Annotated in this window: 55 protein-coding genes (1 of these 55 running past the window's edge); 19 read left to right on the top strand and 36 right to left on the bottom strand. The window is 70.4% G+C overall.

The annotated features are described in order from the left end of the window. Positions 1-146: the end of a hypothetical protein gene (locus AC3ZJJ_RS17240; RefSeq protein WP_489893047.1), read on the top strand. The gene continues 946 nt to the left of window position 1, outside the view; 146 of the gene's 1092 nt are visible here — the last part of the coding sequence; its start codon lies beyond the left edge, outside the window; the stop codon is at positions 144-146. 134 nt (positions 147-280) lie between these two features. Here the strand turns inward: AC3ZJJ_RS17240 and AC3ZJJ_RS17235 are convergent, their stop codons facing one another. From AC3ZJJ_RS17235 to AC3ZJJ_RS17185, 11 genes are all read right to left on the bottom strand, one after another. After that, a complete protein-coding gene (locus AC3ZJJ_RS17235; protein WP_489893046.1) occupies positions 281-1660 on the bottom strand; it encodes an NtaA/DmoA family FMN-dependent monooxygenase in 1380 nt (459 codons plus the stop codon). After that, on the bottom strand, positions 1636-2733 hold the full coding sequence (locus AC3ZJJ_RS17230; protein ID WP_489893045.1) for an aldo/keto reductase: 1098 nt from the start codon (positions 2731-2733) through the stop codon (positions 1636-1638). The genes AC3ZJJ_RS17235 and AC3ZJJ_RS17230 overlap by 25 nt, the downstream gene beginning before the upstream one ends. Before the next feature lie 5 nt (positions 2734-2738). Further along, entirely contained in the window at positions 2739-3407 is a 669-nt protein-coding gene (locus tag AC3ZJJ_RS17225; protein ID WP_489893044.1) for a methionine ABC transporter permease, read from the bottom strand. Further along, positions 3394-4422 carry a methionine ABC transporter ATP-binding protein gene (locus AC3ZJJ_RS17220; protein WP_489895889.1) on the bottom strand — a complete coding sequence of 343 codons (1029 nt, stop codon included), beginning with the start codon at positions 4420-4422 and terminating at the stop codon, positions 3394-3396. The genes AC3ZJJ_RS17225 and AC3ZJJ_RS17220 overlap by 14 nt, the downstream gene beginning before the upstream one ends. Positions 4423-4471: 49 nt before the next feature. After that, positions 4472-5392: a MetQ/NlpA family ABC transporter substrate-binding protein gene (locus tag AC3ZJJ_RS17215; protein WP_489893043.1), complete on the bottom strand. Its 921-nt coding sequence runs from the start codon at positions 5390-5392 to the stop codon at positions 4472-4474. A 63-nt stretch (positions 5393-5455) separates the two neighbouring features. Further along, a complete protein-coding gene (locus tag AC3ZJJ_RS17210) occupies positions 5456-6760 on the bottom strand; it encodes an acyl-CoA dehydrogenase family protein (RefSeq protein ID WP_489893042.1) in 1305 nt (434 codons plus the stop codon). Further along, the gene (locus tag AC3ZJJ_RS17205; RefSeq protein WP_489893041.1) at positions 6757-8448 is read right to left on the bottom strand and encodes a dipeptide ABC transporter ATP-binding protein; all 1692 of its coding nucleotides are present in this window, start codon (positions 8446-8448) and stop codon (positions 6757-6759) included. The genes AC3ZJJ_RS17210 and AC3ZJJ_RS17205 overlap by 4 nt, the downstream gene beginning before the upstream one ends. 1 nt (position 8449) lies before the next feature. Beyond that, positions 8450-9316, bottom strand: a complete 867-nt coding sequence (locus AC3ZJJ_RS17200) for an ABC transporter permease (RefSeq protein ID WP_489893040.1) — start codon at positions 9314-9316, stop codon at positions 8450-8452. Next, on the bottom strand, positions 9313-10317 hold the full coding sequence (locus AC3ZJJ_RS17195) for an ABC transporter permease (RefSeq protein ID WP_489893039.1): 1005 nt from the start codon (positions 10315-10317) through the stop codon (positions 9313-9315). The genes AC3ZJJ_RS17200 and AC3ZJJ_RS17195 overlap by 4 nt, the downstream gene beginning before the upstream one ends. 4 nt (positions 10318-10321) lie before the next feature. Beyond that, entirely contained in the window at positions 10322-11971 is a 1650-nt protein-coding gene (locus AC3ZJJ_RS17190; RefSeq protein ID WP_489893038.1) for an ABC transporter substrate-binding protein, read from the bottom strand. A 194-nt stretch (positions 11972-12165) separates the two neighbouring features. Beyond that, positions 12166-12693, bottom strand: a complete 528-nt coding sequence (locus AC3ZJJ_RS17185; protein WP_489893037.1) for an anthrone oxygenase family protein — start codon at positions 12691-12693, stop codon at positions 12166-12168. Between the two features lie 80 nt (positions 12694-12773). On the opposite strand from AC3ZJJ_RS17185, the gene AC3ZJJ_RS17180 reads away from it, so the two are divergent. From AC3ZJJ_RS17180 to AC3ZJJ_RS17165, 4 genes are all read left to right on the top strand, one after another. Next, on the top strand, positions 12774-13724 hold the full coding sequence (locus tag AC3ZJJ_RS17180) for an AraC family transcriptional regulator (protein ID WP_489893036.1): 951 nt from the start codon (positions 12774-12776) through the stop codon (positions 13722-13724). A gap of 88 nt (positions 13725-13812) precedes the next feature. After that, positions 13813-14391: a sugar O-acetyltransferase gene (locus AC3ZJJ_RS17175; protein WP_489893035.1), complete on the top strand. Its 579-nt coding sequence runs from the start codon at positions 13813-13815 to the stop codon at positions 14389-14391. Then, positions 14388-14954 (top strand): TetR/AcrR family transcriptional regulator, encoded by a 567-nt coding sequence (locus AC3ZJJ_RS17170; RefSeq protein WP_489893034.1) that lies wholly within the window; start codon positions 14388-14390, stop codon positions 14952-14954. Before AC3ZJJ_RS17175 ends, AC3ZJJ_RS17170 begins: the two co-directional genes overlap by 4 nt. Further along, positions 14951-16201 (top strand): MFS transporter, encoded by a 1251-nt coding sequence (locus AC3ZJJ_RS17165; protein ID WP_489893033.1) that lies wholly within the window; start codon positions 14951-14953, stop codon positions 16199-16201. Before AC3ZJJ_RS17170 ends, AC3ZJJ_RS17165 begins: the two co-directional genes overlap by 4 nt. A 33-nt stretch (positions 16202-16234) precedes the next feature. Here the strand turns inward: AC3ZJJ_RS17165 and AC3ZJJ_RS17160 are convergent, their stop codons facing one another. Beyond that, positions 16235-16885: a DUF6766 family protein gene (locus AC3ZJJ_RS17160; RefSeq protein WP_489893032.1), complete on the bottom strand. Its 651-nt coding sequence runs from the start codon at positions 16883-16885 to the stop codon at positions 16235-16237. Between the two features lie 367 nt (positions 16886-17252). Here AC3ZJJ_RS17160 and AC3ZJJ_RS17155 point away from each other — a divergent pair, with 367 nt between their 5' ends. Then, positions 17253-17477: a helix-turn-helix domain-containing protein gene (locus AC3ZJJ_RS17155; RefSeq protein ID WP_489893031.1), complete on the top strand. Its 225-nt coding sequence runs from the start codon at positions 17253-17255 to the stop codon at positions 17475-17477. A 6-nt stretch (positions 17478-17483) separates the two neighbouring features. Here AC3ZJJ_RS17155 and AC3ZJJ_RS17150 read toward each other — a convergent pair whose 3' ends face one another. Beyond that, positions 17484-18335 carry a LysR family transcriptional regulator gene (locus AC3ZJJ_RS17150; RefSeq protein WP_489893030.1) on the bottom strand — a complete coding sequence of 284 codons (852 nt, stop codon included), beginning with the start codon at positions 18333-18335 and terminating at the stop codon, positions 17484-17486. A gap of 85 nt (positions 18336-18420) precedes the next feature. Here AC3ZJJ_RS17150 and AC3ZJJ_RS17145 point away from each other — a divergent pair, with 85 nt between their 5' ends. Then, positions 18421-19290, top strand: a complete 870-nt coding sequence (locus AC3ZJJ_RS17145; protein ID WP_489893029.1) for an EamA family transporter — start codon at positions 18421-18423, stop codon at positions 19288-19290. 387 nt (positions 19291-19677) lie between these two features. Further along, complete coding sequence (locus tag AC3ZJJ_RS17140) at positions 19678-19968, top strand: hypothetical protein (protein ID WP_489893028.1); 291 nt, start codon at positions 19678-19680, stop codon at positions 19966-19968. Positions 19969-20079: 111 nt separating this feature from the next. On the opposite strand, the gene AC3ZJJ_RS17135 is transcribed toward AC3ZJJ_RS17140, so the two are convergent. Then, complete coding sequence (locus AC3ZJJ_RS17135; RefSeq protein WP_489893027.1) at positions 20080-20658, bottom strand: hypothetical protein; 579 nt, start codon at positions 20656-20658, stop codon at positions 20080-20082. A gap of 146 nt (positions 20659-20804) precedes the next feature. After that, complete coding sequence (locus AC3ZJJ_RS17130) at positions 20805-22034, bottom strand: glycerophosphodiester phosphodiesterase family protein (RefSeq protein WP_489893026.1); 1230 nt, start codon at positions 22032-22034, stop codon at positions 20805-20807. Between the two features lie 153 nt (positions 22035-22187). Between AC3ZJJ_RS17130 and AC3ZJJ_RS17125 the strand changes: the two genes are divergently transcribed. Beyond that, a complete protein-coding gene (locus tag AC3ZJJ_RS17125; RefSeq protein WP_489893025.1) occupies positions 22188-22703 on the top strand; it encodes a DUF805 domain-containing protein in 516 nt (171 codons plus the stop codon). A gap of 106 nt (positions 22704-22809) precedes the next feature. On the opposite strand, the gene AC3ZJJ_RS17120 is transcribed toward AC3ZJJ_RS17125, so the two are convergent. From AC3ZJJ_RS17120 to AC3ZJJ_RS17090, 7 genes are all read right to left on the bottom strand, one after another. Then, positions 22810-23478: an ABC transporter ATP-binding protein gene (locus AC3ZJJ_RS17120; RefSeq protein WP_489895887.1), complete on the bottom strand. Its 669-nt coding sequence runs from the start codon at positions 23476-23478 to the stop codon at positions 22810-22812. A gap of 113 nt (positions 23479-23591) precedes the next feature. Further along, positions 23592-25073, bottom strand: a complete 1482-nt coding sequence (locus AC3ZJJ_RS17115; protein WP_489893024.1) for an ABC transporter permease — start codon at positions 25071-25073, stop codon at positions 23592-23594. A gap of 259 nt (positions 25074-25332) precedes the next feature. Then, the gene (locus tag AC3ZJJ_RS17110) at positions 25333-25977 is read right to left on the bottom strand and encodes a dihydrofolate reductase family protein (protein WP_489893023.1); all 645 of its coding nucleotides are present in this window, start codon (positions 25975-25977) and stop codon (positions 25333-25335) included. A gap of 230 nt (positions 25978-26207) precedes the next feature. Continuing rightward, positions 26208-27509, bottom strand: coding sequence for a M20 family metallo-hydrolase (locus tag AC3ZJJ_RS17105; protein WP_489893022.1), 1302 nt, complete (start codon positions 27507-27509; stop codon positions 26208-26210). Further along, positions 27506-29233 carry an amidohydrolase gene (locus AC3ZJJ_RS17100; protein WP_489893021.1) on the bottom strand — a complete coding sequence of 576 codons (1728 nt, stop codon included), beginning with the start codon at positions 29231-29233 and terminating at the stop codon, positions 27506-27508. Before AC3ZJJ_RS17100 ends, AC3ZJJ_RS17105 begins: the two co-directional genes overlap by 4 nt. Beyond that, positions 29230-30903, bottom strand: a complete 1674-nt coding sequence (locus AC3ZJJ_RS17095) for a thiamine pyrophosphate-dependent enzyme (protein WP_489893020.1) — start codon at positions 30901-30903, stop codon at positions 29230-29232. Before AC3ZJJ_RS17095 ends, AC3ZJJ_RS17100 begins: the two co-directional genes overlap by 4 nt. Positions 30904-30945: 42 nt before the next feature. Continuing rightward, positions 30946-32298 (bottom strand): MFS transporter, encoded by a 1353-nt coding sequence (locus AC3ZJJ_RS17090; protein WP_489893019.1) that lies wholly within the window; start codon positions 32296-32298, stop codon positions 30946-30948. A 165-nt stretch (positions 32299-32463) separates the two neighbouring features. Between AC3ZJJ_RS17090 and AC3ZJJ_RS17085 the strand changes: the two genes are divergently transcribed. Next, entirely contained in the window at positions 32464-33651 is a 1188-nt protein-coding gene (locus tag AC3ZJJ_RS17085; RefSeq protein ID WP_489893018.1) for a helix-turn-helix domain-containing protein, read from the top strand. Here AC3ZJJ_RS17085 and AC3ZJJ_RS17080 read toward each other — a convergent pair. Genes AC3ZJJ_RS17080 through AC3ZJJ_RS17065 form a run of 4 tightly spaced genes read right to left on the bottom strand, consistent with a single transcriptional unit; the run spans position 33648 to position 37453 of the window. Beyond that, complete coding sequence (locus tag AC3ZJJ_RS17080; RefSeq protein WP_489893017.1) at positions 33648-34673, bottom strand: glycine betaine ABC transporter substrate-binding protein; 1026 nt, start codon at positions 34671-34673, stop codon at positions 33648-33650. The genes AC3ZJJ_RS17085 and AC3ZJJ_RS17080 overlap by 4 nt on opposite strands. Before the next feature lie 2 nt (positions 34674-34675). Next, positions 34676-35527: an ABC transporter permease gene (locus AC3ZJJ_RS17075; RefSeq protein WP_489893016.1), complete on the bottom strand. Its 852-nt coding sequence runs from the start codon at positions 35525-35527 to the stop codon at positions 34676-34678. Beyond that, positions 35524-36819: an ABC transporter ATP-binding protein gene (locus AC3ZJJ_RS17070; protein WP_489893015.1), complete on the bottom strand. Its 1296-nt coding sequence runs from the start codon at positions 36817-36819 to the stop codon at positions 35524-35526. Before AC3ZJJ_RS17070 ends, AC3ZJJ_RS17075 begins: the two co-directional genes overlap by 4 nt. Then, a complete protein-coding gene (locus AC3ZJJ_RS17065; protein WP_489893014.1) occupies positions 36812-37453 on the bottom strand; it encodes an ABC transporter permease in 642 nt (213 codons plus the stop codon). Before AC3ZJJ_RS17065 ends, AC3ZJJ_RS17070 begins: the two co-directional genes overlap by 8 nt. Positions 37454-37775: 322 nt before the next feature. Between AC3ZJJ_RS17065 and AC3ZJJ_RS17060 the strand changes: the two genes are divergently transcribed. After that, on the top strand, positions 37776-38147 hold the full coding sequence (locus tag AC3ZJJ_RS17060; RefSeq protein ID WP_489893013.1) for a DoxX family protein: 372 nt from the start codon (positions 37776-37778) through the stop codon (positions 38145-38147). 16 nt (positions 38148-38163) lie between these two features. On the opposite strand, the gene AC3ZJJ_RS17055 is transcribed toward AC3ZJJ_RS17060, so the two are convergent. The 4 genes from AC3ZJJ_RS17055 to AC3ZJJ_RS17040 all read right to left on the bottom strand — a co-directional run bounded on the left by AC3ZJJ_RS17055 (position 38164) and on the right by AC3ZJJ_RS17040 (position 41779). Further along, entirely contained in the window at positions 38164-38814 is a 651-nt protein-coding gene (locus AC3ZJJ_RS17055) for a peptidyl-tRNA hydrolase (protein ID WP_489893012.1), read from the bottom strand. Positions 38815-38999: 185 nt separating this feature from the next. Next, complete coding sequence (locus AC3ZJJ_RS17050) at positions 39000-40178, bottom strand: cytochrome P450 (protein ID WP_489893011.1); 1179 nt, start codon at positions 40176-40178, stop codon at positions 39000-39002. A gap of 115 nt (positions 40179-40293) precedes the next feature. Next, positions 40294-41256, bottom strand: coding sequence for a LysR family transcriptional regulator (locus AC3ZJJ_RS17045; protein WP_489893010.1), 963 nt, complete (start codon positions 41254-41256; stop codon positions 40294-40296). Continuing rightward, positions 41249-41779, bottom strand: coding sequence for an HtaA domain-containing protein (locus AC3ZJJ_RS17040; protein ID WP_489893009.1), 531 nt, complete (start codon positions 41777-41779; stop codon positions 41249-41251). The genes AC3ZJJ_RS17045 and AC3ZJJ_RS17040 overlap by 8 nt, the downstream gene beginning before the upstream one ends. Before the next feature lie 163 nt (positions 41780-41942). On the opposite strand from AC3ZJJ_RS17040, the gene AC3ZJJ_RS17035 reads away from it, so the two are divergent. After that, entirely contained in the window at positions 41943-42131 is a 189-nt protein-coding gene (locus AC3ZJJ_RS17035; protein ID WP_489893008.1) for a ferredoxin, read from the top strand. Beyond that, positions 42128-43288 (top strand): NAD(P)/FAD-dependent oxidoreductase, encoded by a 1161-nt coding sequence (locus tag AC3ZJJ_RS17030; protein ID WP_489893007.1) that lies wholly within the window; start codon positions 42128-42130, stop codon positions 43286-43288. The genes AC3ZJJ_RS17035 and AC3ZJJ_RS17030 overlap by 4 nt, the downstream gene beginning before the upstream one ends. A 234-nt stretch (positions 43289-43522) precedes the next feature. Here the strand turns inward: AC3ZJJ_RS17030 and AC3ZJJ_RS17025 are convergent, their stop codons facing one another. Beyond that, on the bottom strand, positions 43523-43984 hold the full coding sequence (locus AC3ZJJ_RS17025; RefSeq protein ID WP_489893006.1) for an Hsp20/alpha crystallin family protein: 462 nt from the start codon (positions 43982-43984) through the stop codon (positions 43523-43525). A 226-nt stretch (positions 43985-44210) separates the two neighbouring features. On the opposite strand from AC3ZJJ_RS17025, the gene AC3ZJJ_RS17020 reads away from it, so the two are divergent. Continuing rightward, entirely contained in the window at positions 44211-45077 is an 867-nt protein-coding gene (locus tag AC3ZJJ_RS17020; protein ID WP_489893005.1) for a fumarylacetoacetate hydrolase family protein, read from the top strand. A 3-nt stretch (positions 45078-45080) separates the two neighbouring features. Continuing rightward, positions 45081-46001, top strand: a complete 921-nt coding sequence (locus AC3ZJJ_RS17015) for a hypothetical protein (RefSeq protein WP_489893004.1) — start codon at positions 45081-45083, stop codon at positions 45999-46001. A 12-nt stretch (positions 46002-46013) separates the two neighbouring features. On the opposite strand, the gene AC3ZJJ_RS17010 is transcribed toward AC3ZJJ_RS17015, so the two are convergent. After that, entirely contained in the window at positions 46014-46868 is an 855-nt protein-coding gene (locus tag AC3ZJJ_RS17010) for a DNA/RNA non-specific endonuclease (RefSeq protein ID WP_489893003.1), read from the bottom strand. Between the two features lie 267 nt (positions 46869-47135). On the opposite strand from AC3ZJJ_RS17010, the gene AC3ZJJ_RS17005 reads away from it, so the two are divergent. Next, on the top strand, positions 47136-48437 hold the full coding sequence (locus AC3ZJJ_RS17005; RefSeq protein WP_489893002.1) for a hypothetical protein: 1302 nt from the start codon (positions 47136-47138) through the stop codon (positions 48435-48437). 54 nt (positions 48438-48491) lie between these two features. Here AC3ZJJ_RS17005 and AC3ZJJ_RS17000 read toward each other — a convergent pair whose 3' ends face one another. Genes AC3ZJJ_RS17000 through AC3ZJJ_RS16990 form a run of 3 tightly spaced genes read right to left on the bottom strand, consistent with a single transcriptional unit; the run spans position 48492 to position 51212 of the window. Further along, entirely contained in the window at positions 48492-49331 is an 840-nt protein-coding gene (locus AC3ZJJ_RS17000) for a metal ABC transporter ATP-binding protein (protein ID WP_489893001.1), read from the bottom strand. Then, positions 49328-50209 (bottom strand): metal ABC transporter permease, encoded by an 882-nt coding sequence (locus AC3ZJJ_RS16995; protein WP_489893000.1) that lies wholly within the window; start codon positions 50207-50209, stop codon positions 49328-49330. Before AC3ZJJ_RS16995 ends, AC3ZJJ_RS17000 begins: the two co-directional genes overlap by 4 nt. A 49-nt stretch (positions 50210-50258) precedes the next feature. After that, positions 50259-51212: a metal ABC transporter substrate-binding protein gene (locus tag AC3ZJJ_RS16990; protein WP_489892999.1), complete on the bottom strand. Its 954-nt coding sequence runs from the start codon at positions 51210-51212 to the stop codon at positions 50259-50261. Between the two features lie 425 nt (positions 51213-51637). On the opposite strand from AC3ZJJ_RS16990, the gene AC3ZJJ_RS16985 reads away from it, so the two are divergent. Further along, the gene (locus tag AC3ZJJ_RS16985; RefSeq protein WP_489892998.1) at positions 51638-51841 is read left to right on the top strand and encodes a cold-shock protein; all 204 of its coding nucleotides are present in this window, start codon (positions 51638-51640) and stop codon (positions 51839-51841) included. Between the two features lie 131 nt (positions 51842-51972). Here AC3ZJJ_RS16985 and AC3ZJJ_RS16980 read toward each other — a convergent pair whose 3' ends face one another. Then, positions 51973-52818, bottom strand: a complete 846-nt coding sequence (locus tag AC3ZJJ_RS16980; RefSeq protein WP_489892997.1) for an HpcH/HpaI aldolase/citrate lyase family protein — start codon at positions 52816-52818, stop codon at positions 51973-51975. Between the two features lie 120 nt (positions 52819-52938). On the opposite strand from AC3ZJJ_RS16980, the gene AC3ZJJ_RS16975 reads away from it, so the two are divergent. Both AC3ZJJ_RS16975 and cycA read left to right on the top strand, forming a co-directional pair. After that, positions 52939-53235 carry a DUF503 domain-containing protein gene (locus AC3ZJJ_RS16975; protein WP_489892996.1) on the top strand — a complete coding sequence of 99 codons (297 nt, stop codon included), beginning with the start codon at positions 52939-52941 and terminating at the stop codon, positions 53233-53235. 138 nt (positions 53236-53373) lie between these two features. Beyond that, positions 53374-54834 carry a D-serine/D-alanine/glycine transporter gene (cycA, locus tag AC3ZJJ_RS16970; protein WP_489892995.1) on the top strand — a complete coding sequence of 487 codons (1461 nt, stop codon included), beginning with the start codon at positions 53374-53376 and terminating at the stop codon, positions 54832-54834. Position 54835 lies beyond the last annotated feature (1 nt).

Raw genomic sequence — 54835 nt, 5'->3', positions numbered from 1 at the left:
AGGTCACGCTCTACCCGTTCGTCTTGTCCGCCAGGGACTACCTCTACAAGTCGACGACGACGTCCAAGCAGGTCTCCAAGACGTCCTGGTCCCCGGTCTACACAACGAGCAAGACGCAGCCGCTGACCATCAAGGCCGGCAAGTAGCGGTTCGGTCCACGGGCGCGGCGGTCCCACACGGACCGCCGCGCCCTTTTTCCCCTCCGCGGCTGCCGGCATGCCCGGAGCAACCCTGGTTGTCCCGGGCCGCTTCCGCGCGCACGGCTCGCAAGGGCCTCCGCCTAGAGGTTGGCACCTCCGCGGTAGCGGGCACCGTGGTGCGTGGCGGGCAACAGCGATCTCCCCGGTCCGAAGAGGCGTTCGCGCAGGGTCTCCCCCGGCGTGTAGCCCTCGCGCAGGCGTCCCCGCCGCCGCAGCTCCGGAACCACCAGTTCCCCGAAGTCGCGGGCGGTGTCGAAGGAGTGGTACTGGCGCAGGTTGATGCCGTCGATCCCCTCCTCGTCGAGCCAACGCTCGATCTCGTCGGCGACCACCGTGGGAGTGCCCACCACGAAGTAGCGGCCCTCGCGGCTGTCGCGGACGTTCTCCAGCAGCTGCCCCGCCGTAGTTCCAGGAGCCAGCGAACGCGCCACAGGGGCGCCCAGCTTGCCCTCTGCGGCAAGGATGTCGCGGACCGGCGTCTCCGGCGGGTACGCGGTCGGATCGATCGCGAAACCGCCGTGGGCCAGGATGCCCTCCACCGAGGTGTGCTCCCGGTACAGGTCCCACTTGCGGGCGGCCTCCTCCTCCGTGCGACCGACCACCACCCCGGCCTGGACGATGAATCTGAGGTCGTCGCCGGCGCGTCCGTGCCGGTCCGCCGCCTGCCGCATCGCGCCGGCGTTCGCCCGAAATTCCGCGGGTGTGCGGCCGCCGGTGAAAACGACCTCGGCGTGCTTGCCCGCGAAATCCATGCCCGCCGGAGACCCCGTGGCCTGGAACAGCAGCGGGGTCCGCTGCAGCGACGGCGCCACCAGGTGCGGGCCGGCGACGGCGAAATGCTCGGACGAGTGGTTGACGTACCGGACCTTCGAGGGGTCGGAGTAGACGCGCGCCGCGCGGTCCTCAACGATCGCGCCGTCGTCCCACGATCCCTCCCAGAGCTTGTAGAGCACGTCCAGGTATTCGTCGGCGATCCGGTAGCGGGTGTCGTGCTCGATCTGCTCGGCCAGACCGAAGTTCCGTGCCGCGTTGCTGAGGTAGGACGTGACGATGTTCCAGCCGAACCTGCCGCGGGTCAGGTGGTCCAGCGTCGCGGCGCGGCGCGCGAAGGCGAACGGCGGCTCGTAGCTGGTGGAGTGCGTCGCGCCGAAGCCGACGTGCGAGGTCACGGCGGCCATCGCCGGGATCACGTTCAGGGGGTCGAGGTTGGGGATCTGGAGCCCTTCGCGCAGGGCCGTCTCGGGGCCGTCACGGAAGTCGTCGTAGGCGCCGATCACGTCGGCCAGGAAGATCGCGTCGAATCCGGCGTCCTCGGAGACCCGGGCCAGCTCGGTCCAATAGTCGATGTCGGCCGTGCGGTGGCGGTTGTTGCCCTCCAGCACCCACAGTCCGTGGGTGATGTGGCTGACGCAGGCCATCTCGAAAAGGTTGACGATCAGCTTCTTGGGTTCTTGGCCCATCCGGTCCCACCCCCCGCCGCGCCGCGGAGCTCGCGCTGCTCGCGTCCCTGCGAGATGTACAGGAGATCGTCGTTGCGGTCCCCGGACACGCTGCCCGCAAGTTCGTCGAGCGTGGCCAGGGAGGCCGGCGACAGCGCGACGGAGGCCGCCGCCACATTTTCGTCGACGCGTTCGGCGCGCCTCGTCCCCGGGATCGGGACCACCGGGACCCCGATGCGCCGCCCGCTCTCGTACAGCCAGGCCAGTGCCGTCTGGGCCGGGGTGGTGCCCTCGCCCTCCGACACGGCTTCCACGACCCGGAGGAGCCGGGCGTTGTGGCTGATCTCGTCCGCGCCGAAGCGCGGGAAGTTGCGCCGCGCGTCGCCCGGGCCGAGGTCCGCCGTGGAGGTGACCGCCCCAGTCAGGAAACCCCGCCCCAGGGGCGAGTAGGCCACAAAGCCAACGCCGAGTCGCCTGGCGGTCGGCAGCACCAGCTGCTCCACGTCGCGGCTGAAGAGGGACCATTCGCTCTGGACCGCGGCGATGGGGTGGACCGCGTTCGCCCGCTCGAGTTCGACGGCGGTGACCTCGGAGAGGCCGATGTGCCGGATCTTCCCGGCCGCCACCAGGCCGGCCAAGGCCGCGACGGTCTCCTCGATCTCCACGCGCGGATCGACCCGGTGGTAGTAGTACAGGTCGATCGCCTCCACCCGCAGGCGGGCGAGGCTGGCGTCCACGGACCGGCGGACATGCGCGGGGTCGCCCTGGGCCCTAGGTTCGTGCGGGCCCGCGCCGGGGAGGATGCCGAACTTGGTGGCAAGGACCACCTCGTCGCGCCGCGTCCTCAGCACGTCGGAGAGCAGCGACTCGTTGCGTCCTCCCCCGTAGACGTCGGCGGTGTCGAGCAGGCCGGCGCCGACGTCGATGGCGTGGTGGATGGTGCGCAGGGACGCGGCCGGGTCGGCCGGGCCGTAGGCGTCCGTGAAGACCATCGCGCCGAGTCCCTGGCGCGGGACGCTTAGCCCGTCGCCGAGCAGGATCCTGCCGCCGGGCGCCCCCGCCTGGGGCGGATCGTTGGTTGAGAGTTCGGTCATGGCGGCTAGCCCCTCCTGAGGATCCAGCGCGACAGGGTGTTTCCGCCGAGCTGTGCGAGTTGGACGAATGCGATGAGGAAAACGATGACAACAACCATCACGCCGGTGTCGAAGCGCTGGTAGCCGTAGACCATGGCCAGGTCGCCCAGGCCGCCGCCCCCGACGATCCCCGCGACCGCGGTCGCGTCAATGAGCGCCACGACGATGTACGTCAGGCCCAGGATGAGAGGCCCCAGCCCCTCGGGGACCACGATCGTGAACAGGATCCGCAGCGGCCGGGCCCCCATGGCGCGGCCCGCCTCGATGACCCCGGGGTCGACGGCGACCAGGTTGTTCTCCACGATGCGCGCGATGCTCAGCGACGCCACGATCGTCAACGCGAAGATGGCGGCCTCCGTGCCGATCGTTGTGCCGATCACGGACCGGGTGAGCGGTCCGATCGCGACGATGAAGATGATGAACGGGATGGGACGGATGACGTTGATGACCGCGTTGAGCAGGCCGAACACCAGCCGGTTCTGCAGAATGTGCCCGGGGCGCGTGCTGTAGAGCACCAGGCCGAGCAGCACCCCGAAGATGCTGGCCAGCAGCATGGTCACCGTGACCATCTGCAGGGTCTGCAGGGCGGCGGCCCCGATCTTGGGCCAGAGCGTCTCCCAGTTAGTGGTTCCCAATGTCCTCCACCTCCCGTGTCCGTCCGATGTCGCGCAGGTCCGCGACGGCGAGGTCGACCTGCGCCGGCGGTCCAAGCAGTTCCAGCGTCAGCGCGCCGAAGATGCGCGACTGCAGCTCGTTGACGCCGCCGAAGACGATGTTGAAGTCGACGCCGCGCTCCCTGGCGATCCGCGAGAGGAACGGCTCGCTGGACTCCCGGTCCTCCACGTGGATTTCCACCAGTCGGCCGCGGTGCACCTTGCGGATGTGTTCGACCGCTTCCCGGCCGGGGTGGTGGTGCAGCACCGAGGAGACGAACCGTTGCGACACCTGTTCCCGGGGGTCCGCGAAGACGTCGTAGACGTTCCCGTGCTCGACCACGCGCCCGTCCTCCATCACGGCGACGCGATCACAGATCTTCCGGATGACGTCCATCTCGTGCGTGATCAGCAGGATCGTGACGCCGTATTCCCGGTTGACCCGCTTCAGCAGCGCCAGGACCTCGCCCGTCGTCTGCGGGTCCAGGGCGCTCGTCGCCTCGTCCGAGATCAGCACGGCCGGCCGGTTGGCCAGGGCGCGGGCGATGCCGACCCGCTGCTTCTGGCCGCCGGAGAGCTGTTCGGGGTATGCCTTCGCCTTCCCCGCCAGCCCCACGAACTCCAAGAGCCCGTTGACGCGTTCGCGGATCTCGCTCTTGGGCAGGCCGGCCAGCTTCAGCGGGTATGCGACGTTGCCGAAGACGTTGCGCGACTGGAGCAGGTTGAACTGTTGGAAGATCATGCCGATCCGTTGCCGGATCGCACCCAGCTCCCTGCCGTTGAGGGACGCGATGTCCTTGCCGTCGACGACCACGCGGCCGCTCGTCGGCAGTTCGAGGCCGTTAATCGTGCGCAGCAGGGTCGACTTGCCGGCTCCGGAATATCCGACGACTCCGAAGATGTCGCCCCGCCGGACCGCGAGGTCCACGTTCCGCAGCGCGTGGACCTCGTCGCCGCGGCCCTCGAAAACCTTCGAGACGTCGTCGAAGACGATCATGTCCTCCACGGCGTCGGCCGAGGCGGGCGGGCCCACCGCCAGCGCGGACCTACTCTTCGAGCTCACGCGCCAGCTCCTCCAGGTCCGCCAACGTGCCGCGGAGCTCCTCGACCGGCACGTCGACGGCCACGGTGTTCCCCTTGCTCTCTGCCTCCAGGGCCTCCTTGACGCGCGGATCCTGCCAGAACGTGGGGAGCTTGGCGTAGGCCTCGTTGTCCTTGTCCTCGCCCCGGACGGCCACCACGTTCACGTACGGCCGGGACGTGTCCGCCTCCGGGTCGTCGAGCTCGAGCGCCTTGTCCTTGGCGATGGACAGCGCCTGATCGATCGTCGCCGCTCCGACGACGACGGCATCGACGTCCTGGTAGACGTTCACGAGCTGCTGCGCGACGACGGGGGAGAGCTTGATGTTCTTCGGATTGGACGTGATGTCATCGACCGTCGGGTAGACGCCGACGCCGTCGGCGAGCTCGATCAGACCGGCGGCCTCCAGCAGGAAGAGGGTGCGGGCGCCGTTGGAGGGATCGTTCGGGATGGCGATCGTGGCGCCGTCCGGGATGCCGTCGATGCTGGAGTGCTTGCCGGAGTAGATGCCCCACGTGGTGATGAGCGTGGACCCCACGGGCGTGACGTCGACCTGCTGCGCCACGTTGAACGCGGAAAGGAACGCGAGGTGCTGGAACGCGTTCACGTCCGTTTCCTTGTTGACCAGGGCCTGGTTGGGCAGCGTCCAGTCGGAGAAGGTCTGCCACTCGATGTCGACGCCGTTCTCCGCCGCGACCACATCGATCGCGTCGTTGACCGGCGAGAGCTCTCCGGTGCCCACCGTGATCTTCTGCGCCTCGGGCTCGGCCGAGCCGGACGCCTCGGCGCCGCAGGCGCCGAGCAGGAGTGTGGCGGAAGCCAGGAGTGCCACGGCGGAGTAGGCGCGGTTCGGCTTGCGGACGGTGGTGGTGGATGGGGTCTTCACGGTGTTCCTTCTGGTGTGGGTGATCGATGGTTGGTCTGCGGGTGGAGAGCCGGCACGCGGGAGTCAGCCCGCCGGGCGCGTGTCCGCGGGAGCGGCGGCGGCGGACGGGCCGCGGTCGCCCCAGAGCCGGAGCCGTCCGGTCAGCAGGTGCTCCCCCACTGCGCGGGCGCGGTACTTCGCGGGATTGTGGCTGGCGACCGTGCGGGCGTTCCGCCAGTGGCGGTCAAGGCGCCGCGACGTGCTGGTGGCCGACGCTCCACCCACCTCGAAGATCTGGGTGGCGGTGTCCAGGGCCAGCGCCAGAACCACCTGCTGGGCCCTGAAGACGTCCAGGGCCAGCAGGCCGGAGGCCTCCAGTAGGCCGGCGTCGGTGTCCCCGCCCTCCCTGCGCCCGCCGGCGGCGCGCTCGGCGTAGGCGGCGAGCGCACGGGCTTGGCCGCCCACAACGAGTGCGGCGGAGTAGGCCTTCGCGGACGCCTCGCCCACCACGGTCTGGACAATGTCCTCCTCCCGCGGCGGGAGTTCCCCGGGGTGAGCGAACGTGCGGCGGCGAGGCTTGACGAAATCGACGGCGTCGTCGACCGCCGCCTGGGCGATCCCGGCGGCGACCGTGAGCAGCACCGTCTGGAAGATGCCGACGCCGAACCCGACGTGCGGGTTGTCCAGGTCGAACGCCGTGACGTCGTCCTCGTGCACCGGGACGTCCTCGAGGGTCAGGCCTCCGCTGGCCGTCAGCTGCTGCCCGAATCCGTCCCAGTCGTCGACGACGTCCACGCCCGGATGGTCCGAGCGGACCAGCACGTTGAAGCGACGACCGTCGCGGACGGCGCTGAGGGAGATCCAGTCGGCGTAGATGCTGCCGGTGGTGTAGTACTTCGTCCCGGAGACGCTGAGGACGCCGTTGCGCTCGCTGAGGACCGTGGTGAGCTCGGTCAATTCCTGCCGTTCGGACGCGGCGTTGCCGATCAGCGCGCCGGAACCGATGCGCCGCAGCCACGTGTCCCGGTGCGCTCCCGGGGCCCTCAGGAGCAGGTTCTCCACGTGGGCAACGTGTCCGCGCAGCAGGTGGGCGACGTTGGAGTCGGCCGTCGCGAGGTCAAGCAACAGCTGGAAGTAGTCCTCCAGCCGCACGCCGCCGCCGCCGAACTCGACGGGCACGCGGAGGGCGGTGAAGCCCGTCTCCTTGAGCTCCTCGACCACAAGGAACGGCAACTCGCGGCGCCGTTCGCGGTCCACCGCACCGGCGCGGATGCTCTCGAACAGGGGGCGGTAGGCGGCCCGGAGTTCCACGAGCGTTGCGGCGGCGGGCTCCGCCTCTCCGGTTCGGGGTGCGTTCGGGGAACGCCTGGTGTCGGCTTCGGTGCTCATGCCTGGTCCTTTCTGCGGGTTCCCGGGACTGCGGCGGCGCCCCGTCCGGGGATGGAGTCGATGAGCCTGCGGGTGTACGCGTGGGAGCTGTTCCGGAAGACCGCGTCCACCGGGCCGCTTTCGACCAGGCGGCCGTGCTCCAGGACGGACACCTCGTCGGCGATCTGGCGCACCAGGCTCAGGTCGTGGGAAATGAACAGGTAGGTCAGCCGCTGTTCCTCGCGAAGCTCGAAGAGCAGCTCGATGATCCGCGCCTGGACCGTGACGTCCAGCGCCGACGTCGGTTCGTCGAGCACCAGAATGTCGGGGGCCAGAACCAGCGCCCTCGCGATGGCGACGCGTTGGCGCTGCCCGCCGGACACTTCGCGGGGCAGCCGGTCCAGCAGGTCCCGCGGGAGAGCCACGCGGTCGACGACGTCATGGACCCGGCGCGTGCGTTCCGCCGCCGAGTCGGCGCCGGTGTGGAGCAGGAGCGGCTCTTCGATGCTGCGACGGATGCTGTACTTCGGATCGAGTGCCGACAGCGGGTTCTGGTAGACGAGCTGCAACTGGCGGGCGTGGGCGTTCGCGGTGGGCGGCGCCGGATCGAGGGCCCTGCCGTCCACGGACACCGACCCCGACGTGAAGGGCTCGAGCCCGGCGATCACCCGTGCGATCGTTGTTTTGCCCGACCCGGATTCGCCGACCAGCGCGTGTGTGGTGCCGCCTCGGACGGTGAGTCCGACGCCGTCCACGGCCGCCGTCCCGTTCGGGTCGCCATAGTGCTTGACGAGGTCCCGGACCACGATCGCGTCCCGGCGCCCGGTGGCCGCGGCGGTGGCGGCGTCGGCGGCCAGCCGGTGGCGGTACTTGTCCGGCGCCATCGCCGGGGCGTCGGCGAACAGGCGGCGCGTGTAGTCGTCGGACGGGTCCCTCAGCACGGCCTGGGTCCCGCCGGTGTCCACGAGCCTGCCGTGGTTGAGCACGGCGATCGACTCGCTGCGGTCCTTGGCGAGCGCCAGGTCGTGTGTGATGAAAAGGATGGCCGACCCGAGCTCCCGCTGCAGGTCCCCCAACAGGTCGAGGATGGTCTTTTGCACCGTGACGTCGAGCGCGGAGGTCGGCTCGTCGGCGATCAGCAGGTCGGGGCGCCCGGCGATGGCGGACGCGATCAGGACGCGCTGCAGCTGCCCGCCGGACAGCTCGTGCGGGTGGGAGTCCAGCCGGCGCGCGGGCTCGCGGATTCCCACGTGCCCCAGCAGTTCGGCCGTTCGGGCGCGAACGGTGCGCCGCGTGGCGTCCGTGTGCAGCAGGAGGGCCTGCCCGACCTGCCGGCCGATGGTCTGCAGGGGATCCAGGGAGCTGAGGGGGTCCTGCGGGATGTAGCCGACGCCCGTCCCGCGCAGGGCACGCCAGTCGCGGCGGCCGAAGCCGGTGACCTCACGGCCGGCCACGCGGATGGAGCCCGCCGTGATGTGGCCGTTGGGCGGCAACAGCCCGCCGGCCGCCAGCGCGATGGTCGACTTGCCCGAGCCGGATTGCCCCACGAGCGCCAAGGTCTGGCCCGCGTCGAGCGTGATGTCCACGCCGTGCAGGACGTCTTTGCGGTGCCCCCCGCTGCCGTAGGCGATGCCGAGTCCGCGGATCTCGAGTGCCGTGGCATGCCGGTCCGTTCCGGCGGCCGCCGTGGCTGTGGCTGTGATGGTCATGTCAGGCTCCTTGGTTGGCGCGGAAGAGCGCGGCGACGCGGCTAATGGACAGGACGGTCAGGACGATCACGAGGCCGGGCAGTAGGGTCAGCCACGGGGAGGACACGATGTATTCGCGGCCCTCCGCGACCAACAGCCCCCACTCGGGCTGCGGCGGCGGGGCGCCGTAGCCGAGGAAGCTCAGCGCGGCGATCCACAGGATCGCCGACCCGAACTGGAGCGCCGTCATGGACAGCACGGCCGTGTAGGAGTTGGGCAGGACGTGCTTGAACAGCGTTGTCGCCGGCCCGCCGCCGATGTGGTGGGCCGCCTCGACGAACGGCAGGTTGCGCACCGTGAGGACCTCCGAGCGCATCAGCCGCGTGAACGTCGCCACGGAGGCGATGCCGACGGCGATCGCCGCGTTGAGGGTGCCGAAGCCGAGCGCGACGACGACCACCATGGATAGGAGCAGGCCCGGGATCGAGAGCAGGACGTCCACGATGCGCGAGACGATCCCGTCGACCCATCGGCCGAAGTAGGCGGCGACGAGGCCCAGCAGCGAGCCGGCGCCGAGTCCGATTCCCACCGCGACCAGCGAGGCTCCGATGGTCCGGCCGGTTCCGTGGATCACGCGGGTCAACGCGTCGCGCCCCAGGTAGTCGGTGCCGAAGGGGTGGGCGAGGCTCGGCGCCTGCAGGGTGTCCCCCGGCGCCGCCTCGAGCGGGTCGTAGGCCGAGAGCAGCCCGGGCGCTGCGATGGCGAGCAGCAGCAGGGCCAGGAAGCCCAGGGCCACCCAGTCGCCGATCCGCAGCCGGTCCGCCAGGCGTGCGACGGCGCCGCGGCGGAGGGCGGGAGCTTCGGTGGCGGCGAGAGTGGACTGGCTCATGGGACCGGTACCTCCTGGGGATTTGTGGGGCGGGCCCCCGGCGCGGAGGACTTCCGCACGCCGATGACCTTGGCCGCCACGCGCTTGTCGATGGCCGGGTAGAGCAGGTCGGTGACCAGGTTGATGGTCGTGAAGATGACGGCGACGAGCATGACCACGGCCTGGACGACCGGCCCGTCCTGCGCCCGCACCGCCTGCTCGGTGATGAATCCCAGGCCGGAGCGGTTGAAGACCGCCTCCGCGATCACGGATCCGGCGAGGAGCTCCCCGACCGTGAGGCCGAAGAGCGTCAGCGCCGGGATGGACGCGTTCTTCAGCGCGTGGCCGCCGAAGATGCGCGACTCCGGGACCCCCTTGGCACGGAGGACGGCGACGAAGGGCTCCGCATTGGCGTGCCGCAGTCCGTGGATCAGCACCTGGGCGATCGGCGCGCTGACCCCGACCGCCAGGGTCAGCGCCGGGAGCAGCAGGGACTTGAGGCCCTCGTCGCGGATCGAGGAGAACCACCCCAGCTGGTAGGCGAACACCTGCAGCAGCACCAGGCCCACGAGGAAGCCGGGGGTCGCCAGCGCGACCACCGGCAGCTTGTCCGCGAGCGCCCGGGCCCACCGCCATGGGGCAAGCACGGCCGTGGCCGCGACGGCCAAGGCGAAAGCCAGGGCGAGCACCAGGGCCAGCGCGGCGAGTGTGATCGTCTCCGCGAAGCCGTCGCCGATCAGTTCGGCCACAGGCCGGCCCGTCCCCAGCGAGTAGCCGAGGTCGCCTTGGAACAGGCGCGTGACAGAGAGCCAGAACTGCTCCAGGCCGCCGCGGTCCAGGTTGTAGTACTCGAGGATGGCCGCGGCCTGCTCGGCGGGAATGGGATTCTGCGGGTTTTCGATGCGGCTCTTGACCGGGTCGCCCGGCAGGAGGAACAGGACGTAGAAGACGAAGACGTACGTCAGGGCGACGACCAGCAGCGACTGGCCGACGCGGCGCAGGAAGAAGTAGGCGCGGTCCACGGCGCTACTTCCTCTCGGTCCAGGTCTCGTAGAAGTGCGGGCGGGCCTCGGAGCTGAACGTCAGGTCGTTGACCGTCTCCGCCAGTCCGAACACCTGGGTGTCGTTGATGATCGGCAGGGCGTAGGCCTGCTCCACGATGCGCTCCTGGATCTTGCCGATCGTCTCCTCGCGCTCCTCCACGGTCGCCGCGGTCAGCTGGTCCTCCAGGAGGCCGTCGAGCTCGGCGTCCGGCTCCTGGAACGCGAAGGAGTTGGAGCCCTCGCTGTGGTAGCCGATGCTCAGCCGGGTGGTGTCCGCCTCGGGCCAGCCGTTGCGCAGGGCACCCACCGAGGGATCGGTGTAGACGGACGCGTAGTTCGCGTAGTCCGTCTCCTTGATGTCCAGGTTTACGCCGATCTGCTTGAGTTGCCACTGGACCAGCTGGAACAAGGGCTTGGCCGTGGAGTCGTAGACGTCGACGTACGTGAGGATCTTGAGTTGTTCGCCGTCCTTGGTGCGGAAGCCGTCGGCGTCGCGCTTGTCCCACCCGGCCTCGTCGAGCAGGCTGTTGGACTTGTCGGCGTCGTATGCGAACAGGTCGGAGACGTCCTCGTAACCGACCGAGCCGGGCGTGATGACGCTGGTGGCGGCGGACCAGTTCTCCGTGTAGAGGTCGTCGATGATCTGCTGGCGGTCGATCCCGTGCTGGAGCGCCTGCCGGACCCGGACGTCGTCCAGGAACGGCGAGGCCTGCTTCAGGTCCCACACGTTCGCGTTGCCGACTCCCTGCCTCGCGACCACCTCGAAGCCGGCGTCCGTGAGCGTCTTTTCCTCGCTGGGCTGGATGTAGCGGATGATGTCCGCCTCTCCCGCGCGGAGGGATCCGAGCCGGACGCTGTCCTCGGTCACCGGAATGATCGTGACCTTGTCGAGGTAGGCCTCCCCCTGGTTCTCGAGCCCCTCGGGGGCCCACGAGTAGCCGTCGCGCCGGGTCAGGACGATTTCCGATCCGTACTCCTCGGATTCGACGACGAACGGGCCGGAGCCGACGACGCCGGAGAGCTGCTGCTGCTTCTCGATCGGCGCCTCGATCGTCTCGTCGGCGACCAGCGCCGAGCGCCAGAAGGACAGGATCGCCAGGAAGGCGGTGCTCGGGTCGTCCAGCTTCACGGTGACGGTCTGGGCGGCGTCGTCCGCGGTGATCGACGCGACCTTGGGGAACCAGTTGTTGGCCGGGATGCCCTTCTCCGCGTCGCCCTTGACCTGCCAGTCGAGGTTGCGCTTTACGGCCGCGGCGTCGAGCGCCTGTCCGTTGCTGAAGGTGACCCCGTCGCGGATCGTGAACGTGTAGGTCCGGTTGTCCTCGCTGACGGTCCAACTCTCGGCGATCCAGGGCTTGATTTCCTTGGTCTCCGCGTCCCGGTAGACCAGGCGGTCCGCGACATTCTCGATGTAGGCGCTGTCCTGCCAGGTGCCGCTGGACTGGAGTTGTGTGCTGCGGGACAGTTCGGCGTCCAGGTAGACGACCTCGCCGCCTCGCTTCTCGCCGCCGCCCTGCCCTGCGTCGGCGTCGGCGCCGGCGGACGCGCTGCAACCGCTGGCCAGCAGGACGATCGCCATGGACGCGGCCGTAAGGACCGTCGTCCGCTGAACTGAAGTGAGAATGTGGCGCATGGTCTGGGTCCTTCACGTGGTGTCGAATCCGCCGTCGCTTGGCGGGTTTCACACAACTATGTGGACTCGGCGGCCACGCGTCAGATCCGTTTACGTGTGGCTACCCGCCGTGACGTCACGGGGCCACGACGCTACGTGCGGGGTAACAATCGCGGCGTCACACGCTCCACGCGCGTCACACTCCGAGACGTTGCTTAGCGCGGCGTAACCGTCCGCGCGCCGGAGGGCCCGGCCGATTCCGTACCGGCCGTCGCGCCGACGAGCGAGGCCGCGAGAACCACGGAGCCGACGGCCGCCGCAACGGCACGCAGAGTGTTCGCCCTGCCCCACCGGGACGCGAACACCGGCCAGTGCCGTGCGAGTTGGCCGCTGCCCGGGGCGAGGGCGGCCAAGGCGTTGTTCAGGGGCACGTTCGCGGCCACGGTCACGCCGTGTGAGGCCAGCACCAGGGCCGCCCCGGCCACCCGGGCGGCGCCCCTTCCGTCGAGGGGACCCGAGGCGAGTTCCGCGACGGCAACCGCCACCGCCGCCACCGCGCCGCCGAAAAACAGCGCCATATACGGCGGCCTCACGGCAGCCACGTTGATCCTCCGCATGGCCGTCCCGGCGTTGGCGGCATCCAACGAGCCCAGCGCCGGCATCACGATCGCCGAGAAGGATACGTAGACGCCGGCGGTGAGGGCGCCGCCGACCGCCGCAGCGGTTGTCAGGAAAATTGTCATGTCTCCATGCAACAGCGACCGCGATCAGCATGCGATAGCCCAGACGCGCGTTCACATACGCGAACGTATAGTCTGACCGCATGGATCCCCTGTCCCACCTCCTCGCCGGCCCCCGCGCCCGGGGCGCGTTCGCGTTGAAGGTCCTGATGGCGCCGGGCTGGTCCATCCTCGTGCAGGACCGGGCCCCGCTGACCCTGATGGTCGCGCTGGGGCCGCGGGCGTGGGTCGCCGCGGGCGGCGAGCGGCACGAACTGCGGGCGGGCGACGTCGTCCTCGTCCGCGGCCCCGCCCCGTACACGGTGGCCGACTCCGCGGACCGGGCGCCCGACGTCGTCATCCATCCCGATCAGGAGTGCTCCACACCTTCCGGAATGAAAATCGGCCTCACACTGCACCACGGCGTCCGCACGTGGGGCACCGGCCGCCCGGATCAGGCCGCGCTGCTCATCGGCACGTACCTGACAGACGCCGAACTCACGACGGCGGTCACCGGCCCCCTGCCGGACGTGGCCGTACTTCCCGCGGGCACCATCGACGCCGGCCTGCTTGCCCTCCTGGAACGGGAGATCACCGGCGGCGCGCCGGGCCAGGGCAGCGTCGTCGACCGGCTGCTCGACGTTGTCCTGGTGCATGCCGTTCGCGCCTGGTCAGAGCTCAATGCCCACCGGCTCGGCGGCTGGCTTGCAGGCGCCGCGGACCCCCTGGTTGCCGGGGCGCTGGAGCTCTTCCACACCCATCCGGCGGCACCGTGGACCATCCAGTCCGCCGCCACCCGGCTCAACGTCTCCCGGGCGACGCTCGCCAACCGGTTCCGCGCCCAGGTCGGCGAGCCACCCATGACCTACCTGTCCAACTGGCGCCTGCTCCTGGCCAGCGAACTGCTGTCCGACCCGGGGCTGACCACCGCGGCCATCGCCACCCGAGTCGGGTACGGCAGCCCGTTCGCCTTCAGCACCGCCTTCAAGCGCCGGTTCGGCGTCAGCCCGACCGCCTTCCGGACGCGGAACAGGGCGCCGACGGCGACGGCCTGAATGGCCGCACACGACGGCGGAAGGGACCCGATCGGCCAACCACGGGCCGGAACTGGACACCATCGGCTCCATGCGTACACTTGTACACATGAGTGACCACTTCCCGGCAGACAACCGATCGATGCGCGAGCGGATGCTCGCGGGCGACCTCTATGTTGCGGACGACCCGGAACTGGCCGCGGACAGCGTCCGGGCGATCGAGCTGACCTCCCGCTACGGACGGGTCTGGCCCGAGGACCGCGGGCGGGGCGCCGCCGTGCTCAAGGAACTGCTGGGTCACATCGGCGAGGATTCGGAGATCCGGCCGCCCCTGGCGGTGGACTACGGCAAGTACATCAGCGTCGGTGACCGCACCTTCATCAACTACAACCTGACGGCCCTGGACGTCGCGCCCATCACGATCGGCGACGACGTGCAGATCGGGCCGAACGTCCAACTGCTGACCCCGACCCACCCCGTCGAGCCAGAGCCCAGGCGCAACAAGCTCGAGGCCGCCAAACCGATCACGATCGGGGACAACGTGTGGATCGGGGGCGGCGCGATCATCCTTCCCGGCGTCACCGTCGGCGACAACAGCGTCATCGGCGCCGGCGCGGTCGTGACCCGGGACGTCCCCCCGAATGTCGTGGCGGTCGGCAACCCCGCGCGCGTCATCCGCGAGCTGTGACGGCGCCAGCGGGGCGGGCGCGCCCCCGCCGGCACGATCCGGAACGGCGCGAGCGCATCATCGGGGCCGCACTGGACGTCATCGCCGAACACGGGGTCGCCGGCACCACGCACCGCAAGGTCGCGGCCGCCGCCGATGTCCCCCTCGGCTCCATGACATACCACTTCGCCGGCATCGACGAAGTCGTCACCGCGGCGTTCACCTTGCTCGCGGACTCCACGGCTGACGGTTTCGAGGAGGCCCTCGGTGCCGCCCGCGACGGAGCCGAGGCCGTGGACGCCGTGGTCGGGCTGATCACCGGAGAACCGCTCGGATCGCGGCGCAACGCCATGCTGTCCTACGAGATGTACGCGCTGGCGGCCCGGAATCCGGACCTGCGGCGGGTGACGGACGCGTGGATGGCGCGTAGCCGCCACGAGCTCGAACGCCACTTCGACTCGACCACCGCCGCGCTGCTCGACGCCCTCATCGAAGGACTCTCGATCCACCGGACACTATCCCTCAACCCCCTCCCAGAAGCAGAAGTCCGCGCCGCGGTCCTGAGAATGGTGACGACCCGATGAATCACGAGGCCCTGAACAACACGCTCCAGGCCGCCCCGGCCGGCCGCGACAACCGGCGAGCGCGCCTGGCCGTCTCGCTGCTGTTCCTGACCAACGGGGCGCTTTTCGCCAACCTCCTCCCGCGCTACCCGGAGATTAAGGACGCCCTGGGCCTGAGCAACGCGGCCTTCGGGGCGGCGGTCGCCGCGTTCCCGCTGGGCGCCCTCATCGCGGGCCTGGCGTCCGGGATGCTCATCCGCCGGTTCCGCTCCTCGCGGGTCGCCGTCGCGGGGACCATCCTCACCGGAGCCGGGATACTGCTTGCCGGGTTGGCCCCCACGTGGGCGCTGCTGACGGGGGCCCTGTTTCTGGCCGGCGCCATGGACGCCATCACCGACGTCGCGCAGAACTCCCACGGCCTGCGCGTGCAGCGCCTCTACGGGCGGTCGATCCTCAACTCCTTCCACGCCGTGTGGAGCATCGGGGCCGTCCTCGGCGGGCTGATGGGCGCGGTCGCGGCGGGGCTCGACGTGCCCCGCGGCGCCCACCTCGCCACCTCCCTGATCCTGTTCAGCTCCGCGATCCTGCTGTTCTACCGCTTCCTTCTGCCCGGTCCGGAGCCCCTCGAACCCGCGGCGGCCGGGGCGGCAGACGGTGGCCGCGGGCAGGCGGCCGCTCCTCCCGCGGCGCGTGCGCGCATCGCGCGGTATGCCCTGCTGGCCGCACTGGTGCTCATCGCGGCGTCCGGCGCGCTGGTGGAGGATGCCGGCAGCTCGTGGTCGGCCATCTACCTCGACAACGTCCTGGGAGCCGCCGCGTCGGTCGCGGCGCTGGGCTTCGTCGCGCTCACGGGCGCGCAATTCGTCGGCCGCCTGCTCGGCGACCGCCTCGTGGACCGCTTCGGGCAGCGGGCCGTCGCGCAGGCGGGCGGCGCGATCGTCGTCGTCGGCATGGGCGCCGCTCTGCTGCTCCCCAGCGTCCCCGGGACGATCGTGGGATTCGGCGCAGCGGGCCTGGGTGTCGCCACCCTGGTGCCCGCCGCGATGCACGCGGCGGACGAACTCCCGGGGTTGCGGCCGGGCACCGGGCTGACCATCGTCAGCTGGCTGATGCGGGTCGGGTTCCTGCTCTCCCCGCCGATTGTGGGCGCCGTCGCGGACGCGACCAGCCTGGCGACCGGACTGCTCGTGGTTCCCTTGGCGGGAATCCTCGTCCTGGCGTTCTCGCCCGTCCTGGCGGGTCGCGCCGCGCGGCAAGTCCGCGCCTGAGGCGCGCCGAGCCGGAGGGCGGGATGGGCTCGCCTACTCGCTCTCTGTGGAACTGTGCGCGTGCGGCGTGCCCACGGGCTTGGACTCGGAGGATCCCCGCTGGCGCAAGTAGATGGACAGCACCACCATGCTGCCAACAGCCAGGAATTCCGATTGCCAGTTCTGCAGTGTGCGGTTCCAGAAATCGGCGCCCAGCACATAGGCCCCCCATCCGACGCCCTGCTGCCCGTGCGCGGCCTGCTCGTCGTTGAAGACCGCCACTCCGGCCACGGATTGGGCCCACCAGGACAGGAAAAAGACCGAGCCCATCACCAGCAGCAGCGAATTGGAGTAGACGGCTCGGCGCCAGCCGGACGCCTTTGCCCAGGCCGGAGAATCGGGCCGTGCGTGGCCACCCACGAACTGCTCCGCGTCCGTGCCCACGCCCTCGTCGCCCGGCTTTTTGGACTCGGGGGAGCCCCGCTGCACCAGCCAGATCGTCGCCAGGACGAAGAGGGAGAACTGCAGGTACTCCGACTGCCAGTTCTCGGCAACGTCCACAACAAAGGCGGAGGACGTCACGAAGGCCAGGTACGACGACGGCGGCCCGCCGTGCGCCGCCTGTCCCTCGTTGAACACGGCCAGCCCGGCGAGGGACTGCCCGGCCAGCGACAACACGAACAACAGGCCGAAAACGATGCTCAACGCGTGGTCCCGCCACACCCTCCCCACGAATCTCACCGTCCCGAGAATCCGATGGCCAGCATGTACGCCAGACCACCGACGATCACTGTCAACCACAGAGCGAAGACGATCTTCATGGACCCAAGCTACGCCGCGTCCCAGGGCTGGGATCCCCTACTCTCTGGTAACTCGGGACTCATGGGCTCCCTGAATACCGGTGTGACTCATGGGACAGTTTGTCAAGTTGAGGAAGTCAATATGTTGCAAATAGGCCTAGCGCCCCGCCGAAACGTGTGTTTACCTAGCGAGCAACGATGCTCCCGTGGTTCGCGTGAGTGGAGCGCCGACTGATTCATCTGAAGCGGTAAGCACTTGATTGGGGTTTCAAATGGTTGATTTGCAGAGGTTCGAGAACGCGCACTACCTCACGGTGGCGGAGGTTGCGCTGGCGATGCGGGTGTCGAAGATGACCGTGTATCGCCTGGTTCACGCCGGTGACCTTCCGGCGGTGCGGTTCGGCCGCTCGTACCGGGTGCCCGAGTTGGCGGTGCAGGAATACCTGCTCGCGGAGCAGCACGCGGCCGCGCCCGTCCACCACGTCGTGGGCACGTAGCGCGCCTCAGGCGTACAGGCTGGCGAGCAGTTCGACGACGTCCCGCGCGCCTCGGGGCGGGTCCGCCTTGGACCAGGCTGCATAGACGGCCAGCGGCGGGGCGTCGCGGACCAGCCGGTACACCAGGCCTGGGCGGCGGTGCTGGTAGGCGGTGGATTCGGCAGTGACGCCGCGGGCCTTGCCGGTGGCGATCATGGTCATCCAGTCCTCGGTGTCCCCCGTCTCGATGGTCCGGACCGGGCGCCGACCCTCGGGCCACAGGTCCAGGGTGGTGCTGCCGGTCTTGGGGTCCAGGGCCACGGGAGCGTCCGCGATCTGGGCCAGGGACACGGTCCGCCGCCCGGCCAGCGGGTCCCCGGCGCCCATGGCGCAGTAGCGCTTCTCGTGCCCGATGAGCACAAGCTCAAGGACCGAGGCCTCCGGAATCCTGCGCAGGATGGCGAAGTCGCTGACGCCTTCGACCAGTCCGGCGGTGGGCGTGTTGCTCCTGACGAGCCGAAGCTCGCTGTGCGGAAACACTTCGGCCCACTGCCTCTGGAGCTCGGGCGTGTGGCGGCCTAGGGCGGACCAGGCGTAGCCGATCCTGAATGTCTCCTCCTCCGCCGTGGCTTCCCGCTGCAGTTCGCCGACGATGGAGAGAATGCGGCGGGCCCTGCGGATGGTCCGCTCCCCCGCGGCGGTGGGTTCGACGCTGCGCGTGGTCCGGTGCAGCAGCCGGACGCCCAGCGCCCGCTCGAGGGCGGCCACGTTCCTCGAGACCGCGGCCTGGGAAATCCCCAACTCGATCCCGGCGTCGGTGAAGCTTCCGGTCTCCACGACGGCAACAAGGGATCTCAGGTGCCGCAATTCGAAGTCCACGCCACCAGTGTATTCATGCAGTAGTCGTATGAGTACACTAACTTATGCATTTTGCGGGGGTCCCCGCGGGGCGCAGAATCGGCCCATGGAAACGACAGTATCCGGGGTCAAGGGGCGCTCTGCCGGGGTAGTGGCATACATCGGCAGCGCTCTGTCCAACCAGGTTGGCGCCGCCAGCGGCTCCCTCGCCTTCCCCGCCATGGGACCGCTGGGAGTGGTCGCGGTCCGGCAACTCGTCGCCGCCGTGGTGCTGCTGCCCATGGTGCGCCCTGACCTTCGTTCCTTCTCGCGAAGGCAGTGGTGGCCGGTGCTGCTGTTGGCGCTCGTCTTCGGGGGCATGAACCTGAGCCTCTACGCGGCGGTGGAGCGGATCGGGCTGGGCCTGGCCATGACCCTCGAATTCCTCGGCCCGCTCGCCGTGGCCATCGCCGGCGTCAGGACATGGGCGGGAAAGGCGTGCGCGCTGCCCGCGGCGGCCGGCGTCGTGGCGATCACCCAACCCGGGCCGTCGACCGACTACCTCGGCATCGCGCTGGGAATGACCGCGGCGGGATGCTGGGCGGCTTACATCGCCCTCAACAAGACGGTCGGCGCCCGGATCCCGGGCGTCCAGGGAACCGCCGCGGCGGCGGGGGTCTCGGCGGCCGTTTTCCTTCCCGCGGTGCTGTTCGTTTTCGCGACCCGACGCCCGGACGGCGCAACGATCCTCTTCGCCCTGGGCGCCGGGGTCTTCGCCACGGTGGTCCCCTACACCGTGGATCTGCTGGTGCTGCGCCGGATCCCTGCCAACCTCTACGGGATCCTGGCGAGCGTGAATCCGGTTTTCGCCGCGGTCATAGGTGTGGTCGCGCTCAACGAGGGCCTGCACTCGTGCCAGTGGGCGGGCATCGCGCTGATCGTTGGCGCCAACGTGGTGGCCCTCCGCCTCAACGCCCGGCGCAGGCCCGGCCGCTAGGCCCGTCCCGGGCGCCCAGCTTCCTGCCACCCCGCGCACAGGTTCCTTTCAGCGGGGGCGCCTAGTGTCGTAGACACCTCATGAAGGTGCGAGTGACGACGAAGGCCCCAGCCATCCCCCCCACGGCTGGGGTCCTTCGCCGTCCGCCCACACGTCCCGACGCCTCGACGAGTCCGGCAGATGCGTGGTCCAACACCCGTCCCGACCCCTCGAAAGTGTGTTGTTCCGCACTCGACCGACCGCCGAAAGCGCCCTGACAACCGGTCTTGGGCCGGGAGAGGCGTCATCGAGCGGCGCAAACGGGAAGCGCGCCGGGCGCCCGTATATCCTGCTGAGGGAAAACCCCAAGGCGGCATCCCCCGTCTTGTCGTGAGAAACAAGGGCACCATGCACAACCTCTTAGACCAGCTCCGAAACCAGACTCCCGTTGGCGTCACCGACGTCGTGGATCGAGGTTCCTCCGTCTACATCGCGGTCCGCTACGGTTCGCTCACCGGCGGCGTCGTCTGCCGGAAGAAGTCCCCGGTCAGGGCCGTGGACCTGACCCTGACCCACGAGGACCAGACCGTCGTCGTCGCCGGAAGCAACACGGCCGAGGTCGCCGGGAACATCTGGTCGCTGCTGGAGGCCCAGTCCCGCCGGCAGGCACGGGCGGCGCAGTCGGACTTGGTCGCCTAGGCACGTCCGCGCACTGCGCGACTGCCTGCCGCCGTGCACCGCGGACATCCGGACACAGACCGGCAAGGTCCCGCACGGACGACCGCGCGGGACCCCGAGTGACCGGTTCGGCTAGCGACCCCCGCCGATCACGCCCTTTTCGATAGCCTTCGTGACGGCGTCGGCCTCCGCCTGCGTCAGCGTGCCGTCACCAACCGCGGCGTCCAACGTGGTCTTGAGTGCCTCCGCCCGCTCCGTCCGGGCCGAGGATCGGAACTCCTCGAGGGCGGCGGCGACCTTCGACTCCTTCAGGCCCAGCGTTTCCGCGAGGGAGGCGGCAAGCTCGGCGTCCCTGGCGAAACGGTCCGGCTTGGTGGCGCCGCCCGTCTCTCCGGAGCCCGCGGCCGGCCTGTTCGCCTCGCGGAACGCCTCGATGGCCTCCGTGACCTTGTCCTCGTCGAGGCCCAACGTGGACGCGAGGCCCGCGGCCAACGCGCCGCGGTCGCCCCGGTGGCCGGCGCGGGGGCCGTCGGTGGTGGACTCCGACGTCGTGTTGTCGGCCGCCGTATTGTCCGTCGCCGAGGCCGAGCTGGCGCCTGGTGCCGCCGACGTCGTCGAGGCCGCGGAGGCGACCCCCGCGACCCCGAGTCCAGCGACCAGCGTCAGCGCGGCGGCCGACGTGCCCAGCGCGATCTTTTTCCTTGATGGCATGTGATTTCCCTTCATGGGCCGCCGAGGCGGCGCAGTCCGTTGGGCCGGCACGGATTGCCGGCTTCCTCTCTACGATGCGGACACCGGGTGAGGCGGGGCTGTCGGGAAGCTATCAATGCGCTGTGCCTTGCGGCGGCGGGAGGGCCCTAGTTGGCGAACGTGTCCAGCAGGGTCCCGCGACCAGTCCAGAGCGCCACGGAATCTCCGCCGTTGTTCAGGACGTTGACGGTGCCGTTGTTGTAGTAGGCGTCGGCGCTGTTGGTGCCCGGTCCGCTGTAGACGCGCAGCTGCGCGCCGGGCTCCAGGACGTAGCCCTCGCCGATGGTCAGGATGTTGTTCGCGGCGTCTCGGATGACATGGCCGGACACGTCGATGGCGCGCCCGCTGGTGTTGGTGACGACCACGTGCTCGCCGACCTCCGGAGCCAGGTCGGCGCCCGGAACATCGTTGACGCTGTCGGAGATCTCCAGCCCGCGCGCCGCCGGGAACGGCTTTTTGCCCTCCAGGTAACGCTCCGTCTGGATCGGGAAGTCGCCCGTGACGCGGTCGACGCCCAGGGCGGTCGACTCCTCGACGGCCTCCATCGAGTTCACGGTGTACACGCCCAGCCCCAGGCCGGCGTCCTTCACGCGCTGGGCGCCGTCGGCGTCCAGCGTCCGGTAGCTGGTGCCGAAGGCGTCGGCGAAGCCCGCGTAGCGCTCCAGGGTGGCGGCGTCCGGGACGGTGCCGGCCAGCTGCTGCAGGGGGATCTCCGGCGCCAGCTCCTCGAAGCGGACGTTGGACGCCTCGTCGAAGCCCAGGACCTCGATCTTGTCCGCGTCCACCAGCTTCTTCCACCGCGGGTCGGTGGCCAGCGCGTCGGCGACGACCTCCTCGACGCCCGGAGAGTACACGGGGGACTTGATCTCGATGAAGACGCCGGTGTTGCGCGTCGCGGCGGCCGCCGCGGCATCGAAGTGCGGAATCTTCTCACCGATGTACTTGTCGGAGAAGTACGAGCCGGCGTCGAGCTGCTGCAGTTCGGCCCAGGTGAAGGAGGTGATGGGGTCGTTCTCGCGGCCCGGGAAGATGGTCCCGACGTTTGTGGTGCGCGCGGGCGTGTTGTCGTGGAAGAGGAACGGCACGCCGTCGGCGCTGAGCTGGACGTCGATCTCGAAGAAGTCGGCCCCGGAGGCGCGGCCGTCCCTAAATGCTGCGACGGTGTTCTCCGGCGCGGTGCCGGCGGCGCCGCGGTGCCCGATGACGATGGGCGACGCCGTCCGCTCCCGTCCGGAAGCGTCGGCTGGTTGCGCCGCGGCGGCGGGTGCGAAGAGCGAGATTCCGACGGCGGCGGCCGTGGCGGACCCGGCGAGCGTTGTGGCCAAGCGGTTGGTCATGATGTGGACCTCTTCCTGTTGTTGTGGACGGTTCCCCCAGCGTCCGACGCTGTCCCACGCGCACAACAGGCTTAACAACGCGCGGTGAATGGCGGGTGAAAGTTGTCACCGATCCCGTAACGTGCGTTTTGATCACTCAACTGGAGGAAAACCATGACGCAACCAAACCCCACGGCGGCCACGCCGATCGACCACGCCCCGAATCAGGCCGCCAGCCTGGCCCAGCCGCTCTACGGCGCGGGCTTCGGAACGTCCATCAAGCGCTTCTTCAAGAAGTACGCCACGTTCAGCGGCCGCGCCAGCCGCAGCGAGTACTGGTGGGTGGCGCTGTTCAACTTCCTCGTCTACATCGTCCTGACGGCCGTCATGATCGCGGGCGCCGTGGCAACCATGGATCCGACGACAGGAGAACCGGGTGGAGGGATCCTCACGGGCACCCTGCTCTACTGCCTCTTCGGCCTCGCCGTCATCATTCCCAGCATCGCGCTCGGCATCCGCCGCCTGCACGACGCCAACTTCAGCGGCTGGTTCATCCTTCTGAACCTGGTGCCGTTCTTCGGCCAAGTAGCCGTGATCGTCATGATGCTGCTTCCGGCGAATCCGCAGGGCGCCCGCTTCGACGACGGCTACCAGCCGGGCGCGCAGTACGGCGGATACCCGGCCAGCTAGGACGGCGCGGGGGCGTGCCGGGCGCATCCGCCCCGCACACCCAGCGAACCGACCGCCGACGACGCGGCTCCGCGGGCACCCCCGCGGAGCCGCGCTCTTGTTTCGGCTACGCCATCTCCGAGATCCTGCCCGCGTCGATCCGCAGCCGGCGCTCGGCGCGGCGCGCGACGGCGGAGTCGTGGGTGACCATCACGATCGTCAAACCCCCGCGCCAGAGCGATGCGAAGAGGGTGATGATCTCGTCCCGCGTGGTCTCGTCGAGGTTCCCCGTCGGCTCGTCCGCCAGCAGCACCTTGGGACGCTTGGCCAGGGCGCGCGCGATGGCCACGCGCTGTTGCTGCCCGCCGGAAAGCTCCCCGGGCCGGTGGCTCCCGCGGTCGGCGAGCCCCACCGACGCGAGCGCCTCGGCCGCCCGCGCGGCGCGGTCTGCGGAGGAGAGGCCGAGCGGCTCCAGCCCCATCTCGACATTGTCCTGCGCCGACAGGGTGGGCACGAGGTTGTAGTGCTGGAAGACGAACCCGATATCGCGGGCGCGGATGCCCGCCAGCGCGCCGTCACCAAGCGTCGAAATCTCCTGTCCCGCGAGGGCGACGGAGCCCGTGGTCGGCCGGTCCAGCGCGCCGAGCATCTGCAGCAGCGTGGACTTGCCGCCACCCGTGGATCCCTGGATGGCCACCAGTTGGCCGGCGGGAATGGTTAGGTCGACGCCGGCCAGGGCCCGGACGTTGCGGTCCTTCTGCCGGTAGGTCTTCCCGACGCCGGTCAGCCGGAACATCGGCACGCTGGGATCCGCCGGGGCGATCCCGGGGACGGACAGTGTCTGTTCGGTCATGGTGTTCTCCTGGTGTCTCGGGGTCCCTGAAGTGGTGGAGGTGTCCGGCTGCGCGCTCATGCGACTCTCCGGAGGGCCTCGGCGGGGCGAAGCCGTGCGGCGCGCCAGCCGCCGAGCAGGCCGGCGAACAGCCCACCGGCCACCGCGATGCCGGCCGCGACGGCCATGATGGCCGGCGTGAACGGGGCGTTGAGCACAACGTCGGCCGCGGCGGCGGCCGACTCGCCGAAGCCGCCGCCCGGGCCGCCGACCGCACCCGCGCCGCCGGGCATCATCTGCCCGGGGCCCTGTCCGGCGCCGGTGGCCGCGGCCGAGGCCGTCAGGGTCGGCGAGAACAGGTTGATCAAAGCGATGCCTGCGACTCCGACCACGATTCCCGCGGCGCCGCCGATGACCGACTGCACCATGGACTCGCCGGCAACCTGCCGCACGATCCGGCTGTTGCGCCAGCCGATGGCCTTGAGCGTCCCGAATTCCCGGGTGCGCCGCGCCACCCCGGACAGGGTCAGGAGGATGGCGAGGAGGAACGCGACCCCCAGGACGCCGACGGAGAGCCAGGTGCCGAGGCTGGAGACCAGCCCGGAGGCGGTGGACAGCGAACCGGAGACGGTGGACGCGAGGTCCTCCTGCGTGTTGACGGTCTGGTCGGGGAGCTCCGCCTCGAGGGAGGACTTCAGCGCGGGGATCCGGTTGGCCGAGTCCGCCTGGACGTACACGGTGGAGACCGCGTCGCCGGCGCCGGAGAGCTCCTGCGCCACGTCGAGCGGGATGTACACGTTGGACGCGCTCTCGGCGTCGACCCCCGAGCCGGAGACGATCCCGACGATCGTGAAGTCCTCGCCGCCGATCGCGACGGTCCCGTCGAGGGCGAGGTCCGCGGTGGTCGCGTAGGCCCCGTCGACGACCGCGTTGTGGGCCCCGGCGTCGTCGGCCGTCAGCAGCCGCCCCTCGGAGAGGGTGGCCGAGGCGAGCGGGCCGACCTCCGCGCCGCCGGCGTCGACGCCCATCACGGAGAAGGAATCGACGTCGAAGGAGCCTCCGCCGCCCGGGCCGCCGCCGGGCGGCGCCTGGGCGGTGTCCGCGCCGGCCGCGGCGTCGGGCGCCGTGCCGGCCTGCGGGAGCTCGCCGTTGAAGGTCGAGTTCGTGAGGGACAGCGTCCCGGACGCGGCGGCGACGCCGTCCTGGGCGGCGACCGTGGCGAGCGCTGCGGAATCGAAGGTGGCCGTGCCCCGGCCGGTGGTCAACCGGGACTGGGAGACCGCCGTCGCGCCGTCGTCGGTCGCGGTGCCCTCGCCGGCGTCGAACTCGAAGCGGGGTCCGCCGCCGCTCTCGGTGGGGGCCGTCGGCGTCGTGGTCACGGTGATGTCCGTGCCGACCCCGTAGACCGATTCGAGCGCGGCGCCCTGGGCGTCCCGGACGCCGGAGGACAGCGAGTTGACGATGATGACCAGGGCGATGGCCAGGGCCATGGCGGTGGCGATGATGGCGGTCTGTTTACGCCTGCCAGACAATTCGCGCCGCAGATACCGAACAAACATGGGATTCCCTTCGCTGCACGGACCCTCGCCGCGCCTGACCTCACGTTATGCAGGGTGGCTATGGGCGAACTTGGGCGGTGCTGTGGCGGGGCTGTGCCGCGCCTTCGACGAAGGCAGGTGTCCCCCCCTCCCGTTTCGACGAAGGTAGATGTCGCGTTCGGCCCCTTCTCGAGCATCTGCCTTCGTCGAAACGCCGGGCGGGCGCGTCTGCCTTCGTCGAAAGTAGCGGGTGGGGCCGGGCCGGTGGGGCGCTCTCTGTTCAGCGCCGCCAGAAGAGGTGGTGCACCACGCCGCTGGGGCTCGGGACGACGTCGCAGTGGAAGCGATCGAACAGCTCCTCCGGCGATGACCACAGCCTCGAGCCGCGGCCCAGCTCAACGGGGGACACCGCAACGTGCAGGGTGTCGACGAGGTCGGCGTCGAGGAACTCGCGGATGGTCGCCGCGCCGCCGCCCAGCCGGACGTCGCGCCCGCCGGCCGCTTCCCGGGCCCGCTGCAGCACGGCCGCGGGTTCGCCGTCGACGAAGTGGAAGGTGGTGTCGGACAGGGTGAGCGGCGGCCGCCCGTAGTGGGTCATAACGAAAACGGGGGTGTGGAACGGCGGCTCGTCGCCCCACCAGCCGTCCCATTCGTGGTCGGCCCAGGGGCCGCGGTAGGGGCTGAACTTGTTGCGCCCCATGATCTCGGCGCCGATGTTGTTGCGGAAGTCGCGGGTCATATAGTCGTCCAACCCGCGGCTACCGCCGGGATCGGTCCGGTTCGGCCAGCTCGCGGTCGCCCCGGCCCACGAGAACATGTCCGCGGGTTCCGCGTGGCCGAAGGGCCGCTCCAGGCTTTGCCCCTCGCCGGCGCCGTATCCGTCGCTGGAGACACCAAAGTTTTGCACTCGAAGCAACTGCTGCACTGCCGTTCCTTCCGGTGGCCCGATCTGTCCGATGAGGGTCCGCACTCTACGCCCGCCACTCGGGCCTGACAATCGCCGCGGCGGCTCGCCGTTGGGACGGATTTCTGCGACGGCAGATGTTCCCACCCGGCGTTTCGACGACGGCAGATGTCGCGTTTGGCCCCATTTCGATCATCTGCCGTCGTCGAAACGGGCTGCGGGGAGCGCCTACGTTCGGCGAAACGCCTTGCCTAGGGGGCGACGAAGTCGCCCGCCACCACGCGGCCGGCCAGCTCGGTCAACAGGTCGACGCCGGCGAGCATGTCCTCGTCTTTCGTCAGCTCGCGCTCGTTGTGGCTGATGCCCTCGACGCTGGGCACAAACAGCATGATCGTGGGGACGATGTCCTTCATGTTCGTCGAATCGTGCCCGGCGAGGGTCCTGACGACGCCGTGGCCCAGCCCCAGCGCGTCGGCGCTGGCCGCGGCGAGCGCCATGCCCGCCTGGTCGTAGGCCTTCGCCGCCCACACGTGCTCGGCGCCGCGCTCGATGGTCACGTTGGCGCTGCGCTCGATGTCCGCGATCCGGCGGTGCAGGTCGGCGTCCGCCGCGGCCAGGACCTCGGGGTCCGTGCTGCGCACATCCACCAGCAGGTTCACCCGGCTCGCGACGACGACGGGCGAGTTCGGGAAGACGTTGAGCTCGCCGCAGGACGTGATCACCATGTGCTCCTCGGTGGTGTGCTCGCCCGCGATCCGGCGCGCCGCGACCACCAGCTCCGCGGCGCCCAGCAGGGCGTCCCGGCGGTCGGCGATCAGCGTCGCCCCCGTGTGGGCCTGCTCCCCGTGCACAACGAACTCGTACTTGTTCGCGCCCCAGGTGGACTCCACCAGGCCGATCGCCAGGGAGTCGTCCTCGAGCGAGCGCCCCTGCTCGATGTGGATCTCCAGGTACGCCGCCACGTCCAGCCGGTAGTCCCCGTGGGTGCCGATCGCCTCCAGCGCGTCGCGCACGCTGACCCCGTGCGGGTCCGTGGTGGCGAGCGCCTGCTCGGCGGGGATCTTGCCGGTGAACACGGAGCTGCCCATCATGGACGGCTTGAACCGGCAGCCCTCCTCGTTGAACCAGTTGACGACGGCGATGTTGAACTTCGGCGCGGACGCCGCCGCCCCGGCGTCGACGCCCTGTGCGCCGCCGGCGTCTCCCGCGGCATCCTCCGCGAGCCGGTCCCTGAGCCGGACCGCCGCGTGCGCCCCGGCCAGCACCCCGTAGGCGCCATCGAAGCGTCCGCCGAGCGGCTGCGAATCCAGGTGGGATCCGATGGCGATGTACGGCGCGCCCGGCGCCAGCTCGAGCAGCGCGAACTGGTTCCCGATCTCGTCGTAGCGCACCTCGAACCCGTGGCCCTCCACAAGCCCGCGGAACCAATTGCGGGTCTGCCCGTCGGCCACGGTCGCGGCCTGCCGGTCCACTCCCCCGCCCGCGGTCGCCCCGATGGTGCTCATGGAGCGGAAGTCGGCGAGGAAGGCCTCGTTGGGGGTGATGGCGCTCATCGGTGGGCTCCGTTCGAAGCTGTTGCGTTGACGGGTGCGGCGCCGGCTGGTTCGGCGGACGCGTCCAGGGTGTTGTGGGTGAAGCGGCCGCCGACGATCGTGGCCAGCACGTCCAGGGAGGAGATGTCCGCGGCGGCCAGCGGGGAAGCGGAGAGCACGGCGAAATCGGCGAGCTTCCCCGCGCGCAGGGTGCCCTTGTCCGCCTCCGTCCCGGTGGCGACGGCGGCCCACTCCGTGTAGGTGCGCAGCGCCTCCTCGGCGGTGAGGGCCTCGGTGGCCGTGCCGTCCGCGGCGGTCCCGCCGAGCACGCGCCCGTTTTCCGTCAGCCGGTCCACCCAAGCCTGCATGCCTCGGCGCACGTTGTTGTCCGCGACCGGGAGGTCCGAGCTGCCCGCCAGGACGGCGCCGGCGTCCACCAGCGACCGTCCGCGGTAGAGCCAGCCCTCCCTCTCGGGTCCCACGAGCTCTGCCATCTGGTCCCCCAGCGGGCCGATGAACGCGGCCTGGGGCGTGACGGCGATCCCGTGCTCGGCGACCAGCCGCACCTGCTCGGGGCGGGCGATGCCGAAGTGTTCGATCCGGTTCGGCAGCGCGTTGCGGCCGTACTTGTCCTGGCACCCGATGATGATCTCGGTGGCGAGGTCGATCGCGGCGTCGCCGATCGCGTGCAGGGCCACTGGCCAACCCGCGCGGTAGGCGCCGGCGACGCGCTCGCGGAAGCTTTCGGCGTCGTCGAGCAGGTACCCGTGGTTGTGCGGGTGGCCGCAATAGTCCTCGGTGACGGCGGCCGTCGCGCCGAGCAGCGAGCCGTCCATAAAGACCTTGACCGGGCCCAGGGACAGGAAGTCGTCGCCGAAGCCCGCCGGCAGCCCCAGGTCGAAGCCCAGCCCGCGGCCCTCGCCGTGCATGTCGGCCGCGTTCGCGGCCAGCGGGCGCAGCGCGTCGAGCGCCGGCATCAGCTGGGCGCGGGCGTGCAGGCGGCCCGCCGCCCGCGCGGCCTGGTACGCCTGCAGCTCCACGGGGCTGTGCCCGATCCAGCCGCCGCCGATGCCCGCCTCCGTGAAGCTGGTGATGCCCTCGGCCGCGTACCGCGTGGTGGCGTCGTCGAGCGCCTTGACGATCTGCTCCACCGGGTACGGCAGCAGGAGGTCCTGGATCAGCGACTGCGCCGACTCCTCTACGACGCCGGTCGGCCTGCCGTCCCGGCCGCGCAGCACGGCGCCGCCCACGGGGTCCTCGAACCCGGGGGTCAGGACGCCGGCGAGCGCGAGCGTCGCGGTGTTGGTGATGGACAGGTGCCCGGAGACGTGGCGGAGGTAGAGCGGCCGGTCCCCGGTGATCGCGTCCAGCCGATCGATGTCAGGGAAGGCGCCGCCGTGGTTCTTGTGGTTGTAGCCGGTGCCGTTGACCCACACGCCCGGCCGGTCGGCGAGGCGCGCCACCTCCGCCTCCAGCAGCGCGTACAGCTCTTCGAGCCCGCGCGCCGGCTCCAGGTCGACGGCGAAAAGCCCCAGCCCCCACCACGTGGTGTGGCAGTGGGCGTCGATGAATCCCGGGACGACGGCGGCGCCGCCCAGCGAGACGGTCCGGTCGGCCGTGCAGCCGTCCAGTTCCTCGTCGAAGCCCACGATCCGGCCGTGGAGCACGCCCACGCGACGGGCCCGGGGCCGCACCGGCTCGAGGGTGACGATGTCGGCGTCATCCAGGATGAGGTCGAGTCTCATCGCACTCCCCCGACGCTCGAGGCGGCGCCGGCATTCGCGGACGACGGCGGCATGGTCGCCGGGTCCGCACGCAGGTGCAGCAGCGCGGGCAGGCCGCTGGCGAGCGCGCGGTCCAGCGCCGGGCCGAAGTCCGCGGTGGTCTCCACGTACTCGCCGAATCCGCCGTAGGCGCGCATTCCGGCCGCGAAGTCCGGGCTGTCCATCGAGGTGCCGGACGGCCGGCCCGGATAGTGCGCGCGCTGGTGCTGGACGATGGTCCCGTAGATGCCGTTGTCCACGACGATCACCAGCGGGGTCCCGCCGTGCGCCCCGCACACCGTCAGCTCCTGCCCGTTCATCAGGAAGTCGCCGTCGCCGCAGATCGCCACCGCCTGGCGGTCGGGGAACACCAATGAGGCGGCGACGGCGGCCGGCACCGCCATGCCCATCGCCCCGTTGCGCGGCCCCACGAGGGAGTTGGGAAGGTTGTGTCCCACGAACCGGTGGCCCCAGATGGTGGCGTTCCCGGCCCCGTAGGTCACCACCCGCTCGTCGGGCAGGCGCGCGTCCAGGAGGCCCATCGCCGTCGAGAGGTCGACGCCGTCGCAGGCCTCCGGCGCGGGCTCGGAGAACCTGTGCTGGTCGGCGGCCAGCTCGTCCATCCAGTCCCGGGTGCGTCCGCCGCGCGCGGCCGACGGTTCGGGCAGAGCGGCCACCCACGCCGCCGGGTTGCCGACCACCTGCAGGTCGATCCGGCCGGCGTGCCCCTTGGCCTCGGGATCCGGGAGCACCACGATCGTCTCGGCGTCCAGCCCGCGGCGGTAGCCGTCCGTCAGGTTGTCCGTCCGCCCGCACCCGACGAAGACCAGCAGGTCCGCCTCGTCCAGCCGCGCGGCCAGCGTGTCCGCCCGGCAGTAGCCCAGCCAGCCGGCCCACGCGTCCGAGCCGTGCGGGACGGCGTCGTACGCCCGCCAGTCCGCGGCCACGGGGACGTGCGCGGCCGCGGCCCAGGCGGCGAATTCGGCGCCGACCGATCCGTCCGCGCCGCCGTCGCCGCCGTCCCACCCGTCGCCGCCGACGACGACGAGGGGCCGCGCGGCCGCCGCGATCCTGGCCACGGCATCGAGGGCGTCCTCAGGCGAGACCCGCGACGGGACCGCCCGGCGCGGCTCCACCGGGACCGCGTCGGTGACGCGGACCAGGACATCCTCGGGCAGGCCGACGACCACCGGGCCCGGGCGGCCCGTGGCGGCGGCGTGCATGGCCTCGGCCACCATCTCCGCGGCGCGGTGCTCGTCGTCGAGCACCATCACGCGCTTGGCGGTGCTGCCGAACCACCCCGTGAGGCTGAACTCCTGGAACGACTCCCGCTCGCGGTCCGCGACCGGGATCAGCCCGACGAACAGCACCAGCGGCGTGGCGTCCTGCCACGCGGTGTGCACGGCGATCATGGCGTTGGCGGCGCCCGGCCCGCGGGTGACCATGGCGATGCCGGGCACCCCGGTCAGCCGGCCCTCGGCGAGCGCCATGAACCCCGCGCCGCCCTCGTGCCGCGCCACCACGGCCTCGATCGGCGAGTCGTACAGCCCGTCGAGGACGTCGAGGAAGCTCTCCCCCGGCACGGAGTACGCGCGCCGCACCCCGTGCGCCTCGAGTTGGCGGACGATCAGGTGTCCGGCTGACTGCGGCATGCGCGTCTCCTTGCTCGGTGTGTAAGGTGTGGTGGGGGCGAACTAGTGCTTGAACCCGGGCAGGTCAACGCTCATGCGCGGGGCGATGACGCCCGCGACGGCGGTGAACAGCGACAGGAACACCAGCATCGCGGCGGCGGGCCACCAGTGGTTGCCGGCGCCGGCGACGAACGCCGTGGCGAGCAGCGGGACGAATCCGCTGAGCATGCCGGCCACGTTCTGCGAGAAGCCCACACCGGTGTAGCGGGTGGCGGCCGGGAACAGGCCGGTCAGCACCGTGCCGGACGCGGCGTACGGGAAGGAAAGCGCGGCGACGGCGAGGGTCATGCCCAGGACCACGACGACGTCGTTCCCGCTCTCGATCATCAGGAACGCGGGCCACGCGACGGCGGCGGACACGAGCCCGCCGTAGATGATGACCTTGCTGGCGCCGAAGCGCTCGGCGAGGCGTCCGCCGGCGATCAGGACCGGGATCTCGACGACGGCCGCGACCAGTCCGCCGAGCAGCATCAGCGACGGTTCGTAGCCCAGGATCTTGACGCCGTAGTAGACCACGAACGCCGTGACCAGGTAGAAGCCGCCGACGCCGAGCAGCGCGGCGGCCATGCCGATGATGATGTGCTTCCAGTGGTGGGTCAGCACGGTCCGGATGGGGGTCTTCTCGGTCTCGCCGGTCTCCATCAGCTCGGTGAAGACCGGGGACTCGTCCAGCCGCGAACGGATGTAGAGGGCCACCAGCAGCATCGGGAAGGCCGCCAGGAACGGGATCCGCCAGCCGAACGAGTCGAAGCTCTCCTGGGAGAAGAGGATGGTCATCAGGAAGAAGCCGCCGGAGGACAGGATGGTGCCGATCGGGGAGCCGATCTGCGGGAGCGCGGCGTAGCGGGCGCGGCGCTTGAGCGGCGCGTTCTCCACCACGATGGTCATGGCGCCCGACCATTCGCCGCCGACGAAGAGACCCTGGAAGATGCGCAGCAGCACCAGCAGGATGGGCGCCGCGATGCCGATGGCCGCGTAGGTCGGCAGCAGGCCGATGAAGCCCGTGATGATGCCGATGCCGACGATCGTGATCATCAGGGTCTTGCGCCGTCCGATCCTGTCGCCCATGGCGCCGAAGAACATTCCGCCCAGCGGCCGGGCCACGAGCCCGACGCCGAAGGTGGCGAAGGACGCCAGCGCGGCGGCGGTCGCGTCCTCGTTGGCGAAGTACTGGACGTTGAAGATCAGCGCGGCGGCGGCGCTGAACAGGAAGAAGTCGTACCATTCCATGGCCGTGCCGACGAGCGCGCCCATGGCGACCTTGGTGGCCTCCTTGTCGCTGATCTGCCGCGTGGCGCCCGCCTCGATGTTCGCGGTTCGGGTGGTTCCTGGGGGTGCTGCCGTGGGATCGGTCATGGGTGCCTCCGCACTAGGTGCTGCTCAGGGACGGTGTCCGCGGGTGGGGGGATCGGCCCCGCGGCGGTGATGCCTTCCAGCATGCCGGAGTGAGCGGCGTCACGCATCGGCGATTTCTCACGGGATTTGTGGCACGAGGTGTGCAAAAGCCCATAAAGTGTTGATGTGAGCGAACTATTCACGTCACATCTTGTGGGAACCGACGATACGTCCGACGCCGTGCGGTGGGACGCGCTCCTGGACCGGCTCGACGTCGACCGGCTGACCGACACGTTCCTGGAACGCGTGCTGCGCATCGAGGACTACGCGGCCTCGCCCCTCCCGGCCAGCGAGATCCGGCGCACCGCGACGGCGTCGTTCAATGCGCTGATCACCAGCCTTAGGCACGACGCCGACGCGCGCGCCATGGACGAGGCGCGCCTGGGCCAGGCGACCGACGTGGGGGTCTCCCGGGCCCGCGCGAACATCCCCATCGAGTCCCTGATGACCGCGATCCGGCTCGACTTCTCCGTGCTGTGGGCCGAGCTGACGCGGCTGGCCGCCGACGAGGACGCCCCGCTGCTGGTCCGCCACACCGAGAGCGTCTGGCGGGTCGTGGACTCCTACGCGAGCCAGACCCAGGCGACCTACGCGGCCGAACGGCAGCGGATGCTCGGCGAGGCGTCGTCCATCCGCCAGGGCTACGTCGCCGCGATCTTCGGCCAGGACCCCCCGGGGCCCGAGCTGCTCGGCCGGATAGCCACCGAGATCGGCGTGGCGCCGGACGCGGCGCTGGGAGTCGCGGTGGCCCTCGGCGAGGACGCCCCCGCGCTGCGCGTCGCCGTCGCGCTGGCCGCCCGCGCGGGGGGCGTGATGCTGACGCACCCGCTGGCGGACGGGCTGGTGGCCTTCTGGCCCGTGGACGGGAAGGCCGGCTCCCCCGCCAGCGAGACCACGGAGCGCCTGCGCGGGCTTCGGTGCGGGCTGGTGGAGCGGACGACGGGGCTTGGGAGCGTCGCGTCCGCGGCCCGCTTCGCGCGGGAGCTCGCCTCGCTGGTGGAAGAGTCGGACGAGGCGGCGCTGACCCTCGAGAGGTCCTGGACCCGGATCGCCCGGCTCCGGCTGGCGGAGGCCGGGATGCCCGTGGCGTCCGATGTCGAGGCGGCCCTGGACCGGTGCGGGCGCGTGGAGCGCGAGCGCCTGGTGGCCGCGGCCAGGACCTACCTGGCGACCGGCAGCGTGGCCGAATCCACGCGGCTGCTCTTCTGCCACCGCAACACACTGATGAACCGGCTGCGCCGCTTTGCCGAACTGACCGGGATCGACGTCACGGTCCCGGACCAGGCCGCACGCCTGGTGGTGGCCTGGTCCTAGGCGCCCGCCTCGGTGATCAGGCCCTCCGAGACCATCCACTCGTACGCCACGTCGGCCGGTTCCTCCCCGTCGACGTCCACGCGCAGGTTCATCTGGCGCATGACCTCGTCCGTGAGCAGCGGCGAGACCTGCGCGAACACCTCTTCCAACTGCGGGTACTCGGCCAGCGTCGCCGTGTTGAACACCGGGGCGCCGTTGTAGGCCGGGAAGAAGTTCCTGTCGTCCTCCAAAACCACCAGGTCCAGCGAATCGATGCGGCCGTCCGTGGTGAACACCTCGCCAAAGTTGCAATCTCCGTTGTCCGTGGCCGAGTAGACGGCGCCGGTGTCGTAGATGCCGACGTTGTCGTCCGGCACGCCGTCGGCCGCCCCGCGCTCCAACCCGTAGGCCTCCAGCATCGGGTTGAAGCCGTCCGGACGCGAGTTGAACTCCGGCTCCAGGCAGAAGGTCCGCTCCGCCGCGGGCAGGTCCGCGATCTGCGACATCTTGGTGATCCCGCCGAGCTCCTCCGCGACCTCGCGGCTCGCCGCCATGGCGTAGGTGTTGTTGAGCGGAGCCGGCTCGCCCCACGTGAGGCCGTTGGCGGCGTCGGCCTCGCGGACGGCGTCATACTGCTCGCGCTTGTCCGGGATGCCCTCGGCGTTGCCCAGGTAGGTGATCCAGGCGGTGCCCGTGTACTCCCACGTGAAGTCCGCCTGCTGGGAAAGCATCAGCTCGCGGACCGGCTGGCTGCCCGGGACGTTGGTCAGGTCGGTGACCTCGAAGCCGGCGGCCTGGGCGGCCAGCACGGCGACCTTGCCCAGCACCAGCTGTTCGGTAAAGTTCTTGCTGGTCACCACCACGGACGCGTCCTCCGGCAGGTCCTCGGCCGGGCTGATGGTGCCGGGTCCGGCCTGCGGCACGTAGGAGGCGGCGGGTTGCAGCCCGCAGCCCGCCAGCAGTCCGGCCCCGGCGAGCGCCGCGGCGGCGGCCAGCGCGCGACGGCGGCGTGCGGCGGTCCCGTTGTTCGCCTTGTTCCCCATGGTCACAGTCCCTTCGGGCGGGCGACGTGCTCCACGAGCCGTCCCAGCCAATCGACCACCAGCGCCAGCAGGGCCACAAGCAGCGACCCCGCCACCAGCACCGTGGTGAGGTTGAGGTTGACGCCGGTGGTGATCAGGATCCCTAGCCCGCCGCCGTTGATGAACGTGGCGAGCGTGGCGGTTCCCACCAGCAGCACCAGCGCGGTCCGAATGCCGGAGAGCATCACCGGCACGGCGAGCGGCAGTTCCACCTTGAACAGCACGGCCGCGGCGCTCATGCCCATGCCGCGGCCCGCCTCGATCAGCCGCTCGTCGACCTGCCGCAGCCCCACCATGGTGTTGCGCAGCACGGGAAGCAGGGCGTAGGCGACCAGTGCGACGACGGCGGCCCAGAAGCCGAAGCCCAGCCAGAACGCCAGCAGCACGACCAGTCCGATGGCCGGCGCGGCCTGGCCGATGTTCGCCAGCGCCATCACCGGGGCGCTGAAGCGGCGCAGCCGGCCGCGGGTCAGCAGGATCCCCAGCGGGATGGCGACCACCAGCACGATCAGCGCGGCCACGACCGTCAGCTGGAGGTGCTCCTGGGCGTAGCCCCAGAGCGCGTCCGGGGCCAAGGTGGCGCGCTCGGTTTCGGTCAGGTCGGCTGTGGCGAGCCAGCCGACGACCAGCGCAAAGCCGAGCGCGATGCCTCCGAGCTGCCACCACAGGGCCTTCCACGAGGCGACGGCGGTGCGGCCCGCGCGCGGACCGGCCTGCTCCGCCGTCGTTCCCGGCGCCGCTTCCGGCGCCGCTTCGGTTGCTGTGCCGTCCGACGCGTCAGGCGGGGTGTGCCGGGCCGTGTCCGCCGAACTCATCGTTCGCCCCCGGTGCCGGCGGCGCCCGCGGGGTCCGCGGGGTTTCCGGCCGCCGCGATGGCGGACTCCAGGGCCGCCATCGGAATGGCGCCGCTGTTCAGCCCCACGGGCGATTCCGAATCGCCCTTGGCGGCCTCCTGCGCGGCCCGGATCGAATCCATGACCGTGTCGACGGTGACCAGGCCCAGGAACGCGTCGCGCCGGCCGGTGACCAGCGCAGCGCTGGCGCTGCCCACCAGCATTGCGTCGAGCGCGTCGTTGAGCGTGGAGCGGTCCGAAACCAGCGGAAGCGCCGGATCGACGGCGTCGGACACGACCTGCATGCGGCTGAGCTGCCGGCGGGAGAGCCACTGGATGGGCCGGCTGCGCTTGTCCAGCACCACCGCGTGCTTCGCGCCGGCGCCCTGCAGGCGGGAGAGGACATCGCTGGCGAGGTCGCCAGGGACTGCCGTGACGGCCTCCGCCAGTTCGACGTCGTGCACGCGGTTCAGCGTGAGCTGCTTCAGGCCCGCGCCGGAGCCGATGAAGTTTTCGACAAACTCGTTGGCGGGGTTCGCGAGGATGCGGTCCGGGGAGTCGTACTGGACCAGCTGCGCGCCCTCGTCGAAGACGGCGATCCAGTCGCCCAGCTTCACGGCCTCGTCGAAGTCGTGCGTCACGCAGACGATCGTCTTCTGGAGCTCCGATTGGATGTTGATGAGCTCGTCCTGCAGGCGCTGCCGGGTGATCGGATCCACGGCGCCGAAGGGCTCGTCCATCAGCAGCACCGGCGGGTCGGCCGCGAGGGCGCGGGCCACGCCGACGCGTTGCTGCTGCCCGCCGGAGAGCTCCTTGGGGTAGCGGTCACGGTAGGTGTCCGGGTCCAGGGAGACCAGCTCCAGCAGCTCGTCGACGCGGGCGGCGATGCGCGCCTTGTCCCACCCGAGCATCTTCGGCACCAGCCCGATGTTCGTGGCGACGGTCATGTGCGGGAAGAGGCCGCCAGCCTGGATGACGTAGCCGATCTTGCGGCGCAGCTTGTCGCCGTCCATCCCGGTGACGTCCTCGCCGTTGATGACGATGCTTCCGCTGCTCGGCTCGATCAGGCGGTTGATCATCTTCAGGGTGGTGGTCTTGCCGCAGCCGGACGGGCCGACGAACATCACGATGGACCCGGCGGGGATCTCCAGCGTCAGGCCGCCGACGGCGGGCTTGACCTGTCCCGGGTACTGCTTCGTCACCTCCTTCAGGAGGATCGAGGCGCCGGTGACGCCCTCGGGGCCGGTGGTGGTGGCGGTGGTGGTCTCAGACACGGATACCTCGCGGAGTAGTCAGACGACCCAGGCCGACGAGCAGCAGGTCGAGGAGAAGGGCCAACAGGACGACGCCGACGACGCCGACGAGGACGGACTCGAACGCGTTGGCGCCGCCGAGTCGGGAAAGTCCGGAGAAGATGAATCCGCCGAGGCCCGGGCCCAGGGCGTAGGCCGCGACGGCGGCGACCCCCATGACCATCTGGGCGGACACGCGGATGCCGGCGAGGATGACGGGCCAGGCCATGGGGATCTCGACGGTGGCCAGCGTCCGAAGCCGGCTCATGCCGATGCCGCGCGCCGACTCCACGGTCGCGGCGGGAATGCCGCCGAGGCCGACCAACGCGTTGCGCAGGATCGGCAGGGCCGCGAAGAACGCCACCACGATGACCGCCGGAGGAACCCCGAACCCGAACGGCGCAATCAGCAGGCCGATCATCGCGAAGGACGGGACGGTGAGGCCGATGGCGGAGATGCTGTTCGCGACGCCGCTCGCCGCCTTGCTGCGGTAGGCCAGCGCGGCGAGGAGCACCGCGATGACGGTCGCGAGCACCAGGCACTGGACCACGAGGCTCAAATGTTGCCACGCGGCAAAAAGTATTTGGCGATATCTTTCGCCAACGAATTCCCACACGTTAGGACCTTCTTCACCCTGGTTTCGTAGTTGCTGACCGGGCTCCACGGGTCCTTGTCAGGGGTACGAGCGTAGCTACGGAGGCCCGCCGCGGCCCCCGCTCTGGCGCTCGAAGCCCAGACCGTTACCACTTCGCAACCTTGGTAGCAATGGATTTCCGGGGATTTTTGTGGTTGATTCCGGCGCCGTTTGGTCCGCCGCGTTTCCTTGGTGGCACCCGCGTTCCCACCGGGCGCCCCGCGGGCTTCCCCACCGGCACCCGCCGGGCAGATGATGGGGTCGAGCCGGCCGGAAGGCCACGGAAAAACGGAGGAACCAGCCCGTGGACGTCGCCCTGTGGATTGCCCAAATCATTCTCGCCGCGCTGTTTGTCACGGCCGGAATCACCAAGCTGACCCAACCGGCCGACAAGCTGGCGAAGTCGCTGCCCTGGACGCGCGACTTCAGCCCGGCCGCGGTGCGGTTCATCGGAGTCGCCGAATTCCTCGGCGCGGTGGGACTCGTCCTGCCGGCCCTCACGCGCATCGCCCCGGCGCTGGTTCCGGTGGCGGCCTGCGGCCTGGCCGTCGTGATGGTACTGGCCTCCGCCTACCACTTCCGCAAAAAGGAGCTCAGTGCCATCGGGTTCACCGGCGCGCTGTTCGCGCTGGCCGCCTTTGTTGCTTGGGGCCGCTTCGGGCCCTGGGCGCTCTGAGCGGAGCGGGGTGCCGCTAGGGACGGACGACGACGTAGGCGGTCGCCGTGCCGGGCTCGATCTCCGTGCGGCCGGCGTCTTGGATGAGGGGGCCGGCCGCCCCGCGCACGCCGGCGAGGAAGTCTCGCTCCGACAGCTCGCGCACGGCCAGGGGTCGCCCGGCCTCCCGCCACGCGCGCAGCCGTTGCCCGTCGGCCTCGAGCAGCCACGCGAAGAGGGCGTGGGCTGCCTGCGCCGCGGCCTTGCCGGTCGACATGCCCAGCGACGCGTTGAGCACAACGGCCACGGGCGCGTCGGGCAGGGCCCCGCCGGGAGGCAATTGCGTGCCGGAGACCTGCAGCTTGGCCAGCGGCTTGGGCAGAGCGTCCGCGGGAAGCGGGGCCAGCCCGGCTGCGCGCGCCTTCCCGACCTCGGCCACGGCATGGGCCGGGTGGGCGGCGAGCACCTTGGCGAACGCCTTGGGATCCGCGCGCCTGACCGTCTTCGCGAACGCGCCGGAGGCCCAGTCCCGCCAGTCGGGATTGCCCAGGTCGCCGAGGAAGGCCGTGACCGAGGCGAGCGCCGCCGCGGCGATGCCCTCCGCATGGCTGGCGGGATCCTCCTTGTCGACCAGCAGGATGATCGGCTGGACCAGCTCGCCCGCCGCGCGCCGCGTAAATTCACTCACCCGTCAAGGCTAGTGGGCCGCCCGCCGCCCGGACTCCCCACTTCGACGAACGACCCCGCTCCCCCACCCCCGTTTCGACGAAGGCAGATGCGCGTTTCCGGGGGTTTCCGGACACCTAGCGTCGTCGAAACGGGGGGGGTGGGACGTGTGCCTTCGTCGAAACGGGGGGGTGTGCTGCGCGGCGGTTAGGCCGGGACAACCTGCAGCACGGGCAGCTTGTCCAGGCTGCGCGTCGAGTTGTTGATGACCCGCTCGGACTGTCCGACCTCGAAGCTCTTCACGCGCCGGGCGAGGGAGTCGATGACGGCAAAGGCCTCCAGCCGTGCCAGCCCCTGCCCCGCGCAGCCGTGGATGCCGTACCCGAACGAGAGGTGGTCGACCGGATTCCGGCGGACGTCGAACGTGTCCGGATCCTCGTAGTGGCGCGGGTCGCGGTTGCCGGAGCCGGGCAGCAGGGCGAGTTGCGCGCCGGCGGGAACGGAGATCCCGTCGATCTCGGTGTCCTCCTTGACGAGCCTGCCGAACGCCTGGGACGGGGCCTCGTACCGCAGGATTTCGTTGAAGGCCGAGGGAACCAGGGACCGGTCCTCCCTGATCAGATCGAACTGCTCCGGGTGCGCCGCGAGGTGCGCGATGGCGTTGCCGATCGCCGCCACCGTGGTGTCCATCCCGGCGGCGACGTACTGGTGGATGATCTTGCCGCAGTTCTCCCGCGGGATCTCGCCGCGTTCGCCGGCGTCGAAGATCGCCCGCCCCATGCTGCCCTCGGTGAGGTCCTTGGCCTGCACGCCGTGGGCCCAGTGGAACAGCTCGCCCGCCACGGGGAACGCGTCGACGGTCCGCTGGTTCATCGGCCCGAGGCAGTTGAAGGCCGCGGCGCCCCAGCGCAGGATGTTCTCCCGCGCCTCGCCCTGGACCCCGATCAGGTCGGCGACGACTTGCCGCGGAAGGGCGCGGGCCAGGTCGTCGATGCCGTCGAAGCTCCCGCGCTCCACGAGCGCCTCGACCATCGCGTCGGCCTTCGCGTCGATCTCCGCCTTCATCTTGCGCAGCGCCCGCGGGGTGAGGTTCTCGGTCAGGGCCGCGCGCAGCGCGGCGTGGTGCGGCGGATCCGTCGCCAGGCTGGTCCCCACGAGGACCTCGTTCATCGTGTCGTTGAAGGCCACCTGGGTGGACGAGAAAAGGGTCGCGTTTCCCCACGAGTCGCGGATCGCGTCGTAGCGGGTGACGGCCCAGAGGTCGTCGGTCTCCAGCCGCACCACCGAGGACCGCCGGCGCAGTTCGGCGAACGCGGGGTACGGGTCGAGGAGCACCTCGTCGGAAAAGAGGTCGATCGTTGACGTGGCCAGGGTTTCTGCGGTCATGGGGCACCTCGCGCTGTTCGGGGTTATGGTTTGCGTCACGTCTATTCAAGGCACCGACCCGGCGGGGCGGAAGTGAATACTTCGCATACAACCCATGCAGGCAATGAATCCCCGGTCAGGCCACGGCCCGCGGGCCGGGCCGGTAGCGCCCCACGATCGGCTCGGCGGCCTCGATCAGCAGATCCCGCAGCCAGGCCCTGAACGGATCGTCGGTCAGCCACGGGTTCCAGACCATGTCGATCCCCAGACTGGGAATCGGGAACGGGAACTCCTCCATGCGCAGGTCGAACCTGCCCTCGAACGCGATCCCGACCTGGTACCGGTGCAGCGCCACGCCGCCGGCCCGGGCGATCAGGTGCGGGACGAACAGGTAGTCGGACACCCGCTGGCCCACGGTGTAGGAGACCCCGTGCTCGTCCAGGACCTCGTACGGCAGCACCCGCTGGGGCGCCGCGTCGGACACCACGTGCGGCACTGTCTCCAACAGCTCCAGCGCGCCGGCGTCGCGCGGCTCGTTCCAGGACGCGACCACCACCCAGCGGTCGTCGTACAGGCGCTCGCGCGGAAGCTGGGTGGCGAAGGCCTCGGGAAGGAGCGCGACGTCGGCCGCATCCTCCGCGAACACCGCCGCCGAATCGACGCTGGTGGTCCGCAGGCGCAGCACGGTGTGCGGGGCGCGCTCCTTCAGGAGTCGAGTGATTTCGCCGCCGATCACAAACGCGGTGCTGTTCGCCATGGCCACGGTGATCAGGCGGCGGTCGACGGCGGGATCGAACGGCGCGTGATCGACGATGCGCGCCGTCTGGTGCAGCGACTGGCGCAGCGCGGGCAGCAGCTCCACCGCCCGCGGGGTGAGCACCATCCCCCGGCCCTGGCGCACCAGCAGCTCGTCGTGCATCAACCGGCGGATCCGGTTGAGGGCATGACTCATGGCCGGCTGGGAGAGTCCCACCGCGGCGGCCGCCCGGGTGACGGAGCGTTCCTCGAGCAGCGCGAGCAGCGGCACCAGAAGGTTCAGGTCGACGGCGCCGAGCCGGGCGAGTTTGGCGTCCATGGCCGGCGGCGGCGAGCTATGCACGGCGGTCCCTCTCGCCGGGGCGCTCCGCGGCGCCGGGGTCCGGGAGTGTCAGGCGGACGGGTTCGAGCTCCTGGCCGGCCGGGTACTGCCCACCCAGCAGGAAGCCACCCTGCCCGGTCAGGGCCGCGGCATACTCGAGGCACAGCAGACCGTCGTCCGCGGACACCGCGGCGAGAGTCAGGTCCGCGAACGGGAGGGCCGCCTCGGGGTCGCGGCCACCGCGCTCCCGGATCAGCAGGGTTGCCTTCGCGCCCCGCAGCTCGGCCCGCGGATCCCGGAGCTCGACGTCGAGCATGCCCCAGTGCCCCGTCAGCCGCACGGACCCCTGGAAGCGGAGGCCGCCGCCGAAGCCAGCCGCAACTCCTCCGGCTTCGTCCGCGACCCGCAACTCCGCCGCACCCGCGGTCACCAAGGGAAAGGCGAACCCGCCACCCTGCCGGACCGCCGGCGCGTCCGTCGCGACGGCCCCGTCGTCGAGCCCCTCGACATAGGCCAGCAGGCTGTCCTTCACGCCCCAAACCATTCCGTGCTCCATCGCATCCTCCGCTCGTCCGCGCCGCCCAGTGCGGCCAACTATTCACGCCATGCACGTTCGGGATGACAATAATTCATTTGTGGCGCGTGGCACACGCTGGAAGTCTCGAGTGGTACCGGGCGGGCACTGCCGCCCCCATGCGGAGGTAGAAATGAACATCATCCTTGATCGTCCCCGTTGCGAGGGCCACGGCCTGTGCGAGGAGGCCGCGCCGCGGCTGATGCACCTCGACGACGACGGCGAACTGGTGATCGACGTCGAGGCCGTCGAGGGCGACCAGCTCAAGGCCGCGCAGTCGGCCGTCCGCGTCTGCCCCGTCGCCGCGCTGAGGCTGGCGTGAGCGTGGGCCGCCTGGACCGCGTCGTCGTCGTCGGCAACGGGATCGCCGGACTCACGGCCGCGGACTCGCTCCGGAACGCCGGCTTCGACGGCGAGCTCACGATCGTGGGCGACGAGCGTCATGCGCCGTACAGCCGGCCCGCCCTCTCCAAGGCGGCCCTCGTCGACGACGGGGAGATGGCCTCCCACCTCCTGCCCGCCCCGGACCACGGCGCCGTCGAGATCCTCGGAGCCTCCGCGGCACGCCTCGACGCCGTCCGCAAGATCGTTCACCTCGCGGACGGCACGGGGCTCCCGTACGACGCCGTCTTCGTCGCCACGGGCTCGCGCGCCCGGCGACTGGGCGGCGGGTCCGGCGTCGAGGAACACACGCTCCGGACGCTCGACGACGCGCTCGCGCTGCGGCGCCGGCTCGCGGACCGGCCGTCCGTGGTGGTGCTCGGCGGCGGCGCCCTCGGCATGGAGATCGCGTCCGGCTGCCGCGCGCTCGGCTGCGAGACCACCATCGTCTCGAACGGCGCGCCGCTGGCCGCCCACTTGGGAGGCCACCTCTCCGGCGTCGTCCTCGAGTCCGCGCTGCGCGGCGGGCTGAGGGTCGTCGCGTCCCGCGCCGCGGAACTGCGCGACGCGGGCGGGCACGCCGGGGTGGTGCTGGCCGACGGTTCGACGATCGAGGCCGAGGTGGTGGTCAGCGCCGTGGGGGACCTGCCGAACCTTCAGTGGCTGGCGACCAGCGGCCTGCTGACGAACGGCGCGCTGGAGGCGGACCGGCGCGGGCGTGTGGGGCCCGGTGTGTTCGCGGCCGGCGACGTCGCGACGTTCCCGACCCGTCGCGGACCGACGCGCGTTCCCCTGTGGACCAGCGCGATCGAACAGAGCAGGGCCGCGGCGCTCGCGCTGGTCCGCGGCGAGGAGGCGCCGGAGCTCGACTTCCTGCCGTACTTCTGGACCGAGCAGTTCGGCCACACCCTAAAGGCCAGCGGGTTCCTGCCCCTGGCCGGCGAGCCCGAGGTTGTCGACGGCGACCCCGGCGGCGGCTCGTCCCTGCTGCGCTGGACCCACGACGACGGGACCGGCACCGCCGTCGCTCTGAACTACCGGATCGCCATCCCCAGGCTCCGCAAGATCGGTCAGGCCCTCCCGGCGGCGGCCCCCTAGCCGTTTCGACGAAGCCACCCGCTCCCCAACCCCGTTTCGACGAAGGCAGATGCGCGCTTTCGGGGGTTTCGGGACATCTATCCTCGGCGAAACGAGACGGGCGGGACATGTGGCCTCGTCGAGAGGTCGAACCGGAGGGCCGCGGGGCCGACGGCGCCGCGGGACGCGGGACACGGGGCGGCGCCCGGCCTCCGGATGGGCGCCGGGCGCCGCCCCGCTTAATGGGCGCCGGGACTACTTCTCCACAGACTCCTGGCCCGTGGCCGTGGTGGTCTCACCCTCGATCATGTGGCCGTTCTGCTTGCCGCCGACCTCCACGGAGATCTTGCGCGGCTTGGCGCTTTCGCGGACCGGGATGGTCAGCATCAGGACGCCGTTGTTGTAGTGGGCGGTGATCGACTCGATGTCGATGCCCTGGCCGAGGTTGAGCTGGCGCACGAAGCTGCCGCCGCGGCGCTCGCGGGTCAGCCACTTCACGCCCTCCTCCGCCCCCAGCGTCCGCTCCGCGCGGATCGTAAGCAGCTGGCCGTCGACGTCGATGTCCACGGAGCCCGGATCGATGCCCGGCAGGTCGGCGCTCAGGATGTAGTGGTCCCCCTGGCGGTAGAGGTCCATGGGCACGTCCCGGAGGCGGTTCTCAAACAGGGAGCCGGCCAGGCGGTCGAACTCACGGAACGGATCGAAATTGTTTGCCATGATGATCAACTCCTTCGTGCGGCACCGGCGGGTGCCGCTGCTTGCTTGTGTTTGCGGGGATGAGCCGGACGCCCAGACTTGAGTGTCCTACGCTCAACCCGGAATTAAGTTAGCACTCGGCAATGGACAGTGCCAGAGGTACGCGAGGTGATTTCTCCGTCGGCGAACGACGCATTTCGGTAGCCGGTTGGACGCACGAGCCGCCCCCTGTGGTGGGATGGGAACCATGAGACTCGCCACCCTCCGCCGCCCGGATTCCAGCGGAACGTTCGCCGCCGTCATCGACGGGGACTCCGCCGTCGAACTCACCGGATTCGCCGACGTCGGGACCTTCCTCGCGGCGCCGTCCGGCAGGCGGGACGCGGCGCTGGAGGCCGCGGCGTCCGGCGGCACACGTCAGGACGCCCGCGCGGCCGCCTTCGCGACGCTCGTCCCGAACCCCGCCAAGGTCTTTTGTGTGGGCCTGAACTACCGCAACCACATCGCCGAGACCGGCAACGAGGTCCCGAAATTCCCGACCGTCTTCACCAAGTTCGCGGAATCGCTCACGGGCCCGAACGACGAGATCGAAATCCCGGCCGAGGACCACCGGGTCGATTGGGAGGGCGAGCTCGCGATCGTCATCGGCGAGGCGGGGCGCCGCATCCCGGAGGCAGACGCCGAGCGGCACATCGCCGGCTACGCCGTGTCCAACGACGTCTCGATGCGCGGCTGGCAGGGACGCACGCCGGAGTGGACACAGGGCAAGTGCTGGGAGGCCGCCAGCCCGCTCGGCCCGTATCTGGTGACCCCGGACGAGTTCACCGCCGGCGCCCGCATCACCACACGGGTCAACGGCGAGGTGGTGCAGGAGGATTCGACGTCGGACCTGGTCTTCTCGCCGGCCGCCCTGGTGGCCTACCTCTCGACCATCGTGACGCTGCGCCCGGGCGACCTGATCCTGACCGGCACGCCCGCCGGCGTGGCCCTGGGGCGGCGCAACGCCGAGGGCCGCCATCCGTGGCTGAAGCCCGGCGACGTGCTGGAGACGGAAATCGAGGGACTCGGCGCACAGCGCAACGTCCTGGTGGCCGGCCCGGTCACTGGGCGGTAGGGCGTGGACCTCGCCGCCGTCGCCGCCGACCTCTACGGGTCGATGCCCGGCGACTTCGTGTCTCGGCGCACGGAGGCGGCGAAGGGGACCGGGGACAAGGAGGCCGCCAAGGCCATCCGGGCGCTGCCGAAGCCGTCGTCGGCCGCGTGGCTGGTGAACATGCTGGTGCGCCACCGGAGGGACCGGATCGACGCGGTGCTTGCGCTGGGCGAGGACATGCGGGCGGCCCAGGAGAACCTGGACGCGGAACGGCTGCGCGGGCTGTCCGCCGACCGCCGCGCGCTGCTGGCCGCGCTTGAGCGCGAGTCCGCGGACCTGGCCAAGGAACTGGGGCAGGCGGCCAGCGGCCCGACCGTGGCGGAGGTCAGGGAGCACCTGCAGGCCGCGATGGCCGATCCGGCGGCGGCGGAGGCCACGGCCAGCGGAGTGCTGGTGCGCACGATCTCGGCGGACGGATTGGATCCGGCGGACCTGGCCGGCGCGGTCGCAGTTCCTGACGCGCCGGGGTTGCCCATGTCCGGTGGCCGAACGCCGGGGAACGACGGCGGGGCGCGCCCGGCGTCCGGGAAGGGCGACGCGAACCTGATCGACGCGAAGAGGATCGAGGCCAAGCGGGCCGAGGCGCGGGAGAGGACATTGCGCGCGGCCCGGGAGGCGGCAGCCCGGACCCGGGAGCGGGCGGAGCAGGACTCCGGACGGCGGCGCGACGCCGAGGACGAGGTCGAGGCGCTCGACGAGCGCCGGGCGTTCCTGATCCGCGAGCTCGAGCGGGCCCGCCGGGACATCGCGGCCGTCGAGCGCGAACTGGAGAAGGCCCGGGCGAGGCTCGCCTCCGCCGACCGCAAGGCTGAAGCGAGCCGGAGGGACGCGGAACGTGCGCGGGATCGGCTCGAGGCAGCCGACCGGGACGCCGAGGACACCTAGTGCCACGCGGGCCTACCAGCGGATTTGCGCCACGCTCTCCAGCGGCCGCCGCTCCCCCGCCACCCTGACGATGGCGGCCGCCGGGAGGTCGGCCGCGTGCAGCACCTCGGCGAAGCCCAGGTCCGTGCGCTGCTCGAGCTCCCCCAGCGTGACCTGGTAGACGCGGAACTCGTCGAGGTCCGGCAGGGCCTGGATCTCCACAAGATCCTGGGTGAGCAGGAACGCCCTGGCCCTGAGCGCGCCCCCCTCCCGGTAGACCACGAGCTTCCAGTATTCGCGGGGCAGCGCCGTGCCGCGGTAGACGCGGTCGTCGGCGTGGAACACGGGCCCGCCCATGATGGTGGCGCGCAGGTCCTCGACGTCGATCCCCTCGAACAGGGCGTCCTCCAGCCGGCCCCAAATCCCGGCCTTGCCGCTCTGGTTGAAGTCGTCGATCTGCGGGGCGATGTTGGTGAAGAAGAAGGAGTCCCGGTTGGCCTGCCCGGCCTCCTGCAGGTCCCCCCACAGCAGGTCCGAGCGCCGCGCGAGGTGCCCGCGGTCCAGCCTGTTGCCCGAATACAACTCGTTGCCCGTCTGGACGTCGTCGGGAAGGCGGGGATCCCGGGCGAAATTGATGTTGGCGCGGCTGAGCTTCTTCAGGCTGGCCCCGTCGACGTTCCAGGCGACCCAGCGCGCGAGGCGCCGCGAGCGGCTGACACTGAGGGAGAAGTGGGTGTAGGGGACAACGGGGGATCCTTCCATGGGAACCGCGTCGTCCCGGATGCCCTCCCCCAGCGTCGGCGGGTCGATCCGGTCTCCCAGGAAGTCGATGGCGTATCCGGCGCGCGCCGTCGGTATCTCGGCGTTGGTCTCGTTGGTCGTGGCCACGGAATCCTGCCCCTCCCTGATGCTGTCCGTCCGACGGGAGCGCTGGCGGGACCGCTCGGCCCCGCGGCCCCTCCTTCGCTGGGCGCCAGCCTACCGCCGCCGTCCGACAAGAGCGCAGCGCGCGATTATTGCGAATGACTATCATTATTAACTAGAATCAATCGCATGAACACACTCCCACCTTTACCCCAGCCCCAGCTCGGCTCCACAGCGAGCTCCCCGTCCGCGGGCCGTCGACGGAGCCGGTACCTCTGGTCGGCCGCCTCCTTGGCGGCCCTCGCCCTCGCCGTTTCGGCTTGTGGGCAGGACCCGGGACCCGGCGCACAGCCTCCCTCCTCCGATCCCACCGCCGCCGAAAACCCGGCGAGCGCGGAACAGCGCGCCTCGCGGACCGAGGTCGCCTCCATTTCCCCGCGCGTCGTCCTCAGCCACGACGGCGGCCTGCTCACCCTCGACGCCGAGACCGGCGCAACGGTCCACGAGGAGGATCTTCGCGGATTCCTGCGGCTGAACAACGCCGGAGACGGCCAGCACGTGGTGGTCACCCACGGCAACCGCTTCGAGGTCTACAACAGCGGAATCGACGCGCAAGGCCATGGGGACCACTTCCACTACTACGAATCGGACCCGGGACTGAGCGGGATCGGCTTCGCCGCACCCCACGCCGGCCACGTTGTGGTCCACAACGGCCTGACCACGCTGTTCGGAGACGGCGACGGCTCGATCCAGACGTTCACCTCCGAACACCTCAAGGACGGCCAACCCCGGATTGAGCGGCATGCCTCCGACTCGCCGCACCACGGGGTCGCATTGCGGCTGGCCGACGGCACCCTGCTGACCACGCAGGGCACCGAGGAGGCCCGCGACACCGTACAGGTCAAGGACGGTGGCGACACCGCGGCGGAGACGTCCGATTGCCCCGGCGTGCACGGCGAGACCGCCGCGGCCCCGAACAAGAACGGCGATGTGGTGGTGCTCGGATGCGAGAACGGACCGGTCGTCTACCGTGACGGGGCGTTCCACAAGGTGCGGACGGAGCGGGACTACCAGCGCAACGGCAACCTCGCGGGCTCCGAGGAGTCGCACATCGTGCTCGCCGACATGAAGGTCGACGCCGACGCCGAGCAGGAGCGCCCCACCCAGGTCGTCCTCATCGATTCCCTCTCCGACTCGCAAAAAACAGTCGAACTGGGCTCCTCCTACTGGTTCCGCTCGCTGGCCCGCGGCCCCGAAGGCGAGGCCTTGGTGCTCACCTACGACGGGAAGCTCAACGTCATCGACGAGGAGACCGGGAAGGTCACGGCCGCGATCCCGGCCATCGGCGCCTGGGAGGAGAAGTCCGAGTGGCAGCAGCCCGGACCGATCCTCAAGACGGCCGACGGGATGGCCTACATTACCGATGCGGAGAACAAGAAACTCGTTGTTGTGGACCTGGCGGCGGGCGAGGTCGTCAACGAGATGGACCTGGGCGTCGTTCCGGTGGAGATGGCGGTTGTGACCGGCCATCCCGAGGCGCCGGAGGGCGCCGACGAGAGTCACGGGGCACACGGCCACGACGACGAGTCGTAGGCGCCGCCGCCGGGGCGACTCGAGCGTGACGCGGCGCTTCGCCACGGTGGAGAGCTACGGCGTGTGCCCGGAGTGTTCGTCCGGCCGCTGGCCGCGGACGCCGAGCGCCCCGGCGACCGGCCGGCACACGGGATCATCGATGATCGGACCGCCGCGGCGGTGCAACACGCCCTTGCCGTAGACGGCCTCGAGATTGGCACGGGTGAGCACCTGGTCCGGCGGACCGGAGGCCACCACCCGTCCGTCCATCAGCACAACGTGGTCCGCCGCCCGCGCTTCGTCCAGGTCGTGGGTCGTCAACACCACGGGCCGGCCCCCGCGGGTCTCGGCATTGATGATCCGGTCGATGGTCCGCGCGGACACCAGGTCCAGGCCGGTCAGCGGCTCGTCCAGGATGAGTGCCTCATGCTCCTGCGCAAGCCCCTGCGCCACGTACACGCGCTGGCGCTGTCCCCCGGACAGCTCGTCCAGGTGCCGCCCCGCAAGATCAAGCAGCTGCATTTGCCCCAGTGCGACCGCGACCGCCTCGCGGTCCGCCCGCCGGAACGGGCGGAACCACCCAACGGATGGATAGCGGCCCATCGCGACGACGTCGCGCACCGTCATCGGCGTTCCGGCGGGGTAGACGACGGACTGCATCACGAAGGACAACCTCCCGCGTGCCTCGCGAACCGGCCCGCCGAGCACCTCCAGCCGCCCGGCCCGGGGCTCGAGCACGCCGGCGATGGCCTTGAGCAGTGTGGATTTTCCCGAGCCGTTCGGCCCGACAACCGCCGTGAGCCCGCGGCCGGGAAGCTCCACGTCGGAGGGAGCGACGGCAATGTGGTTGCCGTGCCCCAGCACCAGGCCACGCGCGCGCACCATCGGGGCGGGCGCCCCCGTCGCCGCCCTCATCCCTCCAACGCCTGTCCGTGGCCGGCGGGTTCGGGGCTCCTCCGGGGCCCGGCCGTTGCGCTGCGGCGCGCCCGCGCGGAGCGCGCGGTTTCCCGCACGGCCAGCGTGAGGAAGAAGACGAGGATCGGCACCAGCGCCATGGTGGCCGAGCCCGCAGTCCCGATCCGGTAGCTGATCGTCAGCCCGGCCAAGACGGAGAACACCGAGACCGCGAGCGACCAGAGGAACATGATGGGCACGCTGCGGGAGATCAGGGCCGCGGTGGCCGGCGGGCCGACGAGTAGCCCGAAAACCAGCAGGGTGCCGACGGCACGGAAGCTGCCGATGACGGCCGCGGCGATCAGCACCAGCAGCAGCCCGTGCGCCAGCTTCGGGCGCATTCCCAGCGAGCCGGCCTTCTCCACCGAGAAGGACAGCGCCATCAGAGGCCGGTACAGGAGCAGGGCGAGCAGGACCACGGCGACACCCAGCACGGCCTGCGTGCGGATGTCGTCCCAGCCCACACCGAGGGCATCGCCGAACAGGATGCTCGTGAGGGATCCCGTGTACGACTCCGACCGGGAGATGATCACCACGCCGAGGGCCATCATGCCAACGAAGAGCAGGCCGATGGACGTGTCCTCCTTCAGCGTGGTGCTGCGGTGGACCAGCCCGATGCCCACGACCATCGCGGCGGCGGCCAGCGCCGCGCCGACGAGGGGCGAGAAGCCGAAGAGGACGGCGGCGGCGATCCCGGGGATGACCCCGTGCACAAAGGCGTCCCCGAAGAAGCTCATGCCGCGCAGGACCAGCCAGACCCCGACCACCGAACACGTAGCCGCCGCGATGGTACCGCCGATCAGGGCGCGCTGCTGGAATCCCAGGGCGAACGGCTCCATCAACCAGTCCATGACACGTCCCGCCGGTCGCGCCGCCGCGCCGGCAGCATCAGGCGCCCGCTCCGAGCGCCTCGGCCAGGGCACGGGCGTTGAAGAGCATGGCGTCCTCGTAGGTTTCGGCGCCGGAGCCCTCCGGGCCCAGCCCGCCCTCGTAGAGTTCGACGACGGGAACGGTCCCGCCGGTCTCCTCCGACAGGGCGCCGACCATGGCGTTGTTGGCCTCGATACTGGTCACCAGGGCGTCGGCGCCCTCCCTGCCGATCTCGCCGTGCAGCCTCGACAACTGTTGGGACGACGGCGCGGCGTCGGTGGAGCCCCCGGGAACCACGACGCCGGCCACGTCCAGGCCGTAGGCGTCGGCGAAGTAGTTGTAGGCCGCGTGGTCGGTGACCAACGTCCGGCGATCCTCAGGGATGGCGGAGAGGATCTCCTTCACCTGTCCATCGACGGCGCGCAGGCTGTCGGAGACCTGTTCGCCGCATGCCGTGTACTGCTCGTCGCCGGTGGTCGCGGCGAGCCGACCGCCGATGGCCTCGGCGGCATCCGCCATGCGGCCCACGTCCATCCAAAAATGCGGATCGAGGCTTCCGGTTCCGTGACCAGACTCGGCTCCGGCTGCGCCTCCGCCATCTTCGGAACGCCCACCACCGCTCCCGGTGTGGTCGTGTGACGCGAAGGGCAGCGGATCGGCCTCGGGGCCGACCTCGAAGAGCACGGCCCCGTCGGACTCGGCGTTGTCGAGCGCGGTCTGCATCCCAGCCTCCAAGTCCAGACCGTTGGAGACCACAAGCTTCGCCGCCGTCATCTGCGCGATCTGCTGCGAGGACGGCGCGAAATCGTGGGGATCGTCGCCCGGGCCCATAACGGTGCTCGACGTCGTGCCGGCGCAGGCCGTGATCTGGTGGAGGACGCTGCCCAGTTGCGTGGTGGTGGCCACCGCCACCGGATCCGCTCCGGTGTCCGCGCCGATCGCGCCGCCGCAACCCCCGAGCAGAATGGCCACGCCGACTCCAACGGGCAACAATCCCCGTCGAAGTCCTGTGGGGGCATCCCTCGGGCCCCGTCGCCGCGGGTGAGGCCGGTTGGCATTGGGCATCCTGAATCCTTTGTTTCACGCTGACAGGTCTACGCTCCACACTACCCTTATGCGAATGATTCCCAATAACGAACACCGTTGCCCGCACCGGTCGAGGACTCGGGCCAGCGCTGCTCCGCCCAGTGCGCCCGATGCCCGCCCGAGAACGGCGCGTCGCCCATTTCCGCCCGTCAGGAGCGGAAATGTGAACTTTTGGCGTCGCCTGGGAAACCAGTACCCGATATCGCTTGCCACACCGGGCGAGCCACCCTAGGTTTAGGGGAGGGAACCAGCGATGCTGCGAGGCTCCCTGATCGCTGATCGCAGCTGTACGCAATATCGAAGGAAGCATCATGGCAACAGGCACCGTTAAGTGGTTCAACGCCGAAAAGGGCTTCGGCTTTATCGAGCCCAACGATGGATCGGCGGACGTTTTCGCCCACTTTTCCGCAATCGCGAGCAGCGGTTACAAGTCGCTCGATGAGAACCAGAAGGTCGAATACGATGTCGTGCAGGGCCCCAAGGGTCTGCAGGCTGAGAACATTCGCCCGCTGTAACCCCAAAAGCTTCACCCGCCGCTAGGCGAGGTTGAACGAAGAGAGGCCCCGGACGCGCCAGAAGGCGCAACCGGGGCCTCTCCTTTGCCCGCGGGGCGGGATGTTCGCCCGCCTGAGGGGGAACTGACCGGTCAGGCGTTCCAGAGGCCGTAGGAGTCCGCGAGGTCCGCGATCTTCTGGGCCCGGGCCAGGCGGGGCAGGTACGAGCCGTCGCCGATCGACGCGCCGGCCGCGTGCGCCACCAGCATCTCGTGGGCCCAGCTGAGCTCGTCGGTGCTCGGGGACAGGCCGGTGTTGACGTCCTCCACCTGGTCGACGGACAGGCAAAGCTTGCCGGTCATCCCCATGGAGGCGGTCGTCTGGCAGGCCGCGTAGACCTCGTCCTTGGCCGCGCCGGGCGTCGCGGGGCCGTCGATGGCGCCGGGCAGCTGGCCCACCCGGGAGGCGACCACCAGCTTGCCGCGCGCGTAGGCGAGGGCCAGCGGGTCCTCGGAAACACCCGTGTCCTTGCGGAAGTCGTTGGTTCCGAATGCCAAGCGGAACGTGCCCGGGGCGGAGGCGATCGACGTCGCGTTCTCGATCCCGATCGCGGACTCGATCAGGGCGAGCACCGGGGTTCCGGCCTGCAGGCGCATGGCGGTGTAGGTGACCTGCTCCGGCTTCTCCGTCATGGCCAACATCACACCGCGCAGTCCCTTGGTCTTGGAGAGGGCGGCGAGGTCCTCGGCCCAGAACTCTGTCTCGATGCCGTTGACGCGCACCCAGGCCGTCATGCCCGAGTTCAGCGCCTCAACGACGGCGTCGCGGGCCTCGGCCTTCTTCGCGTCGGGAACGGCGGCCTCCATGTCGAAGATGACCGAGTCGGCTTCGGATGCGAGCGCGGGCGCGTACAGCTCAGGTTTGGCGGCGTTGACCAGGAGCCAGGAACGGGAGAGCTTCGCGGGCAGCGATGCCGCGCGTCGGTTGCGAAGGGACATGCCTCCAGCCTACCCACTCCGCCCGCGTGGGCTCCACTTGCCGACCCCCAAAGTACGGTCTGACTTGCAGGTTCATACTTGCCGGGTGCCGCAGCGCACACGGCGGGGCATGATGTGTGCATGTGGATCGGCTGGATAGAGTTCGACGTCCTTCTCGGCGACGTGCACTCGTTGAAGGAAAAGCGGGGCGCCGTGCGCCCGATCATCGCCGAGGTCCGGCGCCGGTTCGAGGTGTCCGCGGCGGAGACCGGGCACCTGGATCTGCACCGCCGGGCCGGCATCTCGGCCGCGCTCGTCGCCGCGGACCGCGCCCACGTTGTGGAGGTGCTCGACGCCGTCGAACGGCTCGTCGCGTACCGTCCGGAGGTGGAGCTGCTGAGCGCCAGGCGGCGCATCCATTCCTCCGACGACGACTAGAGGACGCCCCGGGCGCGCGCCCGAACACGGGCCCCCACCAGCCCGTTTTCAGCGCAGGCACCTCGCGGGCGTAGTCTCTTACGGTCGAATGTCGCGCGGGTCACACCCGGCCACCCCCTAGGAACCAAGGAACTTCGCATGTCTCAGCCCCCTGCCACAGCACGGGCCCACGAAAAGGACGGCGCTCCGCATCTCGAGCGCGGTCTGTCCAACCGGCACCTCCAGCTCATCGCGATCGGCGGCGCCATCGGCACCGGCCTGTTCATGGGCTCCGGCAAGACCATCTCCGTCGCCGGACCGTCCGTCATCTTCGTCTACATGATCATCGGCTTTATGCTCTTCTTCGTCATGCGGGCCATGGGCGAGCTGTTGTTGAGCAACCTCGAATACAAGAACTTCGGGGACTTCGCCGGAGACATCCTGGGCCCCTGGGCCTCGTTCTTCACCGGATGGACCTACTGGTTCTGCTGGGTGGTCACCGGCATCGCCGACGTGGTCGCCATCGCCCACTACGTGGCGTTCTGGTGGCCCGACCTGCCGCTGTGGATTCCGGCCGTCGCCTGCATCCTGGTCCTGTTGGGGCTGAACCTGCCCACCGTGCGCGCCTTCGGCGAGACCGAGTTCTGGTTCGCGCTGATCAAGATCGTGGCCATCCTGGCCCTGATCGTCACGGGTCTTGTGATGATCATCGGCGGATTCGAGTCCGAGGGCGCCCGCGCCTCCTTCGCCAACCTCTGGGAGCACGGCGGGATGTTCCCGACCGGCTTTATGGGCTTCGTCGCCGGCTTCCAGATCGCCGTCTTCGCGTTCGTCGGCATCGAACTGGTCGGCACCGCCGCCGCTGAGACCAAGGACCCGGAGAAGAACCTGCCGCGCGCCGTGAACTCCATCCCGATCCGCGTGCTGCTCTTCTACGTGGGCGCCCTGATCGTGCTGATGGCCGTCCGCCCGTGGACCGGCTACACCCCCGACGAGTCCCCGTTCGTGGGCATGTTCGCCCTCGCCGGACTGGTGGGCGCGGCCGGCGTGGTCAACTTCGTGGTCCTGACGTCCGCGACCTCCAGCGCCAACGCCGGCATCTACTCCACCTCGCGCATGGTCTACGGACTGGCCCAGGAGGGCGACGCCCCGAAGACGTTCGCCCGCCTGTCCGGCCGCGGCGTGCCCAGGAACGCGCTGCTGTTCTCCTGCATGTTCCTGCTGGCCGGCGTGGTGCTGCTGTACGCGGAGGGTTCCGTCGCCGAGGCGTTCACCCTGGTCACGACCATCTCCGCGCTGTGCTTTATGTTCGTCTGGACCATCATCCTGGTCAGCTACGTGGTCTACCGCCGCCGCCGCCCGCACCTGCACGAGGCCAGCACGTTCAAGATGCCCGGCGGATCGTTCATGCCCTACGTGGTCATGGCGTTCTTCGCCTTCATCCTCTGGGCCCTGACCACCCAACCGGACACGCTGGCTGCGCTGCTGTTCACGCCGATCTGGTTCGTCGCGCTGGGCATCGGCTACCTGATGCTGCGCCGGAACCCGGTCCACGCCGAGATCCGCGCGGCCCACGACGCCAAGGTCGCCGAGGAGAAGGCGGAGCTGGCGCGCCGCTAAC

This window comes from Arthrobacter sp. AOP29-A2-19, from assembly GCF_058138025.1.
This window is presented reverse-complemented; position numbering and strand designations above follow the sequence as displayed.

Bases quoted from the DNA above. Each gene is read 5' to 3' on its own strand.
- AC3ZJJ_RS17050 (WP_489893011.1), bottom strand. From the start codon at position 40,178: ATGACCGCAGAAACCCTGGCCACGTCAACGATCGACCTCTTTTCCGAC.
- AC3ZJJ_RS17230 (WP_489893045.1), bottom strand. From the start codon at position 2,733: ATGACCGAACTCTCAACCAACGATCCGCCCCAGGCGGGGGCGCCCGGC.
- AC3ZJJ_RS17100 (WP_489893021.1), bottom strand. From the start codon at position 29,233: ATGAGACTCGACCTCATCCTGGATGACGCCGACATCGTCACCCTCGAG.
- cycA (WP_489892995.1), top strand. From the start codon at position 53,374: ATGTCTCAGCCCCCTGCCACAGCACGGGCCCACGAAAAGGACGGCGCT.
- AC3ZJJ_RS17000 (WP_489893001.1), bottom strand. From the start codon at position 49,331: ATGAGGGCGGCGACGGGGGCGCCCGCCCCGATGGTGCGCGCGCGTGGC.
- AC3ZJJ_RS17035 (WP_489893008.1), top strand. From the start codon at position 41,943: ATGAACATCATCCTTGATCGTCCCCGTTGCGAGGGCCACGGCCTGTGC.
- AC3ZJJ_RS17185 (WP_489893037.1), bottom strand. From the start codon at position 12,693: ATGACAATTTTCCTGACAACCGCTGCGGCGGTCGGCGGCGCCCTCACC.
- AC3ZJJ_RS17125 (WP_489893025.1), top strand. From the start codon at position 22,188: ATGACGCAACCAAACCCCACGGCGGCCACGCCGATCGACCACGCCCCG.
- AC3ZJJ_RS17080 (WP_489893017.1), bottom strand. From the start codon at position 34,673: ATGGGGAACAAGGCGAACAACGGGACCGCCGCACGCCGCCGTCGCGCG.
- AC3ZJJ_RS17135 (WP_489893027.1), bottom strand. From the start codon at position 20,658: ATGCCATCAAGGAAAAAGATCGCGCTGGGCACGTCGGCCGCCGCGCTG.
- AC3ZJJ_RS16985 (WP_489892998.1), top strand. From the start codon at position 51,638: ATGGCAACAGGCACCGTTAAGTGGTTCAACGCCGAAAAGGGCTTCGGC.
- AC3ZJJ_RS16980 (WP_489892997.1), bottom strand. From the start codon at position 52,818: ATGTCCCTTCGCAACCGACGCGCGGCATCGCTGCCCGCGAAGCTCTCC.
- AC3ZJJ_RS17020 (WP_489893005.1), top strand. From the start codon at position 44,211: ATGAGACTCGCCACCCTCCGCCGCCCGGATTCCAGCGGAACGTTCGCC.
- AC3ZJJ_RS17175 (WP_489893035.1), top strand. From the start codon at position 13,813: ATGAGTGACCACTTCCCGGCAGACAACCGATCGATGCGCGAGCGGATG.
- AC3ZJJ_RS17105 (WP_489893022.1), bottom strand. From the start codon at position 27,509: ATGAGCGCCATCACCCCCAACGAGGCCTTCCTCGCCGACTTCCGCTCC.
- AC3ZJJ_RS17165 (WP_489893033.1), top strand. From the start codon at position 14,951: ATGAATCACGAGGCCCTGAACAACACGCTCCAGGCCGCCCCGGCCGGC.
- AC3ZJJ_RS17130 (WP_489893026.1), bottom strand. From the start codon at position 22,034: ATGACCAACCGCTTGGCCACAACGCTCGCCGGGTCCGCCACGGCCGCC.
- AC3ZJJ_RS17120 (WP_489895887.1), bottom strand. From the start codon at position 23,478: ATGTTCCGGCTGACCGGCGTCGGGAAGACCTACCGGCAGAAGGACCGC.
- AC3ZJJ_RS17235 (WP_489893046.1), bottom strand. From the start codon at position 1,660: ATGGGCCAAGAACCCAAGAAGCTGATCGTCAACCTTTTCGAGATGGCC.
- AC3ZJJ_RS17075 (WP_489893016.1), bottom strand. From the start codon at position 35,527: ATGAGTTCGGCGGACACGGCCCGGCACACCCCGCCTGACGCGTCGGAC.
- AC3ZJJ_RS17115 (WP_489893024.1), bottom strand. From the start codon at position 25,073: ATGTTTGTTCGGTATCTGCGGCGCGAATTGTCTGGCAGGCGTAAACAG.
- AC3ZJJ_RS17220 (WP_489895889.1), bottom strand. From the start codon at position 4,422: ATGATCGTCTTCGACGACGTCTCGAAGGTTTTCGAGGGCCGCGGCGAC.
- AC3ZJJ_RS17145 (WP_489893029.1), top strand. From the start codon at position 18,421: ATGGAAACGACAGTATCCGGGGTCAAGGGGCGCTCTGCCGGGGTAGTG.
- AC3ZJJ_RS17190 (WP_489893038.1), bottom strand. From the start codon at position 11,971: ATGCGCCACATTCTCACTTCAGTTCAGCGGACGACGGTCCTTACGGCC.
- AC3ZJJ_RS17025 (WP_489893006.1), bottom strand. From the start codon at position 43,984: ATGGCAAACAATTTCGATCCGTTCCGTGAGTTCGACCGCCTGGCCGGC.
- AC3ZJJ_RS17200 (WP_489893040.1), bottom strand. From the start codon at position 9,316: ATGAGCCAGTCCACTCTCGCCGCCACCGAAGCTCCCGCCCTCCGCCGC.
- AC3ZJJ_RS17180 (WP_489893036.1), top strand. From the start codon at position 12,774: ATGGATCCCCTGTCCCACCTCCTCGCCGGCCCCCGCGCCCGGGGCGCG.
- AC3ZJJ_RS17210 (WP_489893042.1), bottom strand. From the start codon at position 6,760: ATGAGCACCGAAGCCGACACCAGGCGTTCCCCGAACGCACCCCGAACC.
- AC3ZJJ_RS17040 (WP_489893009.1), bottom strand. From the start codon at position 41,779: ATGGTTTGGGGCGTGAAGGACAGCCTGCTGGCCTATGTCGAGGGGCTC.
- AC3ZJJ_RS17090 (WP_489893019.1), bottom strand. From the start codon at position 32,298: ATGACCGATCCCACGGCAGCACCCCCAGGAACCACCCGAACCGCGAAC.
- AC3ZJJ_RS16975 (WP_489892996.1), top strand. From the start codon at position 52,939: ATGTGGATCGGCTGGATAGAGTTCGACGTCCTTCTCGGCGACGTGCAC.
- AC3ZJJ_RS17205 (WP_489893041.1), bottom strand. From the start codon at position 8,448: ATGACCATCACAGCCACAGCCACGGCGGCCGCCGGAACGGACCGGCAT.
- AC3ZJJ_RS17140 (WP_489893028.1), top strand. From the start codon at position 19,678: ATGCACAACCTCTTAGACCAGCTCCGAAACCAGACTCCCGTTGGCGTC.
- AC3ZJJ_RS16995 (WP_489893000.1), bottom strand. From the start codon at position 50,209: ATGGAGCCGTTCGCCCTGGGATTCCAGCAGCGCGCCCTGATCGGCGGT.
- AC3ZJJ_RS17095 (WP_489893020.1), bottom strand. From the start codon at position 30,903: ATGCCGCAGTCAGCCGGACACCTGATCGTCCGCCAACTCGAGGCGCAC.
- AC3ZJJ_RS17155 (WP_489893031.1), top strand. From the start codon at position 17,253: ATGGTTGATTTGCAGAGGTTCGAGAACGCGCACTACCTCACGGTGGCG.